At 64.4% G+C, this 56,302-nt stretch carries 55 protein-coding genes (1 of these 55 cut by a window edge); 27 read left to right on the top strand and 28 right to left on the bottom strand.

The genetic code is table 11. The features are described from left to right. From DFR67_RS18620 to purM, 3 genes are all read left to right on the top strand, one after another. On the top strand, window positions 1-14 hold the 3' portion of the coding sequence (locus DFR67_RS18620) for a sterol carrier family protein (RefSeq protein WP_110470998.1). It extends 373 nt beyond the left edge of the window; 14 of the gene's 387 nt are visible here — the last part of the coding sequence; its start codon lies off the left edge, out of view; its stop codon occupies window positions 12-14. Window positions 15-136: 122 nt separating this feature from the next. Next, window positions 137-1,690 carry an amidophosphoribosyltransferase gene (gene purF / locus DFR67_RS18615; protein WP_110470997.1) on the top strand — a complete coding sequence of 518 codons (1,554 nt, stop codon included), beginning with the start codon at window positions 137-139 and terminating at the stop codon, window positions 1,688-1,690. A 171-nt stretch (window positions 1,691-1,861) separates the two neighbouring features. Beyond that, the gene (purM, locus tag DFR67_RS18610; protein WP_110470996.1) at window positions 1,862-2,962 is read left to right on the top strand and encodes a phosphoribosylformylglycinamidine cyclo-ligase; all 1,101 of its coding nucleotides are present in this window, start codon (window positions 1,862-1,864) and stop codon (window positions 2,960-2,962) included. A 184-nt stretch (window positions 2,963-3,146) separates the two neighbouring features. On the opposite strand, the gene DFR67_RS18605 is transcribed toward purM, so the two are convergent. From DFR67_RS18605 to ygfZ, 3 genes are all read right to left on the bottom strand, one after another. Continuing rightward, window positions 3,147-3,326: a DUF3073 domain-containing protein gene (locus DFR67_RS18605; RefSeq protein ID WP_084837528.1), complete on the bottom strand. Its 180-nt coding sequence runs from the start codon at window positions 3,324-3,326 to the stop codon at window positions 3,147-3,149. Between the two features lie 136 nt (window positions 3,327-3,462). Then, window positions 3,463-4,104: an MOSC domain-containing protein gene (locus DFR67_RS18600; RefSeq protein ID WP_110470995.1), complete on the bottom strand. Its 642-nt coding sequence runs from the start codon at window positions 4,102-4,104 to the stop codon at window positions 3,463-3,465. Continuing rightward, complete coding sequence (gene ygfZ, locus DFR67_RS18595; protein ID WP_425451303.1) at window positions 4,101-5,225, bottom strand: CAF17-like 4Fe-4S cluster assembly/insertion protein YgfZ; 1,125 nt, start codon at window positions 5,223-5,225, stop codon at window positions 4,101-4,103. The genes DFR67_RS18600 and ygfZ overlap by 4 nt, the downstream gene beginning before the upstream one ends. A 39-nt stretch (window positions 5,226-5,264) precedes the next feature. Here ygfZ and DFR67_RS18590 point away from each other — a divergent pair, with 39 nt between their 5' ends. From DFR67_RS18590 to cydC, 5 genes are all read left to right on the top strand, one after another. Further along, window positions 5,265-6,176: an aminodeoxychorismate lyase gene (locus DFR67_RS18590; protein WP_110470994.1), complete on the top strand. Its 912-nt coding sequence runs from the start codon at window positions 5,265-5,267 to the stop codon at window positions 6,174-6,176. 198 nt (window positions 6,177-6,374) lie between these two features. Then, a complete protein-coding gene (locus tag DFR67_RS18585) occupies window positions 6,375-8,006 on the top strand; it encodes a cytochrome ubiquinol oxidase subunit I (RefSeq protein ID WP_110470993.1) in 1,632 nt (543 codons plus the stop codon). An 18-nt stretch (window positions 8,007-8,024) separates the two neighbouring features. Continuing rightward, complete coding sequence (gene cydB, locus DFR67_RS18580) at window positions 8,025-9,086, top strand: cytochrome d ubiquinol oxidase subunit II (protein WP_110470992.1); 1,062 nt, start codon at window positions 8,025-8,027, stop codon at window positions 9,084-9,086. After that, window positions 9,083-10,807, top strand: a complete 1,725-nt coding sequence (cydD, locus tag DFR67_RS18575) for a thiol reductant ABC exporter subunit CydD (RefSeq protein ID WP_211325101.1) — start codon at window positions 9,083-9,085, stop codon at window positions 10,805-10,807. Before cydB ends, cydD begins: the two co-directional genes overlap by 4 nt. Then, window positions 10,770-12,488: a thiol reductant ABC exporter subunit CydC gene (gene cydC / locus DFR67_RS18570; protein WP_245938040.1), complete on the top strand. Its 1,719-nt coding sequence runs from the start codon at window positions 10,770-10,772 to the stop codon at window positions 12,486-12,488. The genes cydD and cydC overlap by 38 nt, the downstream gene beginning before the upstream one ends. A 255-nt stretch (window positions 12,489-12,743) precedes the next feature. On the opposite strand, the gene DFR67_RS18565 is transcribed toward cydC, so the two are convergent. Continuing rightward, the gene (locus tag DFR67_RS18565; RefSeq protein ID WP_110470990.1) at window positions 12,744-13,109 is read right to left on the bottom strand and encodes a winged helix-turn-helix transcriptional regulator; all 366 of its coding nucleotides are present in this window, start codon (window positions 13,107-13,109) and stop codon (window positions 12,744-12,746) included. An 87-nt stretch (window positions 13,110-13,196) separates the two neighbouring features. On the opposite strand from DFR67_RS18565, the gene DFR67_RS18560 reads away from it, so the two are divergent. Beyond that, window positions 13,197-14,069: an NAD-dependent epimerase/dehydratase family protein gene (locus tag DFR67_RS18560; RefSeq protein ID WP_110470989.1), complete on the top strand. Its 873-nt coding sequence runs from the start codon at window positions 13,197-13,199 to the stop codon at window positions 14,067-14,069. Here the strand turns inward: DFR67_RS18560 and DFR67_RS18555 are convergent. The 3 genes from DFR67_RS18555 to DFR67_RS18545 form a co-directional block, all read right to left on the bottom strand. Next, window positions 14,057-14,671, bottom strand: coding sequence for a heme-binding beta-barrel domain-containing protein (locus tag DFR67_RS18555; RefSeq protein ID WP_110470988.1), 615 nt, complete (start codon window positions 14,669-14,671; stop codon window positions 14,057-14,059). The genes DFR67_RS18560 and DFR67_RS18555 overlap by 13 nt on opposite strands. A gap of 170 nt (window positions 14,672-14,841) precedes the next feature. Beyond that, a complete protein-coding gene (locus DFR67_RS18550; protein WP_084837539.1) occupies window positions 14,842-15,396 on the bottom strand; it encodes an LppA family lipoprotein in 555 nt (184 codons plus the stop codon). Window positions 15,397-15,440: 44 nt separating this feature from the next. After that, window positions 15,441-17,207 (bottom strand): alpha/beta hydrolase, encoded by a 1,767-nt coding sequence (locus tag DFR67_RS18545; RefSeq protein ID WP_146240474.1) that lies wholly within the window; start codon window positions 17,205-17,207, stop codon window positions 15,441-15,443. A gap of 67 nt (window positions 17,208-17,274) precedes the next feature. Between DFR67_RS18545 and DFR67_RS18540 the strand changes: the two genes are divergently transcribed. After that, window positions 17,275-17,616 (top strand): hypothetical protein, encoded by a 342-nt coding sequence (locus tag DFR67_RS18540; RefSeq protein ID WP_110470986.1) that lies wholly within the window; start codon window positions 17,275-17,277, stop codon window positions 17,614-17,616. Between the two features lie 156 nt (window positions 17,617-17,772). On the opposite strand, the gene DFR67_RS18535 is transcribed toward DFR67_RS18540, so the two are convergent. The 3 genes from DFR67_RS18535 to DFR67_RS18525 form a co-directional block, all read right to left on the bottom strand. Beyond that, the gene (locus DFR67_RS18535; RefSeq protein WP_084837542.1) at window positions 17,773-18,078 is read right to left on the bottom strand and encodes a DUF1416 domain-containing protein; all 306 of its coding nucleotides are present in this window, start codon (window positions 18,076-18,078) and stop codon (window positions 17,773-17,775) included. Window positions 18,079-18,083: 5 nt separating this feature from the next. Then, window positions 18,084-18,917, bottom strand: coding sequence for a sulfurtransferase (locus DFR67_RS18530; protein WP_110470985.1), 834 nt, complete (start codon window positions 18,915-18,917; stop codon window positions 18,084-18,086). 273 nt (window positions 18,918-19,190) lie between these two features. Continuing rightward, window positions 19,191-20,003: an LmeA family phospholipid-binding protein gene (locus DFR67_RS18525; RefSeq protein WP_158539987.1), complete on the bottom strand. Its 813-nt coding sequence runs from the start codon at window positions 20,001-20,003 to the stop codon at window positions 19,191-19,193. 176 nt (window positions 20,004-20,179) lie between these two features. On the opposite strand from DFR67_RS18525, the gene DFR67_RS18520 reads away from it, so the two are divergent. From DFR67_RS18520 to DFR67_RS18485, 8 genes are all read left to right on the top strand, one after another. Continuing rightward, window positions 20,180-20,977 (top strand): winged helix-turn-helix transcriptional regulator, encoded by a 798-nt coding sequence (locus DFR67_RS18520; protein ID WP_110470983.1) that lies wholly within the window; start codon window positions 20,180-20,182, stop codon window positions 20,975-20,977. Then, a complete protein-coding gene (gene mshD / locus DFR67_RS18515) occupies window positions 20,967-21,833 on the top strand; it encodes a mycothiol synthase (protein ID WP_110470982.1) in 867 nt (288 codons plus the stop codon). Before DFR67_RS18520 ends, mshD begins: the two co-directional genes overlap by 11 nt. 259 nt (window positions 21,834-22,092) lie before the next feature. After that, window positions 22,093-23,145, top strand: coding sequence for a phosphate ABC transporter substrate-binding protein PstS (pstS, locus tag DFR67_RS18510; protein WP_110471171.1), 1,053 nt, complete (start codon window positions 22,093-22,095; stop codon window positions 23,143-23,145). 94 nt (window positions 23,146-23,239) lie between these two features. Further along, complete coding sequence (gene pstC / locus DFR67_RS18505; RefSeq protein ID WP_110471170.1) at window positions 23,240-24,250, top strand: phosphate ABC transporter permease subunit PstC; 1,011 nt, start codon at window positions 23,240-23,242, stop codon at window positions 24,248-24,250. Between the two features lies 1 nt (window position 24,251). After that, a complete protein-coding gene (gene pstA, locus DFR67_RS18500; RefSeq protein ID WP_110470981.1) occupies window positions 24,252-25,145 on the top strand; it encodes a phosphate ABC transporter permease PstA in 894 nt (297 codons plus the stop codon). A 54-nt stretch (window positions 25,146-25,199) separates the two neighbouring features. Continuing rightward, window positions 25,200-25,976, top strand: coding sequence for a phosphate ABC transporter ATP-binding protein PstB (pstB, locus tag DFR67_RS18495; protein WP_110470980.1), 777 nt, complete (start codon window positions 25,200-25,202; stop codon window positions 25,974-25,976). A gap of 85 nt (window positions 25,977-26,061) precedes the next feature. Further along, window positions 26,062-27,456: an FHA domain-containing protein gene (locus DFR67_RS18490; protein ID WP_146240473.1), complete on the top strand. Its 1,395-nt coding sequence runs from the start codon at window positions 26,062-26,064 to the stop codon at window positions 27,454-27,456. Next, window positions 27,446-28,318: a protein kinase domain-containing protein gene (locus DFR67_RS18485; RefSeq protein WP_110470978.1), complete on the top strand. Its 873-nt coding sequence runs from the start codon at window positions 27,446-27,448 to the stop codon at window positions 28,316-28,318. Before DFR67_RS18490 ends, DFR67_RS18485 begins: the two co-directional genes overlap by 11 nt. Window positions 28,319-28,417: 99 nt before the next feature. On the opposite strand, the gene phoU is transcribed toward DFR67_RS18485, so the two are convergent. From phoU to DFR67_RS18455, 6 genes are all read right to left on the bottom strand, one after another. Beyond that, window positions 28,418-29,077, bottom strand: coding sequence for a phosphate signaling complex protein PhoU (phoU, locus tag DFR67_RS18480; protein WP_110470977.1), 660 nt, complete (start codon window positions 29,075-29,077; stop codon window positions 28,418-28,420). A gap of 81 nt (window positions 29,078-29,158) precedes the next feature. Further along, a complete protein-coding gene (locus tag DFR67_RS18475) occupies window positions 29,159-31,390 on the bottom strand; it encodes an LCP family protein (RefSeq protein WP_245938039.1) in 2,232 nt (743 codons plus the stop codon). A gap of 200 nt (window positions 31,391-31,590) precedes the next feature. Further along, window positions 31,591-32,742, bottom strand: a complete 1,152-nt coding sequence (gene dusB / locus DFR67_RS18470; RefSeq protein WP_110470976.1) for a tRNA dihydrouridine synthase DusB — start codon at window positions 32,740-32,742, stop codon at window positions 31,591-31,593. 89 nt (window positions 32,743-32,831) lie between these two features. Then, on the bottom strand, window positions 32,832-33,830 hold the full coding sequence (locus DFR67_RS18465) for an acyl-ACP desaturase (RefSeq protein WP_110470975.1): 999 nt from the start codon (window positions 33,828-33,830) through the stop codon (window positions 32,832-32,834). 221 nt (window positions 33,831-34,051) lie between these two features. Then, window positions 34,052-34,552: a nuclear transport factor 2 family protein gene (locus tag DFR67_RS18460; protein WP_110470974.1), complete on the bottom strand. Its 501-nt coding sequence runs from the start codon at window positions 34,550-34,552 to the stop codon at window positions 34,052-34,054. Then, window positions 34,552-35,052 (bottom strand): DUF8021 domain-containing protein, encoded by a 501-nt coding sequence (locus DFR67_RS18455; RefSeq protein ID WP_110470973.1) that lies wholly within the window; start codon window positions 35,050-35,052, stop codon window positions 34,552-34,554. Before DFR67_RS18455 ends, DFR67_RS18460 begins: the two co-directional genes overlap by 1 nt. Before the next feature lie 182 nt (window positions 35,053-35,234). Here DFR67_RS18455 and DFR67_RS18450 point away from each other — a divergent pair, with 182 nt between their 5' ends. From DFR67_RS18450 to DFR67_RS18435, 4 genes are all read left to right on the top strand, one after another. Next, the gene (locus DFR67_RS18450) at window positions 35,235-37,232 is read left to right on the top strand and encodes a serine/threonine-protein kinase (RefSeq protein ID WP_245938037.1); all 1,998 of its coding nucleotides are present in this window, start codon (window positions 35,235-35,237) and stop codon (window positions 37,230-37,232) included. After that, window positions 37,229-38,044 (top strand): hypothetical protein, encoded by an 816-nt coding sequence (locus DFR67_RS18445; RefSeq protein ID WP_110470971.1) that lies wholly within the window; start codon window positions 37,229-37,231, stop codon window positions 38,042-38,044. Before DFR67_RS18450 ends, DFR67_RS18445 begins: the two co-directional genes overlap by 4 nt. Before the next feature lie 189 nt (window positions 38,045-38,233). After that, on the top strand, window positions 38,234-39,694 hold the full coding sequence (locus DFR67_RS18440; RefSeq protein ID WP_245938048.1) for an LVIVD repeat-containing protein: 1,461 nt from the start codon (window positions 38,234-38,236) through the stop codon (window positions 39,692-39,694). Then, window positions 39,691-40,329 carry a DUF305 domain-containing protein gene (locus tag DFR67_RS18435; RefSeq protein ID WP_110470969.1) on the top strand — a complete coding sequence of 213 codons (639 nt, stop codon included), beginning with the start codon at window positions 39,691-39,693 and terminating at the stop codon, window positions 40,327-40,329. Before DFR67_RS18440 ends, DFR67_RS18435 begins: the two co-directional genes overlap by 4 nt. A gap of 106 nt (window positions 40,330-40,435) precedes the next feature. On the opposite strand, the gene DFR67_RS30805 is transcribed toward DFR67_RS18435, so the two are convergent. The 5 genes from DFR67_RS30805 to DFR67_RS18415 all read right to left on the bottom strand — a co-directional run bounded on the left by DFR67_RS30805 (window position 40,436) and on the right by DFR67_RS18415 (window position 45,331). Next, window positions 40,436-40,600: a hypothetical protein gene (locus tag DFR67_RS30805; RefSeq protein WP_170135240.1), complete on the bottom strand. Its 165-nt coding sequence runs from the start codon at window positions 40,598-40,600 to the stop codon at window positions 40,436-40,438. Window positions 40,601-40,683: 83 nt separating this feature from the next. Next, window positions 40,684-41,604 (bottom strand): alpha/beta fold hydrolase, encoded by a 921-nt coding sequence (locus DFR67_RS18430; protein WP_110470968.1) that lies wholly within the window; start codon window positions 41,602-41,604, stop codon window positions 40,684-40,686. 61 nt (window positions 41,605-41,665) lie between these two features. Further along, window positions 41,666-42,907, bottom strand: coding sequence for an MFS transporter (locus DFR67_RS18425; RefSeq protein ID WP_110471168.1), 1,242 nt, complete (start codon window positions 42,905-42,907; stop codon window positions 41,666-41,668). Between the two features lie 151 nt (window positions 42,908-43,058). After that, window positions 43,059-44,534 (bottom strand): NCS2 family permease, encoded by a 1,476-nt coding sequence (locus DFR67_RS18420; RefSeq protein ID WP_110470967.1) that lies wholly within the window; start codon window positions 44,532-44,534, stop codon window positions 43,059-43,061. A gap of 113 nt (window positions 44,535-44,647) precedes the next feature. Further along, window positions 44,648-45,331 carry a phosphodiesterase gene (locus DFR67_RS18415; RefSeq protein ID WP_110470966.1) on the bottom strand — a complete coding sequence of 228 codons (684 nt, stop codon included), beginning with the start codon at window positions 45,329-45,331 and terminating at the stop codon, window positions 44,648-44,650. A gap of 216 nt (window positions 45,332-45,547) precedes the next feature. Here DFR67_RS18415 and DFR67_RS18410 point away from each other — a divergent pair, with 216 nt between their 5' ends. Further along, window positions 45,548-46,294 carry a HemK2/MTQ2 family protein methyltransferase gene (locus DFR67_RS18410; RefSeq protein ID WP_110470965.1) on the top strand — a complete coding sequence of 249 codons (747 nt, stop codon included), beginning with the start codon at window positions 45,548-45,550 and terminating at the stop codon, window positions 46,292-46,294. Window positions 46,295-46,344: 50 nt separating this feature from the next. After that, window positions 46,345-46,575, top strand: coding sequence for a CDGSH iron-sulfur domain-containing protein (locus DFR67_RS18405; RefSeq protein ID WP_110470964.1), 231 nt, complete (start codon window positions 46,345-46,347; stop codon window positions 46,573-46,575). A gap of 42 nt (window positions 46,576-46,617) precedes the next feature. Here the strand turns inward: DFR67_RS18405 and DFR67_RS18400 are convergent, their stop codons facing one another. From DFR67_RS18400 to DFR67_RS18390, 3 genes are read right to left on the bottom strand one after another with little or no spacing between them, the layout of a single operon-like run. Then, entirely contained in the window at window positions 46,618-47,631 is a 1,014-nt protein-coding gene (locus tag DFR67_RS18400) for an iron-containing redox enzyme family protein (protein WP_110470963.1), read from the bottom strand. Window positions 47,632-47,668: 37 nt separating this feature from the next. Then, on the bottom strand, window positions 47,669-48,307 hold the full coding sequence (locus tag DFR67_RS18395; RefSeq protein ID WP_110471167.1) for an NUDIX hydrolase: 639 nt from the start codon (window positions 48,305-48,307) through the stop codon (window positions 47,669-47,671). A gap of 57 nt (window positions 48,308-48,364) precedes the next feature. Next, complete coding sequence (locus DFR67_RS18390; protein ID WP_110470962.1) at window positions 48,365-48,724, bottom strand: VOC family protein; 360 nt, start codon at window positions 48,722-48,724, stop codon at window positions 48,365-48,367. A gap of 118 nt (window positions 48,725-48,842) precedes the next feature. On the opposite strand from DFR67_RS18390, the gene DFR67_RS18385 reads away from it, so the two are divergent. Next, window positions 48,843-49,727, top strand: coding sequence for an SDR family NAD(P)-dependent oxidoreductase (locus DFR67_RS18385; RefSeq protein WP_110470961.1), 885 nt, complete (start codon window positions 48,843-48,845; stop codon window positions 49,725-49,727). Between the two features lie 24 nt (window positions 49,728-49,751). After that, window positions 49,752-50,219 carry an SRPBCC family protein gene (locus tag DFR67_RS18380; RefSeq protein ID WP_110470960.1) on the top strand — a complete coding sequence of 156 codons (468 nt, stop codon included), beginning with the start codon at window positions 49,752-49,754 and terminating at the stop codon, window positions 50,217-50,219. Between the two features lie 127 nt (window positions 50,220-50,346). Here the strand turns inward: DFR67_RS18380 and DFR67_RS30800 are convergent, their stop codons facing one another. Then, window positions 50,347-50,517, bottom strand: coding sequence for a hypothetical protein (locus DFR67_RS30800; RefSeq protein ID WP_170135239.1), 171 nt, complete (start codon window positions 50,515-50,517; stop codon window positions 50,347-50,349). A gap of 89 nt (window positions 50,518-50,606) precedes the next feature. Here DFR67_RS30800 and DFR67_RS18375 point away from each other — a divergent pair, with 89 nt between their 5' ends. Continuing rightward, window positions 50,607-51,287, top strand: coding sequence for a guanylate cyclase (locus tag DFR67_RS18375; RefSeq protein ID WP_110471166.1), 681 nt, complete (start codon window positions 50,607-50,609; stop codon window positions 51,285-51,287). Window positions 51,288-51,509: 222 nt separating this feature from the next. Here DFR67_RS18375 and DFR67_RS18370 read toward each other — a convergent pair whose 3' ends face one another. From DFR67_RS18370 to DFR67_RS18360, 3 genes are all read right to left on the bottom strand, one after another. Next, window positions 51,510-52,565, bottom strand: a complete 1,056-nt coding sequence (locus tag DFR67_RS18370) for a PHP domain-containing protein (protein ID WP_110470959.1) — start codon at window positions 52,563-52,565, stop codon at window positions 51,510-51,512. Continuing rightward, complete coding sequence (locus DFR67_RS18365; RefSeq protein ID WP_110470958.1) at window positions 52,562-54,859, bottom strand: MMPL family transporter; 2,298 nt, start codon at window positions 54,857-54,859, stop codon at window positions 52,562-52,564. Before DFR67_RS18365 ends, DFR67_RS18370 begins: the two co-directional genes overlap by 4 nt. Before the next feature lie 654 nt (window positions 54,860-55,513). Continuing rightward, window positions 55,514-56,302, bottom strand: a 789-nt coding sequence (locus DFR67_RS18360) for a DUF222 domain-containing protein (RefSeq protein ID WP_245938035.1), incomplete at its 5' end; no start/stop codon positions are given.

The following is a 56,302-nucleotide window of genomic DNA, read 5'->3' as shown; positions in this document are numbered from 1 at the left end:
TCACGAGAGTCTGACCAGGGGGTGGACGCGGGGTGTCACGCAGACACGCCGCGATGATTCGCGTACGTCAGGACCCAGCCCGTAGACTCAGGCGTACGCCCTCCACCAGCCCCAGCCCAACCTCATGGGAGTGCCAGTGACCGAGCTGTCGACCAACAGCAAGAACCTGCTCGATGCCGACGAGCCAGAAAACGAACCCCGCGAAGAATGCGGGGTTTTTGGTGTCTGGGCCCCTGGTGAGGATGTTGCCAAGCTCACTTATTACGGTTTGTATGCCCTGCAGCACCGAGGCCAAGAGGCGGCAGGCATCGCCACCGCCGATGGCTCGCAAGTGCTGGTGTTCAAGGACCTCGGCCTGGTCTCGCAGGTGTTCGACGAGCAGACCCTCGGCGCCATGCAGGGCCACGTCGCCATCGGACACTGCCGCTACAGCACCACCGGTTCGACCACCTGGGAGAACTCCCAGCCGATCTTCCGCACCACTGCTGCAGGAACCGGCGTCGCTCTTGGTCACAACGGGAACCTCGTCAATACCGCTGACCTCGCAAGCAAGGCCCGCGACCTCGGATTGATGGATTCCCGCCGCGCCGGGGGAGCCACCAGCGACTCCGACGTTGTCGGTGCCCTCCTGGCTCACGGAGCCGCCGATTCCACCATCGAGCAGGCCGCGATGGAGCTGCTGCCCACGCTCAAGGGTGCGTTCTGCCTGACTTTCATGGACGAGCACACGCTTTATGCCGCGCGTGATCCGCACGGTGTGCGTCCGCTGTGCCTCGGTCGCCTGGACCGCGGCTGGGTGGTCGCCTCCGAAACCGCCGCCCTCGACATCGTCGGCGCCTCCTTCGTCCGCGACATCGAACCTGGTGAACTGCTTGCCATCGACGCCGACGGAGTGCGCAGTTCACGGTTCGCCACGCCTACCCCCAAGGGCTGCGTCTTCGAGTACGTGTACCTCGCGCGCCCCGACAGCGTCATCAACGGCCGGTCGGTGCACACCACGCGGGTCGAGATCGGACGCCGCTTGGCGCGCGAGTTCCCGGCAGATGGTGACCTGGTGATCCCTGTCCCGGAGTCGGGTACGCCCGCCGCGGTCGGATACGCCCAGGAGTCAGGCATCCCGTATGGCCAGGGTCTGATGAAGAACGCCTATGTCGGCCGTACCTTCATCCAGCCGTCGCAGACCATTCGCCAGCTCGGCATTCGACTCAAGTTGAACCCGCTGAAAGAGGTCATCAAGGGCAAACGCCTTGTGGTGGTAGACGATTCGATCGTCCGCGGCAACACTCAGCGTGCGTTGATCCGGATGCTCCGTGAAGCGGGCGCGGCAGAGGTGCACGTTCGTATCGCGTCAAGCCCGGTGCGTTGGCCGTGCTTCTACGGTATCGACTTCGCTTCTCCCGCAGAGCTGATCGCCAACGGCATGGACTCCGAGGAGCATCTTGTCGACGGTGTGCGCCACGCGATCGGCGCCGATTCACTCGGCTACATCTCCACCGAAGAGATGATCGCAGCAACCGAGCAGCCGGCCGAAAACTTGTGCGCTGCATGCTTCACGGGCGAGTACCCGATCGAGCTCCCCAAGGAGACGTCGATGGGCAAGGCAGTGCTGGAGACCATGCTCACGAAAGCGGCGACGGGTCAGAACGCTCTCGCGGACAACGACAACGTCAGTGTGGTCCGCCGGCCCTGAACCACCGCCCGGGTGTACGGTCGACGATCGGTTCTCGTGGCTGATTGCTACTTCAGAACAGCAGATTCGATCCCATGAACGAGCCATGGGGAACCCCTCGGGTAGCGTGAGACCGGATTATTCACCCGGCAGATTCGAACTGCCACCTTCGAGAACGGGAACCTCACGCCGATGACCGACAACGAGCCCAGCGGCGCCTCATATGCTGCGGCGGGAGTGGACATCGATGCCGGCGAACGGGCGGTCGAGCTCTTTGCCCCTCACGCCAAGCGCACTCTGCGACCGGAGGTCATGGGTGGGCTGGGCGGATTTGCCGGCCTCTTCAAACTCAAGGGCGACTATCGCGAGCCGGTGCTGGCGTCGTCCACAGACGGCGTCGGCACGAAGATCGCCGTCGCGCAGGCCATGGGCAAACACGACACCCTGGGCCGCGACCTGGTCGCCATGGTCGTCGACGACCTCGTCGTCTGCGGCGCCGAGCCGTTGTTCCTGCAGGACTACATCGCCGTGGGCAAGGTCGTCCCCGAAGTGGTCGCCGAACTCGTCAAGGGCATTGCTGACGGCTGCGTCGAGGCCGGGTGCACCCTGCTGGGCGGAGAGACCGCTGAACACCCCGGGCTGATGGCAGAAGGCGACTACGACCTGTCCGCGACGGGCGTCGGCATCGTCGAGGCCGATTCCGTGCTCTCACCCGACCGGGTTCGGCCGGGCGACGTCGTGATCGCGATGGGCAGCTCCGGCTTGCACTCCAACGGGTATTCGCTGGCGCGCAAGGTGCTGCTGGAGTGGGGCCACATGGATCTCGGCGGACACGTCGAGGAGTTCGAACGCACCCTGGGCGAGGAAATGCTCGAACCGACGCGGATCTACGCCAAGGACTGCCTCGCTCTGGCCGCCGAGACCGACGTACGCACGTTCTCTCACGTGACCGGAGGCGGACTCGCCGACAACCTGTCCCGTGTGCTCCCGAGCGGCCTGGTGGCCGAATTGGACCGCGGTACCTGGACGCCCGCACCCATCTTTCAGATGATCGCGCAACGCGGCCGTGTTGAGCGTGTCGAGATGGAACGCACCTTCAACATGGGTGTCGGCATGGTCGCCGTCGTGGCGCCGGAAGACACCGATCGTGCTCTGGCCGTGCTCACCGCGCGCCATCTGAACTGCTGGGTGCTCGGCTCGATCAAGAAGTCCCACGCGACCAAGACCGGCGAGCACACAAAGCATTCGAAGACCGGCGTCGCAGAGCTGATGGGCGAGCATCCCAGGTTCTGACCCCTCGGCATCACCGCATGAGCAAAACCCCGGGATGAAAGCATCCCGGGGTTTTTGCTTGTAACCGCCAGCTACCGGCTGGTCGGTCTAGGGCATGAAAATATAACCGCCTGAGGCGAGCTGTCAGGGGGTTGCGAAAGATTGGCGGAAAGCCGTCGCCAAGACTGCGCCTGGCGAGCGCTTGTCAGGCGCGCCGCCAGCTCTCTTCATCGGACCACCGATCGTCCGTGATCTCATCATTCGGATCCACGGAATCACCGCCTGACAACTCTCGCTGCAGACTGTCGAAGTCGGTATTCGGTGTGCTGTACTTCAGTTCACGAGCAACTTTAGTCTGCTTCGCCTTAGCCCGGCCGCGGCCCATAGGGGACCCCCTCGCGCAATGAAGGGGCGGCCAAACGTGTGGCGGCCCCATTCTGTGTTTACAAATATGGTCGTGAGAGACAGTCTAGCGCGCCCGCAGGCATGATGCGGACCGGCTCGGCTCGGGAGCGGCGAAATTACTTGGACTTCTTGCGTTGCCAGCGCCTGGCGTCCCTGACAACCTTCGGCGGCAGGTCTTCGCGGGCTAGGAGTTTTTCGAGCGATTCGGGTTCGGGGCCGGTGATCAGATGCCGGATCAGGACACCGTGATCGGGCCGCGAGACCACCGCGACGTCGTCACCGGCCTGTATCGCCCCGGAGGAGATGACGCGCAAGTAACAGCCGACGTCGGAGCGATCGTAGAAACGCTTGATCCAGCGGTCTTCCTGCGCCCAGTCCGCGAAGGTGCGGCAGGGAGTCCGCGCGACTGTCACCTCGAGCAGTGTCTCGCCGACCTTCCAGCGTTCGCCGATCGTCGCGTCGGTGGTCGGTATACCCGAGATGCGCAAGTTCTCGCCGAACCATCCGTAGCCGAGGTCGCGGCCGAGCTCGGTTGCCCACCGCTGAGCCTCGTCGTCGGAGTAGGCGTAAACGGCCTGATCTACCCCGCCATGATGTTTGACATCACAGCAGTGATCGATTGTGATGCCCTGCTCATCCACGGACACCGGGCCGTCGATCGGGCGCTTGTCGATGGCGCTTCGCCCGATGCCGCCCGCGAGGGGCAACTCCTCGTGGACAGCGCAGACGGCAAGAACCTTCCCCCGCGGCAGGCTCATTTGCCGCGCAGTTTTTCGATGGCAGCCCGCCCGGCTTGGACGCGATCGTCCGCGGGGACCGAGGCGGGATCGATGGCCGCGGTGGTGCCGCCGGTTTCCAGTGTCGTGTCCGCCGGGACGCCGCGCTTGATCAGTGCGAGGGCGATCGGCCCGTACTCGTAGTGCTCCACGACGGAGCCGATTCGGCCCACGGTCCGTCCGCCCGCGGTGACCGGGTCCCCGGTGACCGGACGCGAATCAGCGCTGCCGTCCAGATGGAGAAGAAGCATCTGCCGGGGTGGCTTCCCGAGGTTGTGCACCCGCGCGACGGTCTCCTGTCCCCGATAGCAGCCCTTGCTCAGGTGTACGGCGCCGAACTCCGACGGAGAGCCGATCCAGTTGACCTCGTGCGGAATGGTCCGCTCATCCGTGTCCGCACCGAGCCGAGGGCGAAGTGCTGCGACACGTAGGGCCTCGTAGGTCCAGGTGCCAGATGGTCGTACGCCGACTGCGGTCAGGCTGGACCACCAGGTCGTGAGCTGATCGACCGGCACGATCAGGTCGATCGTCTCCACGGCCGCGTGTTCACCGACCGCGGGCATCACGCGCCAGAATCCGCCATCGGGAAGCGCCCCGGCGTCGTACACCGTTGCCGAAGTCGGTATCTGGAGCAGCTGCGCAATCGCGCCGGTCCGGGTCTGCGGGCCGATGAGCGTGAGCACCGCCATGTCCGGCCGCGCCGCGACCTCGACCTGGGCCCAGAACACCATCTTCTGAAGGAAGCCGGCGAGCGCCTCGGTGCGGAACCCTTCCGTGTCGATCCAGGTGGTCCCGTCCAGGTCGGTCAAGAGGAAGTGGTCCTCGACCCGCCCGTTGCCGTCCAAACTCAGGTTCTCGGCGCTCCGACCGTCGGACAGGTCGGTGACCAGCTGGCTCGAAATGGTGTTCAGCCAGCTGAGACGTTCGGGGCCGGTCAACGTGATGACACCGCGGTGGGATCGATCGATCATCACCGCCGATGTCGCTGCGGCGCGTTGCTCGCCGAATGGGTCGCCGAAGTGCCATGCCACGGCTTCGTCTGGGGAGTTTTCCGGGCCGCCGACGGCACCGATGGCGCGCAATGAGTCCAACAATTCAGTCACGTTGTCAATGGTACGAGCGTCCTCGCTACTCTTGCCGCTATGGCTGAATCGATCTTGGTGACCATCGACGGTGCTGTCCTCGATCCAGACGTCCCGATCTTGCACGGCGACGACCTCGCGGCGGTACGCGGCGACGGTGTATTCGAGACCCTGTTGGTCCGGGACGGTCGCGCGCGACTCGTCGACCTGCACTTACAGCGGCTTGCTCGCAGTGCGAAAGCGCTGGACCTGCCGGCGCCCGATGAGGAGCGGTGGGCCTCGGCCATCGACACCGGCGCGCGGGTGTGGGCGGAGAAGAACGACGACGCAGAGGGGCTGCTGCGGGTGGTCTACTCGCGGGGTCGGGAGTCCGCGCCCGTCGACGGCGTCGTCGGCCGGAACCGCGGCGACACCGGACTCAGTCGGGACGTGGGCGGCGCCACCGAATACCTGACCGTCGGTCCGGTTCCCGCTCGCGCCGCTGTGGTCCGCGAGAACGGCGTCAAGGTCATCACTGCTGCGCGCGGCTACTCGATCGACCTCGCCGCCGCTGCGCCCTGGCAGCTCCTGGGTGCGAAAACCCTCAGCTACGCCACCAATATGGCAGCACTTCGCCATGCCCAGGATCAGGGCGCCGATGACGTCATCTACCTCAGTAGTGAGGGAATCGTGCTCGAGAGCCCGCGGTCCACGGTGATCGCAGTCGAGGGCAAGAATCTGATGACTCCGCCGGTGGAGAGCGGAATCCTCGGCGGCACAATGCAACAGGCGATCTTCTCGCAGGCGGAGAAAGAAGGCTGGCAGACCGAGATCGGGACGTTGCGCCCTGCCGACCTGGTGTGCGCCGATGCGGTGTGGTTGGTGTCGAGCATCACCCTGGCTGCCCGCATCACGGAGTTCAACGGCTATCGGATGTCGACCCCGGAGCGGCCGGAGGACTTCTCGGCCCTGGTCGATCGCGCCATCGACTGATCCTTCTCGGCGTCAGGGAGTTGTTCGCCACACCGCCACTACGTCTGTCCTGATGGCGGTGGGGCAGGGTGTCCGTCTCGTCGATGTGTGTTCAGCGGCACGGTCGAAAACCGCTGAAATCGCTTGTTCGACGTTCCTTCTGCGGCGTAGCCTGCAACTACTACGGTCCGTAGTAGCGGTACGTCGAATGAGGCAAAAATGGATGCACTGGACGTCTCCAGGTGGCAGTTCGGAATCACGACGGTCTATCACTTCATCTTGGTCCCGCTCACCATCGGGCTGGCGCCGATGGTTGCGATCATGCAGACCGTATGGGTGGTGACCGGCAATGAAGCGTGGCTGCGCGCCACCAAGTTCTTCGGCAAGCTGTTCCTGATCAACTTTGCGCTGGGGGTGGCGACAGGGATCGTCCAAGAGTTCCAGTTCGGGATGAACTGGAGCGAGTACAGCCGCTTCGTCGGCGACGTCTTCGGTGGTCCGCTGGCGCTCGAGGGTCTGGTGGCCTTCTTCCTGGAGTCGACTTTCCTGGGTCTGTGGATCTTCGGCTGGGACCGACTGCCCAAAAAAGTCCACCTGCTGACGATCTGGATGGTGGCCATCGGCGTCAACGCCTCGGCGTGGTTCATCGTCGCAGCGAACTCCTGGATGCAACACCCGGTCGGGGCACAGTGGAATGAGGAGAAGCAGCGTCCGGAGTTGAAGAGCCTCTGGGACGTCATGACCAACAGCACGACGCTGGCCGCATTCCCGCACACGATAGCCGGCGCGTTCCTGACCGCCAGCACCTTCGTTGCAGGTATCGGCTGCTGGTGGATGGTCCGAAACATGCGGCGTGCGAATAAACTTCGGGACGCCGTGCCGACGGGCTCGGCAGGTGGACCCGAGATCGCCGTCGCCGACGATCTCGCGCCCTCGATGCACGGCAAGACCGCAGATCAACTCGAGCGCGATGCCCGCACCCTGTACCGCCCGGTCACGCGACTGGCCCTCTGGATCATGATCATCAGCGGAATCGCATTGGCCATCAGTGGCGACCAGCAGGCCAAGCTCATGTTCAAACAGCAGCCCATGAAGATGGCTTCGGCAGAATCGTTGTGCACCACGGAAACCGGCGTCGGGTTCTCGGTTCTGGCCATCGGGACGCAGAACAACTGTGAAGCGGTGACGCACCTGATCGAGATCCCGAATCTGCTGTCGTTCCTGGCCGACAACGACTTCAATTCGACGCTGCAGGGCGTCGAGGAGCTGCAGGCCGAACACGTCGCGAACTTCGGACCCGGAAACTACAAACCCAATCTGTTCGTCACGTACTGGGCATTCCGCGCGATGATGGGCTGGGCGATCGGATCAGGGGCACTCGCCTTGCTGGCACTCTGGCTCATGCGGAGAGGCCGCATCCCGGACTCCAAGAAGTTCGGCACATTCGCGATCTGGATGATCCCGACACCGTTCTTGGCCAACAGTTCTGGCTGGATCTTCACCGAGATGGGCAGACAACCCTGGATGGTGGCGCCGAACCCGGAGTCGCTCGGCGCAGGAGGCGGCCTCGAGAACATCCAGCTGACGGTGCAGGAGGGAGTGAGCAGGCATTCCGGCTACCTCGTTCTCACGTCGCTGATCATCTTCACGCTGCTCTACGGTGCGCTCGGACTGATCTGGTTCACCCTGATCCGCAAGTACACCCGCGAAGGTCCGGCGGCTGCGGTCCCGGGCGCCGCGGACAGTGGGCTGAGCGGTGGTGACGGACCGGACGGTCCGCACACACCCGAGGACGGGACCACCCATGAGGAGAAATCCGATGAACCCAAACATCTCTCGTTCGCCTACTGAGATCGGCAGGAGTACTCAATGAGTTTGCCAGAGTTCTGGTTCGCGCTCGTCGGCTTCTTGTTCCTCGGATACTTCATCCTCGAGGGATTCGACTTCGGCGTCGGTATGCTGATGCCATTCCTCGGTCGTGCGAAGCACGGCGTATCCGGTGACACCCGTCGTCGGGCGATGCTCAACACCATCGGCCCGGTCTGGGATGGCAACGAGGTATGGCTGATCACCGGCGGTGGCGCACTCTTCGCGGCGTTCCCCGCCTGGTACGCAACGATGTTCAGTACCTTCTACATACCGCTGTTCCTCATCCTCGTCGGTTTGATCGTCCGCGTTGTGTCGATCGAGTGGCGCGGAAAGATCGACGATCCGCGTTGGCGCTGGTGGGCCGACTTCGGGATCGGCATGGGCTCGTGGCTGCCCGCGGTCCTGTGGGGTGTCGCGTTCGCGAACCTGGTGCGGGGCCTGCCGATCGACGGCGAAGAACAGTTCACCGGCAATTTCCTCGATCTGCTCTCGCCGTACGCCCTGCTCGGTGGTGTCGCCACGGCGATGCTGTTCGCAACCCACGGCGCAGTGTTCCTCGCACTCAAGACATCAGATGAGTTGCAACATGATTCGATGAAGGCGGCTTTGTGGATCGCGGTGCCGACGACCGTCGTCGCCGCGGTGTGGGGTCTGTGGACCCAGATCGAATACGGCAAGGGATGGACGTGGATCGCACTGGCCGTCGCTGCCGTGGCGATCATCTCGGCAACAGCCTTGGCGTTCGCACGCCGGGAGGGGTGGGCCTTCGTCGCGACAACGGTCGCCATCACGGGCGTGGTGGTCCTCATCCTGGGATCGATGTTCCCGAACGTGATCCCTTCGACCACCGATCCGGCGTTCGACATGACCATCGCGGGCAGTGCGTCGAGCCACTACACGTTGGTGGTGATCACCTGGGCCGCAGCGATCATGACCCCGATCGTGATGTGCTACCAGGCCTGGACGTACTGGGTATTCCGGCAACGTACATCGACCAGCCACATCCCGCCGTCGATCGGACTTCCCCTACGCGAACGCAAGGTGGCCGAGAAGTCGCGATGACGGTGAAACCTGCCGGCCGCCGCTCCGTTGCGGTTCCGGCGAAAGAGACACTGCAACGGTCTGGGCCGCCCATCGACCCGCGTCTGCTCCGGTATTCGCGCACGTCTCGGCGCTACCTCGCGCTCACCGTCGTCATGGCGGTCGTTCAGGTGGGCGCCGTGATCGTCACGGCCACGATGGTGGCCTCCATCCTGTCGGAATTGATCGTTTCCCCCGCGCTGCGGAGTCTGGATGCGCAAGCCTGGCATCTGGCCGTCTTGGCCGCAGCGATCGGAGTCCGGGTGGCGGCGGTCTACCTCCACGATCGATACGCTCATCGCGCCAGCTCCAGGGTGATCGCGGAATTGCGGAACGCCGCACTGATTGCGGTGTCGGACCCCGCTCGAACGTCCCCGAGGGAGCTCCTGCGAGGACGGGACCGGTTGGCGACGACCCTCACGCGGGGACTGGAAGCAGTCGGACCGTATCTGACCGGATACGTTCCGGCGCTGGTCCTCTCGGTGGTGGTGATCCCGGTCCTCGTGGTCGTGATGGCGTGGGCAGATCTGACGTCCGCAGTCATCGTGGTGATCACGTTGCCGCTCATTCCGGTCTTCATGATCCTCATCGGGCTGATGACGCGAGAGCGCACCACCGATCGGCTCGATGCGATGAGCCGATTGTCTTCGCAACTGCTCGATCTCATCGCAGGCATCCCGACTCTGCGAGCGCTCGGTCGCGAGCGTGATCCCGCAGCGCGGGTTCGAGAACTCGGTCAGGCACATCGAAAGAGCACGATGGCAGCCCTGCGCGTGGCCTTCCTGTCCGGTGCAGTCCTCGAGTTCCTCGCGACCCTCAGCGTTGCCCTCGTGGCGGTGAGCATCGGTCTTCGGCTGGTCTTCGGCGAGATGGGGCTGTACGGCGCGGTACTCGCGCTGATCCTGGCTCCCGAGGTCTATCTCCCCTTACGCTCGGCGGGAGCCCAATTCCACAACTCGGAGGCCGGGGTCGCCAGCGCCCGAGAGGTGTTCGCGATCATCGAAGACGAGAGGACCCGCACGGCACCCGCGACCCGTTCGGTGGCGGTCGCCGGTGCTTCCATCGCCGTCGTGGGGCTCGGGGTGCATGGCCGTGACGGCTGGGCCCCGCACGATCTGACCGCAACCATCGCCGCCGGTCGGATGACAGTACTGACAGGACCCAACGGGAGCGGGAAGTCAACGTTGCTCGCGGCGATACTCGGGCTCCAGACCCCTGACGAGGGGTCGATTCTCATCGGTTCGGTGCCCGTCGCCGAACTCGATCGGCAGGCGCTGTGGGAGCAGGTCGCGTGGCTTCCCCAGCACCCTGTCCTGGTGCCGGGCACCGTCGCCCAGAACTTCGAATTGCTCGGTCCGGTCGGTGACACCGAGCGTGAGAAAGCTTGTCGGGTCAGTGGCTTCGACAAGGTGCTCGAAGATCTGGGGGAAGGCTGGCACACCTTGCTGGGCAGCGGCGGCGTGGGGCTGTCGGCGGGGCAGCGGCAACGACTCGCCTTGGCGCGGGTCCTGTCGTCGCCGGCTCCTCTGCTGCTGCTCGACGAGCCGACCACCCATCTCGATCCCGCGTCAGAGACTGCAGTGGCCCGAGCGCTGCAGGCCCGAGCCCGCTCGGGCGACACGGTGGTGGTGGTCGCGCATCGACCGGCGATGATCTCCGTCGGAGATGACATCATCGACATCGCGGGGGCTCGTCATGAATGAGCGACTACGCCGTGACCCACTCTGGCGTGCACTGGATCTGCTCGGACTGCGCGGCAAGCCTGTCGCCAGGTCACTCGGTCTCGGAATCTTGGGAGCAGGTAGCGCGCTGGCTCTCGCCGCGCTGTCCGCCTGGCTCATCACCCGGGCGTGGCAGATGCCGCCTGTGCTGTATCTCTCGGTCGCGGTGACAGCGGTCAGGGCGTTGGGAATCTCCCGTGGCCTGTTCCGTTACCTCGAACGTTTGGCCACGCACGACCTCGCCCTGGACGCGATGTCGGCCGCCCGCCAGCGGCTCTACCTGGCATTGGCCGAAGGCCCTGCCGGCTACTCGGTGAGTCTCCGTCGAGGGGAACTGCTCGCTCGCACAGGTTCTGACGTCGATGAGATCGGCAATGCAGTGATCCGGGCTCTGATCCCGATCGGCGTATCGCTGGTCGTGTCGGGGGCAGCAGTCGCGGTCATGGCCATCGTGTCGTTGTGGGCTGCACTGGCGTTGGCGGTGTGTCTGGTGATCAGCGCAGTATTCGCCCCATGGCTGGCCGCTCGGGGTGCCGCGCGAGCCACCCACGACGGGGCAGCCGCGCAGGAGCGCAGCGCCGAAGCCGTGATGGCGTTGCTCGAGCACGCACCCGAACTCGCTGTCGCCCGGCGACGGCACGACGTGCTGGACGATGCGCGATTGGCGGAACTCGACGTCGAGCGGGCCACTGACCGCGGCGCGGCCCAGGGGGCCTGGGGAACAGCGGCGTTACCGCTGTCCGTGGGTATCTCGGTGATCGTGGCCGCGCTGGTGGGCATCGGACTGGCGAACGACGTGTCTCCGATGACCCTGGGTGTGTTGATCTTGCTGCCGCTGAGCGCCTTCGAGTCGACCGGTGTGATGACTGAAGCCGCACTGCAGTTGCAGCGCAGCAGGGGTGCGGCCCGGCGGATCATGGCCATGATCGATCGGTCGGACGATTATCGCGCGGTGGAGCGGCGGACCTCGCCGAATCTCGGCGCAGGCGAGATCAGGGTCCGTGGATTGCGCTGGGGATGGCCAGGGGGAGCCGTATTCGGCGGTGACAGCGGCCTCGATCTTGACGTCGCGCCCGGGACACGCATCGCCGTGGTCGGGCCCAGCGGGTGCGGCAAATCGACCCTGCTCCTGACGCTTGCGGGTCTGCTGGATCCGGTGTCGGGCAGCGTAGTACAGCCTGAGAGCGATGAACCGGTGGTGCGGTATTTCGCCGAGGACGGGCACATCTTCGTGACCAGCGTGCGGGAGAACCTCCTCGTAGCGCGGGGCGATGCCACCGAGGATGAACTGGCTCGCGCGACCGAGAGGGTCGGCTTGGGAGCGTGGATCCGCGGCCTGCCTGACGGCCTCGACACCCAGCTCGACGCGGGGGCCGAATCAATCAGTGGTGGCCAGCGCCGTCGGCTCTTGCTTGCCAGAGCGTTGATCAATCCTGCTCCGATAGTCCTGGTGGACGAACCCGCAGAGAACCTGGACCGCGACGACGCCGCGGTCATGCAGACCGAGCTACTGGACGTGGAGGGTGATCTTCTCGAACCGGAGCGCGCATTGGTGATGGTGACGCACCAACTACCCCGCGAGCATCGGGCTGACCTGGTCGTCGATCTGGCTGAATGTTCGCTCGGAGAAAAAGCTGTTGCCGACTCCGGAAACCGGGAGTAGCTTCGTCGGTACACGAGGAAGGAGGTGGTCTGAAATTGATTTCTAGGACACGTGAGGTGACCACCAGCTAACCGGCCGTTCTGTGGAATGTTCTGTGCCTCAGGCGGTATGGAGCTAATCCACGGTGGTCACCGGACCCCGCACCTCGACCTCGTCCAAGGTCGGATAACCCGCTCCCTGCGGGTGGTGCGGGGTCTGTTCTCGTTTTGATGCACCCTCCTTGGGCGAACTATTGTCGACGGACGCGTCCGACTCTCACGCCCGGCGGTCGGAGGCCTCGCGCGCTGCGACGATCTGGTGGCCGTTCGACTCGGACCACACCCGCAGGCCGTCGACCGGACCCATCAGCGACTCTCCGAGATCGGTCAGCTCGTACTCGACCCGGGGCGGGATCTCGGCATAGATCGTGCGGAGCACCAGTCCGTCGTGCTCGAGCCCACGCAGCGTCTGCGTCAGCACCTTGGGCGTCACCACGCCGATCTTTTCTCGCAATGCGGTGAATCGGACCGGCCCGGATCGCAGGGCGATGAGCACCAGCAATGTCCACCGTTCACCGAGTCGTTCCACGACCATGCGGCTTGGGCAGTTCGGCTTCAGTACGTCGGCCTGGACGCTTTCCATGAGGTAAGTATGGCACGTTGAAGTCACCGGTATCTGGCGGATACTGTCCTGATCACGGGCTAGATTTCACCTAAGGAGGGTTTCGACATGACGATTTTGCTGACCGGGGCAACCGGCTACATCGGGGGAGCGGTCCTCGAATTGTTGATCAGCCAGGGCACGCAGGTGACCGCGGTGGTGCGGTCCGAGACCGCGGCTGACAAGGTACGGGCGAAGGGAGCCGAAGCAGCAATCGTCGACCTGTCAGACGTGGCTGCGCTGGGTCGGCTACTCGCCGCCGTCGACGGCGCAATTCACACGGCCAGTCCCGGTGATACCACCAGCGCGGCGTTCGATACTGCAGTGATCGATGCTGTGCTCGCCGAGTTCGGCGGGACCGAGAAGCACTACGTGCACACCAGTGGGGTGTGGATCTGGGGTTCGCAGTCGCGGATTGTGGAGAACTCGCCTCTCGATCCGCCGGCCATCGTCGCCTGGCGCTTGGAACAGGAGCAGCGACTACTCGAATCCACGGTGGCGGCAACGATCGTGGCTCCCGGCATCGTGTACGGCGAGGGCGGTGGCATCGCGAACATCATCCTCGATGCCCCTGGCGCGGGAACGGACGCGGTCACGCTCATCGGTGACGGTGCGCAGTGCTGGGGAACGGTACACGTGCGTGATCTCGCGAAACTGTATGTGCTTGCACTGGAGTCGAATCCAGGTGGTCGATTGATCGGCGCGAGCGGGTCGGTGGCTGTTGCGGACCTCTACGGTGCCGCACATCCAGGTGCGAAGCTGATGGCCGAAGACCCTGAGGCCACTCGTTCACGTTTGGGTGCGCAGTTCGCTGATGCGCTCCTGCTCGATCAGGTGGTCAGTGAGCAGGTGCGTTCACGGGATCTCGGCTGGCGGCCGACGGAGGCGTCGTTGCAGGACGAGCTGGCGGCAGGCTATCGAACTGCGGGTCAGCCGGCGTAGCGACGCAGTTTGGCTGACGCGCGGGGCACCAGGTCGCCGTCGGCGTCGACACGTTCTTCGACGTAGGCGAGGTCCCCGTCTTCGACGAGGCCGTAGAGCCGCTTGGCTCCGCCGGCCTTGACGCCCGAGGCGGCTTTGATCACGACGTCGGTGGCGAGTTCCCACGACGTCTGGTTGAGGGGGGTGCCGTAGAAGATCTCGACCCAACCTTCGGCGTGCGTGAGAAGAAGTTCGATGGTGTCGTCTTCGCCGATCCGCCAGAAGCCGGATTCTCGGGCGTCCGGGCCGACGAAGTTCGCGTCCTCGTCGATGGTCCAGCTTCGGGCTTCCCAGTTCAGGTAGTTCTGCCCGTCATGGCTGATGACGAGCTGTTGCCCGAAGTGATAATCGCCGGTCTCGGGGTGGTTTCCCTCGCCTTCGCCGCGCCAGACACCCACCATGGGGAGCAACGCGAGCAGCCCCGGGTGCAGGTCGGGACCCTGCCGGAGGTTCGCGGTGTCGTCGGGTAACGGCAGGTCAGGCAGCGCCGGAACGTTCCGCGCACCCGTTTCCTGTGCCCGGATCTCCGCCTGGTTGACCGCCTCGTTGCCGGAACGGGTCACGATTCGTCAGTGACCAGCCGATAGAGGACGTACACGCCGAACCAGGCGATCAAGATACTCGCCAGAACCAAGAGAGCTTCGAAGAAGATGACCACTTAGGCATTCTAACTCGCGCCGCCTGCTCGGTGCGTGTGGGGATTACCTCACTTCAGACAGGCTGATCGGTTACGTCAGGGCGCCTGATCGAGGACGGACTGGGGGAGTCGACAGGGAGTGTCGCCGCTCAGTCCGGTTGCTTTGATGGATCCGAACCGGATGCTGAAGCCACCCGCCGTGATGAGGGTGTCGTGCACTGTCGATTCATCGTGCAGCGCCCCGGTCTTCACCGTTCCGAGCGTCGAGGCGTGATCGACGACGATCTGGAACGCTCGATCCCAATCGTCCGGTGCCACAGGTAGGTCCGCGAGGCGAGTCGCGGACTGCCCTCTGAACGCGTTGTCGGAGTAGCCGGGGCAGGTGGTCGTAGTGAAGTCGCGGTTCCAGCTGAACTGGAGATAGGGGAACGCTTCAGACAGCACGTTGCTGGTTTCGATGAGAAATGTATTGAGCTGTTGAGCGGCTTCTTCGAACGAGGGTTGAGCACGGAGGTGCCGGTCGTTGCGGGCGAGATCTTCAGCTGACAATTGCTCTCCTTCGGAGTCGTTGGAGCTCTCGTACACCTTGCCGAGTGCAAAGAGGCCGATCACAAGAATGGCTGCGATGACTGCGAGTACGGCGCAGATCATCAGTAATGGTCGGAGCCATCGTTTGGGTGTTTTCGATGGCCCGGTCACTTTGGTTCTTCGATCTCGAGGCCTGAGTCGGTGAGCACAGACGCCAAGTTGTAGCCGGCCATCCGGAGCCACTCGTTGTTGTCGGGGCCTTTGACCGATCGTGGATAGTCCGCGTGGCCGCTCCCGCCCTCACGGGCAATGCCGGTGCGGTCGACGCCTTCATCAGCCGACAACTGCATGAGGTCCCCGGTTCGGGTGGGGTCGCCGCCATAGGTTCCAAAGTCTGCAATGCGGTCACCCTCGTTCTCGATCACGAATGCATCCCCCTCGTCCAGACCCAACGTGCGGGCGTTGACAGTGGACACTGTTCCGGCATCACCCAGACCCGGCGAACCGTAGAACACTGCATCGTCCACGCCGGCACCATGCGATTCCTGGAGCGCGTGAGATGTGACAACTGAGCCGTACGAGTGACCCAACGCCGTGATGTGGGGATCAGACGTCTCAGACGCGGCGTCGACCCCCCTGTAGAAGTTCGCAAGATCGGTTGCGGCGTCGTCAGCCTTCGAGTCGGAAGCAACGTCGATTCCACCTCTGGCGGTGTCGAGGTTGCCGGGCCCGGTCGAATTGGGGGTGTCATATCCGATCCAGGCAATTGTGGCCACCGTTTGGTTTTCTTCTCCGACGAAGTCCAGCTGTCGTAGTGCCTCTTTCTGAAGGTTCGATGCCTCGGTGACCATTCCTTCTAAGCTGCCGTTAACATTTGTGCCGAAGCCCGGTGTGGTCACAGAGACATGGTCGGCGGTATCGGGATCGCCGACAGCCACAGCCGCATGGCCGCGCTCGCCGCTGGTCATGTCGAGGAGCATCAATTTCAAATCTCGAGGTCGGTCGGGCGTGCTCTGGTCATCGTCGGGTACGAGTCTCCCAAGCTCTGCCGCAACCGCATCCAGATCCTTCAGTTTTTCTTCCACATACCAGAGTGCTGCGTCCTCATTCGTGAACGCGCCGCCGAAGTGATTGTCGTCAATGTTGTCCTGCAAACGTTTACGTTCCGCTTCGAGTCGGGCCCTCTCGACTGGGATCATCGCTCGGTTGGCCTTGTCGCGAACTGCGGCCGGAATGCCGTCGACGTTGCCGACCCATCCAGGATGTTGGGAGAGGACGTAGTTTTGCTGCTCAGGCGACAGCGCATCCCAGTACTCTTTGGCCTCCAGCGGCGTCAGCTGTGGTGCCGGCGGATCTGTTGTGAGACTTCCCTGTTCGCGACCAGTCCTCTTGATGTCCTCGGTGGACGTGGCGTCACCGGCGGTTATCTCGCCCGATGCAGCCTTTCGCAGCACGGCAGTTGCGTCGGAATCGACGTCGGCGGCCTGCGTCATCAAGGCGCGCGCGGCTGTCTCGATCTGCAACTCCGCGCGCTTCAATCTTTCGATCTCGTCGGCTTCTTTGCCGTCTGTGCTGTAGGTGACCTGCCCGTCGTCGTGCAGCATCATCTGGTTCGACGCGGCATCGCTCTCGAGCTTCTTCAACTCGGCCTGCAAATGCTCTACTGCGACTTCTGTCTGTCGCGCGAGTTCCTGCACGGCGCTGACCGTCGCAATTTCGTCGGAGAGGTCATCGGCGGTGATGGTGAACTTTTGCCTCGCCGCGTGAACTGATTCGCCCTGCCAGCCCGGCAACTGTCCGATCGACTGCAGCTTTGATTTGACGTCCGTGAGCGCGTCCCCTCGACTCGACAGCGTCGTGTGCAACGTGGACAGTCCCGCGACGTCCCACGCACGAATATCCCCCAGGTCCAATTCGCCCCCTCGAACGACCAAGCCACGACACTCGGTGTGGCGAGCAATAGCCTAGGGTATTGCTCGGGGAGTCAAGCGAGGGGGAGCTGTGTCAGAAGATCTGCGCGTGTCAATCGAAGATGTCATAACCGCGGCGACGATGACAGTGCAGGCTGGGTTGCTGGCCGACGACGAGCTGTCCGCGGGCGAGACAAAAATCAATACTGGCGGTGCAGACTCGTTCCGCGGGACTGCAAACGGGGCGCTGGGGGAGTTCACCACCTACCTGAGCAAACGGCGACAATCCTTGGGCTTGGCGGTGGATGACATCGTGCAGGGCCTGCGGGGAGCCGCGATCGCATTGGACACCACGGATCGCAACGCGGCCGACCAGCTTCAGCAGGTCGCGAAACACGCTTCCGCACAAAGAAGCTCGGTTCTGGACCTCTAGCGCACAAGTATCACCAGATTCGGCCCCCTGCGTGGGCGTCGAGGGACATATGCCCTCGAGTGGTCCAGGCGGGGCCGAATGTGGTGGCCATAGCGTCTGTCACACAACAAAACCCGGCCCACCTCCGAAAGATGGACCGGGTTCTGCGGTGGGTTCTTACTTGCTGACGACCACGTCGTGCTCGTGGACCCCGGCACCATCTGGGTGCACGGTGACGTCGCCGTTGCCGGTCGACGACAACGCACGCAGCGTCCAGGTGCCCGGAGCGGCGAAGAAGCGGAAGTCGCCCGTACCGCTGGCGACAACCTCGGCGGTGAACTCGCCGGTCTTGTCGAGCAGCCGCACGAACGCGCCGGCCACCGGGTTGCCGTCGGTGTCGAGCACCTGACCGGTCAACACGGTCTCTTTCTCGGTATCAACACCGGCGGGCAGTTTCTGACCCTGTTTAGGCGCAGCACACATATTTTCTACTCTCCCAGTTCGATCGGGGCGCCGACGAGTGAGCCGTATTCGACCCAGCTGCCGTCGTAGTTCTTGACATTGGTCTTGCCGAGGATCTGGTCGAGGACGAACCAGGTGTGGCTCGAACGCTCGCCGATACGGCAGTATGCGATGGTTTCTTTGCTCTCGTCAAATCCCTTGTCGGCGTAGAGCTTCGTGAGATCTTCGTCCGACTTGAAGGTGCCGTCCTCGTTGGCGGTGGTGCTCCACGGGATATTGATGGCTCCGGGGATGTGGCCCTTCTGCTGGGCCTGCTCCTGCGGGAGGTGTGCCGGGGCGAGGATCTTGCCCGAGAACTCATCTGGGCTACGGACGTCGACGAGGTTCTTGCTGCCGATGGCGTTGATGACCTCGTCGCGGAACGCGCGGATGTCGTTGTTGGGTGCTTCGGCCTTGTAGGTCGCGGCAGGCAGGGTGACCTCGTCCTTCGACAGCGGGCGTCCGTCGAGTTCCCACTTCTTGCGGCCACCGTCGATCAGCTTGACGTCCTTGTGGCCGTACAGCTTGAAGTACCAGTACGCGTAGGCCGCGAACCAGTTGTTGTTGCCGCCGTAGAGCACGACGGTGTCGTCGTTCGACACGCCCTTGGCGGAGAGCAGCTCGGAGAACTGTTCCTGGTTCAGGAAGTCGCGCCGGACGCCGTCCTGGAGATCCTTGCGCCAGTCGAGGCGGATGGCGCCTTCGATGTGGCCACCCTCGTACGCCGATGTGTCCTCATCGACCTCGATGAAGACGGTCTTGTCTGCTTTCAGGTTCTGCTCAGCCCAGTCGGCGCTGACCAGGACATCGGAGCGAGCCATGGTTTTCCTTTCGTAGGGGGATGCGGCAGTGAGAGACCGCGATGAAAATACAGCTGTGGGACTTGCTCGGGCGCACAGTGATCACCTGGAACGAAAAAGATGCAGCCAGGGGCACGCCGGATGCGGCCGCAGAAGAACTGCGAAACCCGCCGTTACCGGCTCAGACAGCAACAGTTGGCGATACGACAGAAGTCGATCGCCCGGCGACGTGTGAGCATCAGCTCACGGCCCAGTTGCATGGCAGTCAGACTACCGCAGTGAAATCGGACTCCATCACGACCCTGGCAGGAAGTCCCGCGCGGTCACCACGAGTGGCCTCGGCTCGCCATCGAGGACCACATCACTGCCCTGACTGGCGGCGGAGACGGCACGCAGCGACCACGGCAGGGGCAGCACGGGCAGCGTCTGACTGAACTGCGCCAGCACGAAGGGGAGGTCGGCGTCGGCGACGTCGCTTTCCACGTGATCGGCCGAACCGGAATACAGAGACGTGGCGTCGATACGTAGCGCACCGTCGCGTACCGACAGATCGGCGGATACGCTCACCTTTTCGCGTTCTGGGGCATCGGTGTGACCGGTATTACCCGGCTTCGGCAAATTGACCGTGCCGGTCAGAACAAGGCCCCGATCAGACGACAGGATGCCATCGCCAGGACCGCCGCCGCCTGCCTTGTTCTCGGGCGCCGGCGTCGTCACGGTGAGATCCTCGATGCCGAGGAACCGGCCGAGGTTCACCGAATCGATCTTCAGGGAGCCGGTGACCTGGTCCACGCGCAGCTGGGTCGATTCGGTGATGACCCAGTCACCCCCGACCCGGTGGACGCCCGAGAGTCGTGAACGAAGGTCACCACGTCTGCCGTTGCCCAGGTCAGTGCCCCTTGCGGTGATGCCGATCTGCTCGTAGTCGTCGCCGGCCGCCTGTGCGATGAACGGGAATCCGGTGATCGTCACCTCGGGGTCGAAGTCCAGATCGGACGCTGCCTGCAGGGCGCGTGAATACCGGTATTCTGCGTAGGCCGCGACCGAGAAGTCGGTAACAGTCGCGACGCAGAGGACGATGAGCACCCCGGCGAGCAGTTTGCGCACCCGATCCCCTCTACACACGAACTTTGCTCGCTCGGCAACGGCGCCGGCGGACCCTGGACAGGCCCCCGAGAGGACTTGTTAACGGGTACTGACTGAAATGACGCTATTCTGTCATCTATCTCGCACACGCCCGTAAGGCAGCGTACATATACGAATAATCGAGATCGGAGTGGTTTGTGGATCTCTTGTTGTTGACAGCCGATCCCACCCCTGAAGCCGTACTGCCGTCGTTGTCGCTGCTGGCTCATACCGTCCGTGTGGCACCCACTGAGGTGTCGTCGCTGATGGAGGCCGGAAATGCGGATGTGGCCATCGTCGATGCGCGGTCGGACCTCGCCGCCGCGCGTGGGCTGTGCCGGCTCCTGGGGAGCACGGGTTCGTCGGTGCCTGTCGTTGCGGTACTCACAGAAGGTGGCCTGGTGGCCGTCAACTCGGAATGGGGCCTGGACGACTTCCTGCTACCCGCTACCGGTCCGGCCGAACTGGACGCGCGACTGCGGCTGCTCGTCGTTCGCAGCCGTGGCGTCACGGCAGAAGAAGCCAGTGGCAAGGTCACCCTCGGCGACCTCGTGATCGATGAGGGGACCTACACGGCGCGGCTGCGAGGCCGCCCGCTGGACCTGACCTACAAGGAGTTCGAACTCCTGAAGTACCTGGCGCAGAATGCGGGCCGGGTGTTCACCCGCGCTCAGCTGTTGCAAGAGGTGTGGGGCTACGACTTCTTCGGTGGCACCCGAACCGTGGATGTCCACGTTCGACGACTACGGGCCAAGCTCGGCAGTGAGTACGAGTCGCTCATCGGCACAGTTCGCAACGTCGGCTACAAGGCGGTCCGTCCGAACCGCGGTGGCCGCGGCGGCAGCTCCGAGCCTCCGGAAGACCCGACCGACGATCCCGATCTCGACGACGTGACAGGCCCCGACGGCATTGATTTTCCCGATCAACAGTTCAGTTCCAGCACCAATGGCAGTTGAGTCGACTCAGCGGGTCCGTGACATCGTCGCCGCGGCAACTCTCGCTGACAAGGTGGCGCCGCTCGGCGAGCAGGCGGTCGCGGCGATCGGGCGGGCCGGAATCTCCGAGTTCACGGTGTCCAGTGGCGACGACGTTGTCGGATACGCCAACGTGCAACCCTCCCGTGACGGTGAACCGGCGATGATCGAACTCGTCGTCGATCCCGCTCATCGCCGGCATGGCCATGGAAAGCGTTTGCTGTCAACGGTTCTCGGTCAGATGAGCGACGACCGGCGGGTATGGGCGCATGGTGACCTGCCCGCGGCAAGGGCACTGGCAGAAGGCATGGGTCTGGCTCCGCTCCGGGAGTTGCTGCAACTGCGGCGTCCGCTGACCGACCCGCTGCCTGATCTCGTGGTGCCTGACGATCTCGTCGTGCGCACCTATCTCGGCCGCGGCGATGACGCCGAGATCCTGCGGGTGAACAACGCCGCGTTCGAGTGGCATCCCGAGCAGGGCGGCTGGAGCGCCGAACAGATCGACGAACGCACTGGTGCCGACTGGTTCGATGCGGCGGGGTTGTTCCTTGCCTTCGACGCCGCAGCCCCCGAGCGTCTACTCGGGTTCCACTGGACGAAGGTGCATCCCGCCGAAGCAGACGCGGCGCCTCTGGGTGAGGTGTACATCGTCGGTGTCGACCCCGCGGCGCAGGGGCGGGGACTGGGCCGAATCCTGACCCTCGCCGGTTTACATCACCTACGTGATCTCGGTCTCGCTGAGGTCGAACTGTACGTCGAAGGCGACAACACAGCGGCGCTGAACACCTACAACAAGCTCGGATTCACCCGCTACGCCATCGATGTGGCGTACGGCTAGGTGTGAACGCCGCAGTTCACCGTGGGTGTGCGTACGCCCGGTGACCTGCAAGTGAACAGTGCATGACCAGGCAGATTTTCACCTGCGCAGAACCGGTGAATTCCGACACCCTGCAATTCATCTTCGGTTAACCATGTGTAGGTAATCCGTCCATGACCGGGCTCTAGCTTTCATCAGGTAGCGCGTAAGGCGCTCGGAAACTGACGTGGCATCCCGAAATCACGAGGTGTCATGAGCAAAGCCCATGGAGGAATCTTCGGTGAGAATCAAGTCAAGTGGCGCCATCGTGTGTGCGGCCGCAGTAACTGCCCTGGTGCTGGCGTCGTGCAGCAGTGAAGAGAGCGGCGGCACGGTGAGCGGTGAAGGATCGACCGCTCAGCAGAAGGCGATGGAGCACTTCCAGACGGTCGTCGCCGACAACGGCGGCATCGTGCTGAACTACACGGGCTCCGGCTCGGGCGACGGCATCAGCAAGTTCCTGAGCAGCGACGTCGACTTCGCCGGTTCTGACTCGCCGCTGAAGGACGAAGAGATCACCGAGGCCGCGACCCGCTGCGGCGGCAACGAGGCGTGGCACATCCCGCTGGTCGCCGGACCGGTCGCGATCGCCTACAACGTTGAGGGCGTCGAAGGACTCGTCCTGAACCCGACCGTCCTGGCCGGCATCTTCGACTCGAAGATCACCACCTGGAACGCACCGGAGATCGCGGCTCTCAACCCCGGCAAGACCCTGCCGTCCATCCCCATCGTGCCGGTCCACCGCAGCGACAGCTCCGGTACCACCGACAACTTCCAGCGCTTCCTGCAGGACACCGCTCCCCAGGCCTGGCCGTACGAGCACGACAAGGCATTCCTCGGACAGGGCGGCTCCGGCGCTGCCAAGTCGACCGGCGTCGGCGACACCGTCAGCAAGACCCCCGGCTCGGTCACCTACGTCGAGTGGGGCTTCGCGGAGGAGAACAACCTCGGCATCGCGCAGATCGACTTCGGCTCCGGTGCAACCGAGCTGAACGGCGAGACCTCCGCCAAGGCCTTGGATGCGGTCACGTTCACCGACCCCAACTCCAAGAACCTGATCGTCGACACCGACGCTCTGTTCGCGCTGAACGAGGCCGGCGCCTACCCGCTGCTGCTGACCCCGTACTCGATCGTCTGCTCCGCAGGCTACGAGGGCGAGGTCTCGCAGACCATCAAGGACTCGTTCACCACGATCCTGAACAACGGCCAGGAGGGGTTGTCGGAGCTGGGCTACACCCCGCTGCCCGACACCTACAAAGCTAAGCTGCAGTCGACCATCGACGCCTTGGCCTGATCGATCAACAGCGACGGGACCTGCCTGCGATGACGAGAAAAGACGGTAGTCGAGAATGACTGAGCTCGACGACACGACGAGGGCGAAAGGGAAGATGAGTTCCTCGACGACTCAAGAAGACACCGCCACCACAGGCGGCCCGACCCAACCGGGCGGTTCGCTCCGTAGTGACAACGGCTCAGCGGTTCGCCTCGGAGACCGGATCTTCCGGACCCTCTCGGTCGGCTCTGGCATTTTCATCTCGGCGATCATCGGCTTGATCGCGCTGTTCCTGATCATCCAGGCAGTCCCGTCGCTGCTCGACAACACGGCGAACTTCTTCACCTACTCGGGCCCATGGGTCACCGAGGGTGACATGAAGTTCGGCATCCCGGGGCTGCTCTACGCAACCCTGCTGGTGTCGTTCATCGCCTTGCTCCTGGCAATGCCGATCGCCCTCGGGATCGCGATCTTCCTCACGGAATACGCACCACGGCGACTGGTCGGTCCGATCTCTTACGTGATCGATCTGCTGGCCGCGGTGCCCTCGATCGTCTACGGACTCTGGGGCATCCTGGTTCTGGGTCCCGCCCTGGTGCCTCTCAACGAGTGGCTGGTCGGCAACCTCGGCTTCCTGCCGTTGTTCCAGGAGCCGAGCCAGGTCGCCAACATGTCGACCGGTGGAACCATGTTGACGGCCGGCATCGTGCTGGCGGTGATGATCCTGCCGATCATCACCTCGGTGACCCGAGAGGTGTTCGTCCAGACCCCCGTAGGCCATCGAGAGGCCGCGTTGGCCCTCGGTGCCACGAAGTTCGAGGTGGTCCGCGTATCGGTCATCCCGTTCGGGTTCTCCGGTTACATCAGCGGGTCGATGCTCGGCCTCGGCCGGGCACTCGGCGAGACGATGGCCCTGCTGCTGATCATCTCGACAGCAGGCCCGATCGACTTCAACCTGATGGAGAGCGGCGAGACCTTCGCCACCAAGATCGCCAACAACGCGGCCGAGTTCGATTCACCGGCCAAGACCGGTGCCTACATCTCCGCCGGACTGACCCTGTTCGTCCTGACGTTCATCGTCAACTCCGCCGCCCGCGCAGTCATCACCGGACGGAAGGCCAAGTGACATGACGACACTCGACGCAAGCACCGCACCGGTCAAACGCACCCCCTCGGGGTTCACCCCGGTCAAGCGGAGCCGAAAGGTCAGCGACAAGGGCGCAGCGGTCCTGGTCACGGCTGCCGTGGTCATCGCGATGATCCCTTTGTTCTGGCTGCTCTGGACCCTGGTGTCCCGCGGCATCGGCGCCATCACCGACCCCGACTGGTGGCAGAAGTCGGAGTTGCGCGGTGGCGCGCTCAACGCGATCATCGGCACCCTGCAGCAGACCGCGATCGCTGCGGTCATCGCGATCCCGATCGGCATCTTTGTCGCCATCTACCTGGTCGAATACGGCAACAACTCGAAACTGCAGAAGATCACGACCTTCATGGTCGACATTCTCTCGGGCGTTCCGTCGATCGTCGCCGCACTGTTCATCTACGCGGTATGGCGCACCACCTTCGATCTTCCGCGATCCGGTTTCGTGGTGTCGCTGGCCCTGGTGCTACTGATGGCGCCGATCGTGGTCCGGTCCACCGAGGAGATGCTGAAGATCGTCCCGCAGGATCTGCGGGAGGCGTCCTATGCACTCGGCGTGCCCAAGTGGAAGACGATCGTGATGATCGTGCTCCCGACAGCGCTCTCGGGCATCATCACCGGTGTCATGCTCGCGATTGCGCGGGTGATGGGTGAATCAGCACCGGTCCTCATCCTCGTCGGTTCGACGAAGGTGTTGAACACGAACCCGTTCGAGGGCAACCAACAGTCGCTGCCACTGATGATGGTGCAGCAGTACAACAACGGTCCCGGCGCCTTCGACACCGTGTGGGGCGCCGCGCTGACCCTCGTGATCCTGGTGGCGATCGTGTACTTCGGCGCCAAAGTCGTCTCGAAGGTCTTCTCGCCCAAGAAGTTCTGAGACCTTCCAAGACCCACAAGCACCCACGGCCGAAGCAAACGAAAGATTCATCTCATGGCAAAACGTCTCGACATCAAAGACCTGAACATCTACTACAGCGCCTTCCACGCCGTGAAGGACGTCAGCCTCGAAGTGCCGCCGCGCTGCATCACGGCGTTCATCGGCCCCTCCGGCTGTGGCAAGTCCACTGTGCTGCGCACCCTGAACCGGATGCACGAGGTCACCCCCGGTGCCCGTGTCGAAGGCAAGGTGCTGCTCGACGGTGAGGACATCTACAACAGGGGAACCGACCCGGTCTCGGTGCGTTCGACCATCGGTATGGTCTTCCAGCGCCCGAACCCGTTCCCGACGATGTCGATCAAGGACAACGTCGTCGCCGGCCTGCGTCTGCAGGGACTGCGGGACAAGAAGCAGCTCGATGAAACCGCCGAGCGCAGCCTGCGCGGCGCGAACCTCTGGGAAGAGGTCAAGGACCGGCTCGACAAGCCCGGCGGCGGCCTCTCCGGTGGTCAGCAGCAGCGCCTGTGCATCGCCCGCGCGATCGCGGTCTCGCCCGAGGTGCTGTTGATGGACGAGCCCTGCTCGGCACTCGACCCGATCTCGACGCTCGCGATCGAAGAACTGATCAACGAGCTCAAGAAAGACTTCACCATCGTCATCGTCACGCACAACATGCAGCAGGCGGCGCGGGTGAGCGACCAGACGGCATTCTTCAACCTCGCGGGTGTCGGCCAGCCGGGACAGCTGATCGAGGTCAGCGACACCGAGACGATGTTCTCCAACCCCGCGCAGAAGGCGACCGAAGACTACATCTCCGGCCGATTTGGTTAAAGAGAGATCTCGCACCATCACCAGGACCGCCAGGGGCTCAGACCCCCTTGGCGGTCTTGGGTGAATTTACTGCAATGATGATCGGGTGACGGCTAAACATCCGGTCAGTGTGCTGCCCGGCCGGGGTGTCGCACTCCGGCGAGGGCCGTCGCTGCTGCTGGTCGACGCCGACCCGATGCGAACCAGCGCCACGCTGACCGAACTCGCGCAGCTGTCCACCGAATCACTGGATGGTGTGGAAGGGTCGCGGCTGCGCGCACTGACGAAGTGGTTGCTCGCCAATGAGGACAGCAGCCCCGACTTCGCAGTCATCTCGACAGACCGGCACGGCGGGCTCGAGGTGTTCGCCTACGGCGCCGCGACGGTGCGGGTCTATGTCACCGAGTTCGCGACCCCCGAGGTCATCCGGGGCGCCGACGCAGGGTTCCTGGTTCAGCGCAGCTATCCCGCCACGATCTTTGCGCTGGCACTGACGATCGATGCCGCCGATCCGCTGGCAGGCGGGCCGATCGGGGCGACAGGTATCGCCCCGTCGGAGATCTTCAGTCTGGAGAAGGGGGCTGCGCCCGGGGCCGGAATGATCTTGTGGCCCTCGGCGTCTCCGTCGACGGACAGTGCTGTGTACACGATCCCCGAACCGAACCCGGTCGCGGCACCGGAACCGACCGCGGGCGATCCGATCCTCGTGGGCTCCGCAGCGGTCCCTGCAGATCCGACCCCACTGGTGCCGCCGATGTTCGCGGTCCGGCTCGACGACGTCCCGCCGCTGGTCGGGTCCGCGCGCACGCCACTGCCGATCGTCGGTGGTCCCCGCGCACCTGCGGCGTTCCGGCAGGGTATCGCCGAACCCACGCTGGTGCCGCCCCGCGATGTCGTCGGCCCGGCGGACGCCGCCTTGTCGTCGGCGCCGACCGATGTCGCGAACCGGCCTGTCAGCGCGGTCAATCCGAAGGTCGCGCTGCGTGATCAGCAGCTGCAGATCAACGGGTTGCTCTGTGCGAACGGACATATCAATGATCCCCGGCTGCCGGTGTGCACCCGGTGCGGCATCCGGATCGATCGCATGACCGGCGCGCTCGTGCAGGGACCGAGGCCGCCGTTGGGGCTGCTGGTGATCGACGACGGAACCACCTTCGTGGTGGCCGGTGACTTGCTGATCGGCCGCGATCCGGAGCCGATGGTGGCCAGCCGCGGTGGGATCGCGAGTGTGGGCATCGGTCCCTTGGATCCCATTCGGATCAACGACACGTCCGGGTCGATGTCGCGAGCCCATTGCGAACTGCGGCTGGTGGATTGGGAGGTCCGGGTCATCGACGCCGGCTCGGTGAACGGGACGTACGTCCGTCTGCCCAGGGCACCCGGGTGGATCACGCTGCGTCGCGGGCAGGAAGCCGTCCTGTACCCGGGTTCCCAACTCAGGGTGGGAAGCAGGTCTCTGCTGTTCGAGTCACCTCACGGGAGGATCAGCGATGTTCGTTGACGGCTCACCGAGCACTGATTCCCGCCGCCTCCCGCCGGCGATCGCGGACTACCGCATCGTCCGCGGTCTAGGCGCGGGCAGCCACGGTCTGTGCTACCTCGCGATTCCGCCGGACCGGCTCGGCCTCGGGGTCGAACATGTTGCGCTGAAGGTCTTCTCGAACCCGTGCGGAGAAGACGCCTTTCATCGCGGGGCGCGGGAGCTACGGACCTTCGCTGCAGTGGACTCGGTCTATCTGGTGAAACTGTACGAGGCGGCGTTGCACGACCTCTTCATGTATTCGATGGTGTATTTCGCAGGTGGCTCGATGGCGACCCCGGCGATGCCGTTGCCGCGGGATCACGCGCTCGCGGTGCTGGAGTGTGCGGCGCGGGGAGCGCACGACATGCACGAAGCCGGTCTGGTGCACGGAGACATCAAGCCCGCCAACGTGATGATCGCCGGGGCGAACTCGGGCGGCCCGGCCGGGGACAATCCGCCGGGAGCGCTCTCTGGGCTCGGGCTGGCCAGGGTGATCACGGCAGCGACGGCGGTCAGCGGCATCGGTTCGTCCGCCACCCTCGAGTTCGCCGATCCTGACACCCTGGTCGGTCAGACGCCTTCTCGGGCAACGGATCTGTGGGCGCTCGGTGCCACCATCCACCGCGCGCTGACCGGCGAGGGACTCTACGGAGAGCTGCCGGACATGCAGCCACTGGTGGCGATCCGCACGGTGCAGTCGACCAAACCGAAACTCAGCGAGTCGCTGTCGCCGGCCGAGCGGGACCTGATCTCCGAATGCCTTGCGCCACATAGCGATCGATTCCGTACCGCTGCCGAGCTCGCCGATCGGCTCGGCTCGCTGCGGACTGCGCAGCGCTGAGAACCGCAGCTGCACAACGCAAAAGCACACGCTCCGGTCACAAGCACATGCTGCGACATGTGCACCTGACCGGAGCGTGTGCTTCTGTAAAGCAGAGAGCTAGACCTCGATGAACTGTTCCGGGGTCTGGCCGGTCGCCTGGAACACGACTCGGCGGCCGATGAGCACGGCGTGGTCGGCGAAGCGCTCGTAGTAGCGACCCAGCAGGGTCACATCGACGGCCGCGGCGACGCCGTGACTCCAGTCGCGGTCCATCAGCACCGTGAACAGGTGACGATGCAGATCGTCCATCGCGTCGTCGTCGTCCTGCAGCTTCAGGGCGTCTTCGGGGTTCTGGGTGGTGAGCACCTCGCGGGCGTTGGACGCCATCGTGATCGCCAGGCGACCCATCTCGGCGAAGTAGCCGTTGACCTCTTCGGGCAGCGCCTTGGCGGGGTGTCGGCGGCGGGCGACCTTCGCGACGTGGAGTGCAAGCGCACCCATCCGGTCGATGTCGGCGACGATCTGGAATCCGCTCACGATCGACCGGAGATCCCCGGCCACCGGTGCCTGCAGCGCCAGGAGGGCGAATGCTCGTTCTTCGGCTTGGGTCGACAATGTCGTCAGGTGCTCATGGCTCCCGATGACCTCCTCGGCGACCGCCAGGTCCGCCTGGAGCAACGCCTGGGTGGATCGCTCCATCGCCACCCCGGCCAGTTCACACATCTGTCCCAGAACTCCGTTGAGTTCTGCCATCTGCTCAATGTAGGCACTACGCATGTATCAACCGTACTGCCAGAATCGGTGTAGTTGGTGGTCGGCCGGTGAACTGCGAATGAACGAGTGCACGACGTCTGTGGATCAGCTGCAGCTGGCGTCGCCGGCGTTTGTCACCGTGAGGTCGTTGGGCAGTTGGTCGCCGTCGGCTTCGCGGGCGACTTCATCGGCGCTGATCTGCGCGCCCTCGGCGGGTGCCTGGCCGAGTTCGCCGGTGAACGAACTGCCGACGATCACCTCGACGGCTGCTTCGAGGTTGGGATCCGACTGGATCGTCGCACCCGGGAACATCTGGGCGATCGTCGCGGCCGCGGCCTGCTGACCTGCGCCGTAACGGACCACGGTGTCGGTGCGGTTCTCCGACGCATCGGCGACGCCATTGACCTGGTAGCCCTGCGCGGCCAGGCCTTCTGAGATCCCGGTCGCCACGCCGGTGGTCCCGGTTCCGTTCAGAACTCGCAGCGAGACGGCGTACGGCGACACCGCGGAGACGCTGACCACAGACGGTTTCGGAGCTGCTGAGGTCGTCGGCGGTGTGGTCGTGGTCCCGCTCGAGGTGGTGGGCGGTGTTTCCTGTTTCTCACCGGGTAGCGGCTCATCGTTGATGATCGCGTCGAAGATGGCGCGGATGTCGTCGTCACGGGGGATCTCGTTGCCGGACCCGTCTTCGGCGGTTCCCGACGTCGGAGCGGTCAGGAAGGTGACCCGGCCGGCGTCGAGCCCCTGCATCGACTGCGCGAGTTGCAGCAGGTCGTCGGTGTTCACCTGGTCGACGAAGCTGTACTTGATGAAGGTGTCGATGATGCCGTTGAGAGTCGCCGGATTGGTGAGGACCTTGCTGGACAGTGATGCGCGCAGCAGCGACGACATGAAGAGTTGCTGACGCTTGATGCGCCCGTAGTCGCCGGTGCCCTCGGTTTCGATGTTGCGGGCGCGGACGTAGTCGAGCGCTTTACCGCCTCTGAGCGTCTGCTTACCCGACTTCGTCAGGATCGGGCCCAGTTCGTAGTCGTTGAGCGGAACAGTCGAGCACACCTCGACGCCGCCGATTTTGTCGACCACCTTCTCGAAGCCGTAGAAATCCATGGCTATGAAGTGGTTGATGTTCAAACCGCTGATGTCGGTGAGGGTTTCGACCATGCACTTCGGACCGCCGTCCCCGTACACGCTGTTGAGCTTCACGCCCTCGGCCGGTGGGAGCACATCAGGGGTGTACGCGCCGGCATCGTTGTTCCAGCCCACGCACTCGGGGCGGTTGACCTGCAGGTCGCGCGGGAACGAGACCGCGACCACGCGACTGCGGTCCGCCGGGATGTTCACCAGCAGCACGGTGTCCGAGCGGGCGGCGCCCCCGAACAGTTCGGCGCCGCCGGCGCCCATCTTGCCGTTTTCCCCGGATCGGGTGTCGGTGCCGACGATGAGGTAGGTCTCATCGCCCGTCTGCAACTGCTTGTCGCGGATCTTCTCGCTGTCGGAGTTGACTGCGTCGACGGTGTTCCAGTTGCCGTCCTTGATCTTCTGATATCCCCAGACGACCCCGGTGCCGAGCAAGGCCATCACACAGGCGACCGCGATGACGACGCGACCGCCGATGGTGGCGGTGCGGATCAGGTGTAGTCGGTCGCGCTGACTCCGGGGAGCAGCGTGGCGTCTGCCGCCGCCGGTTGTCGCGGGCGCAACGGTGCGGGGGACCCGGGTGGTGGGGTTGTCGTCGCCGCCAGGGTGATCAGCCGGAGTCTGTCCGAGGGATTCGTTCGACGCGCGACGTGCGGTGGCGGTGCCCGACAGGTCGGGGTTGTTGCCGGTGTCGACCGGAGGGAAGTACCGGGTCACCTCCACCTCGTCGGCGACATCATCGGGCGCAGCTGTGCCGCGAGGGGTGGCCGGGATGACCTCGGTGTTGGGTTCGTCGGCAGGTGGGCGGCCGGTGGCGCCGAGGATCGTCTCGGTGGGCGCATCGGCGGGGCGGAAACGTCGTGATCGGCGCGGCGGTTGGTGTGCGCTCGAGGGGGAGTCTGCTCCGGCAATGGGGGGCTGGCCGGCAGTGGGGGGCTGGCCGGCAGTGGGGGGCTGGGCGGCAGCATCCGGGCCACCGGCGGCGTTCATCCGGTTGAGCAGTTCCCGAACGGTCAGGCGGTTGTCGCCGGCGCCCAGACCGGTGGAGCGCAGACCAGTGGAGCGCGGACCAGTGGCGCGCGAATCGGTGGGTCGAACGACGGGCTCGCGCAGGACTTCGTCAGACGGTGCACCGAGCCGGCGGCGAATCTCGTTGCGGCGTTCTTCGGGCGTGCGCCCCCGCAGTTCGTCGTCGCTCACACATGTTCCTTCGGCCTCATGGGCGCCGGGCTGGATCTCAGGCCCGATGGACTGGAGACCAGCCGGGCACGGCGCGGTGTCGATGATACTGGGCCGAACGGGGGACGCGGGTGCGTGACCGGATACACGACGTTCACGATGAGTTCGTCTTCGACAACGTGAAACAGGCGTTTCTCGATGCAGGATTCATCGAGGGGGGCTCAGCCGCCGGAATGCATGACCTCAGCGCCGTCCGGAATCGAATCATCGTCGGGATCGTCGAGCCAGCCGTCGGGCAGAGCCACTGCAGAGGGTGAACCCTGTCGGCCGCGGGGACCATGACCGTCGGCCGGAAAAGGCACGTCAGCGGGCAGCTGGCCGACGAGGTCGGCCAGCTGAGGCACTGTCTCCACCAACGCCATCTCGCGACGCAGCTCTGAACCCACCGGAAAACCGCGCAGGTACCAGGCGACATGTTTGCGGATTTCGCGCATGCCCTTGAACTCGCCGTGATGATCGGCGAGGAGCTGTCCGTGGCGAATGATGATCTGTGCCACTTCACCGAGATTTGGTGCCGCTGGGGCGGGTGTGCCGTTCAATTCGGCGCTCAGTTCGGCGAAGAGCCAGGGCCTACCGAGGCATCCACGGCCTATCACCACACCGTCGCAACCGGTCTGCTGCATCATCCTGGTGGCATCGCCGGGCTCGAAGATGTCTCCGTTGCCCAGCACCGGCACATCGGTGACGTGCTCTTTGAGGCGCGCGATCTCATCCCACGCGGCGGTACCCGAATACCGCTGCGACGCGGTGCGGGCGTGCAGTGCGACAGCCTTGGCGCCCTGTTCGGCGGCTATCCGGCCCGCATCGAGGTGCGTGTGATGGTCGTCGTCGATCCCGATCCGGAACTTGACGGTCACCGGGATGTCGGTGCCCTCGGTCGCCCGGACGGCTGCGGCCACGATGTTCGCGAACAGGCGGCGCTTGTAGGGGATCGCCGACCCGCCGCCCTTGCGGGTCACCTTCGGTACGGGGCAACCGAAGTTCATGTCGATGTGATCGGCGAGGTTCTCGTCGACGATCATCTTCGCGGCGGCGTAGGTGTACTCCGGGTCGACGGTGTACAGCTGCATCGACCGCGGGTTTTCATCCGGACCGAATGTGGTCATGTGCATCGTGACCGGATGGCGCTCGGTCAGGGCTCGTGCGGTCACCATCTCGCACACATACAGGCCCGCGACCGTGCCGGTACGCGCCAGCTCGAGCTCCCGGCACAGCGTCCTGAAGGCAACATTGGTCACCCCGGCCATCGGAGCCAGGACCACCGGGCTCGAGAGCTCGATGGACCCGATGCGGAGGGACGTGGGAGACGCCAGAGTCGTGGGAGATGCCGGAGCGGAACCCTGCGATGGAGCCGGGGTGTTCGTCCGGGGGAGTACGGCGGTCAGAGCATTGGCCTTCGGTGTCAGGAGGCGGCGGAGATCTTTTCGCGCTTGGCGGCCTCACGGGCCAGCGCGCGATCGCGCATCTCTTCGAACTTGAGGGTGTCGGCGCGCAGCTTCTCGAGGAACGCGGCCAGGTCTTCACGGATTTTCTCGCCCTGGGCGCTGAAGTCCTCGCGCTCGAAGATCCGCCACTTGCGCAGGACGGGCTCGATGACCTCTTCGAGGTGCTGACGCAGGTCGTAGATGCCGTGCTTGGCCATGAGGACGCCGTTGCGACGGAAGTTGGGCATACCGGCGCCCGGCATCTGGAAGTTGGAGACGACCTCGTAGATGGCCCGCAGGGTCTGGTCGGGGGCCAGGTCGAGCCCGGCGCCGCAGATGTTGCGGTAGAAGACCATGTGCAGGTTCTCGTCAGCGGCGATGCGCTGGAGCATGCGGTCGGCGACCGGATCGTTGCAGGCCTTGCCGGTGTTGCGGTGCGAGACGCGGGTCGCGAGCTCCTGGAAGGTGACGTATGCGACCGAGCGCAGGATTCCGGCCGAGCCTTCGCCGTTGTCGAACTCGCTGGCGCGGTCGCCTGCGGCGGCGATCGAGGAGTAGCCGTTGGTCATGTGGATCATGCGGGCCTCTTCGAGGGCCACCGGATCGACTCCACGGGTCACCACGAGGTAGTCACGCATGACAATGCCGTGGCGGTTCTCCTCGGCCGTCCACCGGCCGACCCAGTGTCCCCACGCGTCGTCCATCGTGAAGTTCTCGGCGATCTCGCGGTGATATGAGGGGAGATTGTCCTCGGTCAGCAGGTTGGTGATCATGGCGGCCTTGGCCACCTCGTCCAGCTGCGACTGCTCGGGATCCCAGTCCTTGCCGCCCAGGGCGGCGAAGTTCTGGCCCTCGTCCCAGGGGACGTAATCGTGCGGGTGCCAGTTCCTGGTGGTGCGGAGGTGGCGGTTGACGTTTTCCTCGGCCGCCGGTGCAAGTTCCTTCAATAGCTCAAGTTGGGTCAACTCGCGTGCCATTAGATATTCCTCCAAGAAGGCTAGGCTGTAAGGCTCCAGGATACGGGGTCGTCGCGCCGCCACCCTAGTTGTAAACACTGCGCCGTGTCACTCATCGGCGCCACATCGATAATGGTCTTTACTCTCTTGTACGGCTTCGTCGCCGGTGAGGCTGGTGTTAGCCGGGGCGGGCACCATGTGGTGCAGCTAACGCGCAGGTGGTCGAGATACTCCGCATCCGATTAGAAGTACTTTCCCACCGTCTCGAGCCACTTGGTGGCGTCATCGGTGAGATTTCCCAGCTCTCGGGCCCTATTGCACCAGGCTTTTGCTGCCTGGGCAAACTCCATCGGGTTGTAGATGTCCTCTTCCTTGGCCCAGAGCCCGTCTCCTCCGTAGGTGAGGATGGTGATGTTGGTGGCTGTGAACACCGTGCCGTCGCCCGGGTCGCGCATGGGGTTGTCGATCTCACAGATGATGCGGCCGGTCTCCTCGTCGACGACGTGCCACAGCGACAGATATCCCACCATGTGATTGCCGGGGAACCGGCCCATCGTCTTCTTCACCCAGGTGCGGATCTCTTCGCGGCCTTTGAAGGTGCCCAGGGCGTGTTCGACATAGTCGGCGTCGGTGGTGAACTGATCGGCCCATGGATCCCAGTCCTGGGTGATCGCGACCTTGTCGTTGACCGCCGTGAACTTGGCGAACTCCGCTTCGAGTTCATTTTTGCTGAACTTTCCCATCAGTTGCCTCCCGTGACGGCTGACCCGGGCCGGACGGAGAAAGTCGCATCGATCCGTTGGATGTCGCAGGCAGGATTGAAGGCGAAGGTCTCATCGATGGTGGAGTCCGCGATGTTGACATCGCCGACACCGTATTCGAGGTCGTAGACAGCGCGGACGAGGTTGCCTGCGCCCGTCCACTGCTGATTATTGATCGCCGTGATGCCGCCGTACTGCAGGTGTGCTGCCAGCTCGGCCTTCATCACGTCCCCGGAGAAACCGGTCTGTACGCCGTTCTCGAATCGGACGACGTCGGTGGCGACGGGGACTTCGTAGGCGAACGACGGGTCGGCGAGGGCCGCGACGTAGGTCTCGGCGCCGGCGAGCTGCTGCGCCGGAGTGCAGGTGGCGGCTGGCGCTGCTGCAGCCGTCGATGGGATGAGGCACAGCGCGGGGGTGAGGCACAGTGCGGCTCCGGCCAGCAGAGCGCAGGCGAAGAGCCTGGAACCAGACAATTTCATGAGTTGAGCGTATGTGCTTAATCGGATCGGCGCGAAGGATTCGCCCCGATCGACGCGAGGACTCGCCTCGTTAGATCAGACGGAGTATTCGCTGATCGATGGCTGGTGTGGTCGCTGCGGCGCTGGATAGTATCTGCCTAACCTGCCGACAGCAGGTCAGGTGAAAGGCAAAGACGATGGGCGTGGCGATCGGTTCCCACATCGGTGGCTATCAGATCTTGGAGCTGATCGGCCGTGGCGGGATGGGTGAGGTCTACAAGGCTCAGCATCCGCGACTGCCGCGTGCCGACGCGATCAAGCTGCTCAACAGCACGTACGGCACAGACCCTGACACCAGAGCGCGTTTCGAGCGCGAGGCGGACCTCGTCGCGCCGCTCAGTCATCCCAACCTCGTCAACGTTCTCGATCGCGGAACACATGAGGGCCAGTTGTGGATCGCGATGGAGTTCGTCGCCGGTACCGATGCAGCGCAACTTCTCTCGGGTGGGCCGCTGCATCCGCGCCTCGCCGTACGGATCGTCTCGCAGATCGCCGACGGTCTCGACTACGCCCACCGTAAAGGGCTGCTGCATCGCGACGTCAAACCCGGCAACATCCTGATCACCCCCGGCGCCGATCCGATGAACCCGGATGCGGTCAAGCTCACCGATTTCGGTATCGCCCGCATGGCGCAGGAAACCGACAGCAGCCTCACCTCGGTGGGTATGACGGTCGGCACGTTGCGCTACAGCGCGCCCGAGCAGATCGGTGGCGAGGAGATCGACCACCGCGCCGACGTCTACGCGCTGGGTTGCAGTTTGTACGAACTACTCACCGCCACGGCTCCTTTCGACGCTCCCACCAGTCAGGGGCTGATGGCGGCGCACATGTTCAATCCGCCGCCGAATCCTGCTGCCGCCAACCCCGCGGTACCGTCTGCGATGGCGGCTGTCATCGCCAAGGCCATGGCGAAGAAGCCTGCCGACCGGTTCAATTCGGGTCGAGAGCTCGCGGACGCAGCGCAGGAGGCGCTCAAAGGCGGTGGTGCGCCGAACAGCACACGCGCGCAGCAGGCCTTCGTTCCGCCGCCGCTGCTGGTCAAACCCGTGTCGCCGCAACACAGTTCGCCGCGCACACCGGTCGGTGCCGTGACCTACCCGCCGAGCGCTCCTCCAGTGCCGGGTAGAGGTCAATCCACCCCATACCAGTCGAATCCGTATCAGCCCGGCGCTGCGAATCAGGGGTACGGGACATCACGTCCCGCCGTCCCGGTCGGTGTGCGGTCGTCCCCGTCGAGCCCGCAGCTGCGCAGCGGTCAACGCCCGCCTTACGGCGGTCCGGGGAACCCGCCGCCCTCTGGCCCCGGGGGAGCGATGTACGCCGCACCTGGTGCGGGTGGATCAGCGCCGCGGGTTCCGTGGTTCAAACGCGCCGCGGTCATGGCCGCCCCGATCGTCGTGGTGGCGATCGTGATCGGGGTGGTCGCCGGCTTGTTGTTGTCCGGTGGTGCAGGAAGCGCTCTTGCGACCCCGGCTCAGCCGACCGCCATCGTCGCGGACACTTCAGTCGACATCACCTGGCCGGAGGTCGATGATGCCTCGGAATACGTTCTTCGGCAAGGTGAGTCGATCATCTACGTCGGTGACGAACCGAAGTATTCGCAACCCATGCCGTTGCCCGGAACCTACTCCTATTCGGTCTCTGCCCGCTCCGCGGAGCGGGACGAATCGCCCTACAGCGAGACCAGCGGCGAGGTCACTGTGGCACAGCGCTGGCACGGCCTCGAACAGATCGCCGCCACCTTCGGCGAGATCGTGGGTCCGAGTCCGTTGTCCAACGACAACTACGGACGAGAAGCCTGCTTCGGCGGGACCGGCACCGTCGACATCGAGATCCCGAAGTCCGGCAGCATCCTGTGCCGCGACTCCAGCGGAGACTTCACGATCCGGATCAGGCAGTACCCATCCAAACAGGTGAGAGACGACTACCTCGCCTCCCTGGGTCTCAAGACGTCGTCGGAGACCACAGACCAGGGCGCGTCGGGAGTGCTCTACCAATCGCCGAGCCCCACCAGCGACTGGGCGGGCACCGCCATCCTCGCCTTCGACGACAGCGACCGGGAGGTCTTCGACGTGTCCGTCGCGATGGAGAACGGCAAAGACGCCGACGCACTGGCGCAGTTGAACAGGCTGCCGCTGTGAAGCGCTGGGCGTGGCCCCTGCTGATCGTCGGTGCCATCGTGGCGCTGGTGGTGTCGCTCGCGGTCACCTATTTTGTTCGGGGAGCAGGTGATTCGGTCGGTGCGCCGACCGAACTCGGTGTCAGCGAGGACGCCGGCGCCGTGAAGGTGACGTGGGAAGCGGATTCGGAGGCGTCGGGATACCTGTTGAGTCGAGGCGACGAGGTCGTGTACTCCGGCCCGGACACCGAGTTCCGCGACATCTCGGCCGTTGCGCCGACGGGGGGCGCTACCGTCGCGTACTCCGTGCGTGCCGTCGACTCCACCGGACGGGTGTCGCCGCCCAGCGGCACCGAGTCGATCGAGGTAGGACCTGGTTGGGGGCTGTTCGCGGAGGCGGCTGCCACCCTGCCCGAGTTGTTGCCGTCCTCGCCCGCCGGGGAGGGCTGGAACGGGATGCGGTGTGAAACACGGATGGACGCCGTGCCGCCTGAGGAGGCGGCAGACGTGAACGGGTCGGGGGAGCAGTTCCTCAAGGCGGGCTTCCGTTGCATCGTCGAGGTGGGCGGCGACGAATACGATCTGTGGACGGACTTCTACGTGAGTCCTGAGGCCCTGAACAGCAGGATGGACGAGATCCGTACGTGGGACGGCGTGAGCGCGACGACCTGGCAGCACGGCCGCGCCATCAATGGCGGAGGTGGTGAGGACACTCGGTGGATGGGCATGTCGGTGGACTCGATCCCCAACCTCTACATCGAGTTGTCGGCGGTCGACAAGGGCACAACCGTGGACGAATTGGCCCAGGTCGCGGACAGTCTGCCCGTGAACTGATACGCGGTTCGGCGAAAACGCTCCCCTGCGAAGCCGCAGCCGATATCGTCGCCCCGGAAGGACCGGCAACGAAGCCGTAGGGGGCATCGAGTGGGTACATGGGTGGGGACTGCACGAACGACGATCAGGGCGGCGGTGACGCTTGCGGTGGTGACGGCCGCGGTGACCGCCGTGACCGTGACTCCGGCGATGGCCACAGCGCCACCGGGTTACAACGACCTGACCGATGTCTGGCCGACCGCGGTGGGGGAGGCGAATTGCCGCGCCGGTGACCGGGTCGAGACCGGTATCCAGGGGGAGGTGCCGCTCGAAGACCGCACGTCGGGTCGCAGCACCAAGGGTTACAACTGCAACATCGATCTCATCGGCCGGTATCAGGGTCAAGGCGCGGGCATCGTCAGCGCGACATACAAGAACTGCTCATACACGGGGTCGAGCTTCCCGACCAATTTCCTCGGCCCCAACCCAGGCGTACAGGTACTCGACGTGTCGGATCCCGGCGCGCCGGAGCTGTCGGCAGTCCTGACCGAGCCGGCCATGGTGGGCGGCACCTGGGAGTCGTTGAAGGTCAACCACAAACGCGGATTGCTGGTCGGCACCGGCGTCGGGCTCCTCGAAGGCGCCGGTTACATCTCGGTCTACGACATCTCCCAGGACTGTGCACATCCGCGCCTGCTGAACCGCGGTGCCGGATCGCAACTGACGATGCCGATCCCCATCACCACCCATGAGGGCGACTTCTCTCCGGACGGCAACACGTACTGGGTGACCGGGATCGCGCCCGGCTATGTCAGCGCGGTCGACCTCACCGATCCACGCAATCCGATGGTCGTGTGGTCAGGTATCACCGGCATCGAGGCGCACGGGGTCGGCTTCTCACCCGACGGCAACACGCTGTATCTCTCGAACCTGCTCGGACTGACGGTCATCGACGTCACCGCGGTCCAGAACCGAAGGCCGCGGACCATCGTGCCGCAGTTGATGCCGCACGTCGGTGAGAAGTTGTGGGCCGACGGGCAGATCACCCAGCATTCCATTCATGCCACGTACGGCGGCAGGCCTTACGTGTTCTCCGTCGATGAAGGCGGTTCGGGCGGAGTGAAGCTGTTCGACGCGTCCGACTCCTCGAATCTGCGGCAGCGCAACGCGATCAAGCTGGCCATCAATCTGCCCGAGAACGCGAATCGGTGGGCTCGCAGTACCACCGCGAACGGAGTGTTCGGCTACGACGCCCACTACTGCTCGATCGATCGACCGGACGACCCCACGGCGATGGCCTGCGGCTGGATCCAGTCGGGCATCCGGGTCTTCGACATTCGTGATCCGGACGACTTCGAGGAGATCGCCTACTACAACCCGCCGGCCCAGACGGGAAAGAACCTGCAACTGTCGAATTCGCTGCACGCACTGCTCGGATCGGTTGCGGCACCCCCGATCATCGGGACGCTCGCGGTCGCTCGAGCTGTGCTGCAAGGAGATTCGCCGATCGATGGGATCATCAACGACCAGAGTCGGCTGGTCGGCGGTGACCTCTCGGCGGACTGGTGTCTGTCACCGCCGGAGTTCCATGGTGAACAACTGTGGGTGACCTGTATGGACAACGGGTTCATGACGTTGCAACTCGACCCGGCGGCCTACCCGCTGACATGAACACCGCTTTACGCCAATGGCTCTGGCCGGTCGTCGTCGCGATCGTCGCACTTGTCATCGGTCTGTGCGCCGGACTTGCCGTCGACACCGACCGAAGTGACGCAGTCGCGGCGCCGGTGGCCACCGCAGTCGATGTCGGCTTCGCGCAGGACATGTCCGCACATCATCAGCAGGCCATGATGATGTGCGACCTGGTGCCGGGCGATGCTGCGCCGGACGTGCGTGGACTCGTCGCGCAGATCCGGGGTGCGCAGTGGCGCGAGATCGGGCAGATGATGGGGTGGCTGCAGATGCTCGGCGCGCCGCTACAGGGCGCGCAGCCGATGAGCTGGATGGGCGATGCCGGTCACCGGCACAGCGGCGAGACCGGACAGATGCCGGGGATGGCAGGCGGTGAGGAGCTCACTGCACTGCATGCCGCAACAGGCCTCGGCAGCGAGATCCTGTTCCTTCAATTGATGATCCGCCACCATCAGGGCGGGATCGACATGGCCGGGCACGCGAGCCGTACAGCTGCGAACCCGGAGATCAGACGCGCCGCGGTCGCCATGGTGAAGAGTCAATCCGACGAGATCGCCGTGATGACGGTGATGCTGAACCAGCGCGGCGGCCAGGCCCTGCCCTACCCGGTCTGACCACCGACCGTGCTCTGAACGCCACCGACCGTGCTCTGAACGCCGCCGACCGTGCCGAACCGGCCATCGACCGTGCCGTCATCGGCTCGCTCATTGGGTGAAGCGGTCACTCGGGTTTCGGTGCGGTCTCCGCCTCGTGGGCCTCGACGTCGCCCGCGCGCTTGTCCAGCGGATCCACACCATCGACTCCTTCGAGCACGGTGAACTCCTGCTCGGCTTTCGCGACGAAGCCCTTGGCTTCTTCTTTGATCTTGTGCACCCAGTCCGACATGTCTCAACGCTCCCTGCTGCTCCAGCCAGGCACCTGTGCGGCACCTGCTGTGAGCTTACTGGGGAGGGTTGCCCGGGGCCTCGTCATTGCCGGATGAGCGGCTGCTCCTGATCCCAGACACCCATGAGTTCGGCGATGATGTCGACCGCCATTCCGAGCCCACCGAGGTGGCTTTCACCCGCCATGGTGAACAGCTTGGCGTCGGGCAGCAGCTGCACCATGTGTTCGCCATGCGTGTGCGGGATGATGTGATCGCGGTCGCCATGCCACCAACGGACCGGACCGGTGATGTCACCGACCGAGAAGCCCCAATCCCTGGCGAAGACAACAACGTCGGCGAACGGTGCTTCCATCTGTTTGCGTCCGCCGTTGAGCAGGTCGTCGAGAAACATGGCCTTGAACTCGGGACGTTGCAGCAGTTCCCGATCCGCCGCGGGGGAGAGTCGGCCGTAGATGGTGATCGCCGGTTCGGCGATCGGCCGCGCCACCCGGACAATCGAACTCAGGACCCGTCCGATCGGTGCCCCGAAGACCGGGAGCATCGGCGCAAGGAACTTGCCCAGCACCATCGCTCCGCCGCCCACCTCGTCGGGACCCACGGTCGGCGCGACTCCACCGAGGATGCCGGTGACCACCACCCGCTCGGGCATCGCATGCGCGACCCCCAACGCGTACGGACCGCCTCCGGACAACCCGATCACCGCGAAACGGTCGATGCCCAGGGTGTCTGCGACGGTCGAAAGATCATGCGCGAATGACAGTACGTTCGGGTAGCTGTACGACGTGGACGAACCCACCCCCGGACGATCGAGTCCGATGATCCGGATGTCGTTTCGTTCGGCGTAGGCGCGGGCTTCGAGAGGTATCTGGCGGCGGGCGCCGGGAGTGCCGTGAAGCCAGAAGACGGCGCGGCCGGTCGCGGATCCGAATTCGGCGAACCCGATGCGCCTGCCTTCGCCCACGGCGACGCTGCCTTCGAGCTTGGGACGGTCGATGTCGATCACCTACCAAGAATGGCACTGATATCAGGCCGCAGTGGTCGGATTCGTGTCCGCTCTCAGCGGATCATTCACCGGTCGCTGTCAGGACGAGCTTGCCGTGGTCGAGGCCGGGTCGCTGGTGGGTCGACCGCAGCAGCAGGATCGCGCAGAACGCAGCCGAGATCGCTGAGATCACGCCTCCGATGATCAGCGGCGCCCGCGGATCGGTGACCTCCGCCAGCCACCCCAGGAGGGGGCTGCCGATGGGCGTGCCGCCGAGGAAACAGATCATGTAGATGCCCATCACCCGGCCACGCATGTCGGATTCGACGGACAGCTGCATGATGTTCATCGCCGCTGTACTGAACATGATGTTCGCCATCCCCACCGGGATCAGCATCGCGGCCACCAGCCAGAACGTAGGCATGAACCCGACGACGACCTCGAGAATGCCGAACAGGAACGCTCCCACCAGGAACTGCCGCACGCGTGCCGGTCTGGTGCGTCGCGCGGCGATCAGCGCGCCGCCGAGGGTGCCGACTGCAAGCATCGTCGACAGCAGTCCGTAGCCACCAGCCGAACCCTCGAAGGTGTTGGCGGTGAGCAACGCCAGGGAGAGCGGGAAGTTCAGGCCGAACGTCGCCACCATGAACACTGTCGCGAGGACCACCACGAGATGGCGGTGTCGCCGGACGTACCGGATACCGCTGCGGATCGAACGATCGCGGACGGATCTGGCACTGCGCATGAGTTCGCTGCTGCGCATCGCCAGCAGCGCGATGATGACGGCGATCGAACTGCCCGCGTTGATGAGGAACACCGGGCCGGTGTCGATGAGGGTGATCAGGAGTCCGGCCAGCGCCGGGCCGACGATGCGGGCGAGGTTGAACGTGAGCGAGTTCAAGGCCACCGCGTTGGGCAGCTGTTCGACCCCGACCATCTCGATGGTAAACGACTGGCGGACAGGGGCATCGACCGCCGAGATGCATCCGAGGGCGAAGGACAGCGCATAGACCAGTGGCAAATTTGCTGCACCGCTGACGTCGATGACGCCGAGGATCAGCGCGCACAACGCCATCGCGACCTGGGTGCCGATCAGCAACTTTCGCTTGTCGAATCGGTCGGCCAGGGCGCCGGCCGGAAGTGACAGGATCGCGGTCGGTCCGAACTGCAGGGCCATGACGATCCCGACCGCGACGCCGCTGCCGCCGGACAATTGCAGGACCAGCCAGTCCTGGGCGATCCGCTGCATCCAGGTGCCGGTCAGCGACACCACCTGGCCGCCGGCCCAGAGCCGATAGTTCCTCACCCCGAGGGACGAGAACATCAACGGCAGCTGCATTTGCCCCAGTTTAGTTGCTCTGACTCAACTAAAAGAACATCGGCCCAGCCCCGGGATCGTCCCCGTGAGCACGTTCGGAGGGCATATTTCCCTTTGTGACCACTGAAACGGACGATCTCAGGGCGATCTCCGAGGACTAACCGATGAGGCTTTCGATCGGCTCCTTCGCGAAGTACAGGACGAACAGCGCGGCGACCACCCAGAGCAAGGGGTGGATTGTGCGAATCCTCCCGCGCGCCGTGGCCAGGACGACCCAGGTGATGAATCCGACGCCGATGCCATTGGCGATCGAGTAGGTGAATGGCATGACGACGATCGTCAGGAAGCAGGGCAGCGCGTAGTCGAAGCGGGTGAGGTCGATGTCGCGGACCTGCGAGATCATCATTGCGCCGACGACGACCAGTGCCGGAGCAGCGGCTTCGAGCGGCACCACCGAGTACAGCGGGGTGAAGAACATCGCGACGAGGAACAGCACACCGGTGACCACGTTCGCGAGCCCGGTGCGGGCGCCCTCCGCAATGCCGGATGCGGATTCGACGAAGACAGTGTTCGATGAGGCAGATCCGACGCCGCCTGCGATGGCCCCGGTGCCCTCGACGACCAGCGCTTTGCCGATGTTCGGCAGGTTGCCGTCCTTGTCGGCCAGTTCGGCCTCTTTGCCGAGACCGGTCATGGTCCCCATGGCGTCGAAGAAGTTGGACAGCACCAAGGCGAAGACCAGCACCGATGCGGACAGGACGCCGATGCGGGTGAATGCACCGAACAGGTCGACGTCGCCGACGAGACCCAGATCTGGCAGATCCCCCACGGACGACGGGATGTCCGGAATGTTCAGGCTCCAGCCCTTGGCGTCGTCGACGGACGGTCCGAGGTCGGCGAACGCCTGCACGATCATGGCGACGACGGTGGTCACGACGATGCCGATGAGCAGGCCGCCGCGGACCTTGCGGACCACGAGGATGCCCATCAGCAGCACGCCGAAGACGAAGATCAGCGTCGGCCAGGTGGCGATGGAGTTGTTGATACCCAGGCTCACCGGAACCGTGGTACCGGCCGGGTCGGGGATGCGTTTGACGAAACCTGCGTCGACGAACCCGATGAACGCGATGAATGCGCCGATGCCGGCCGCGATGGCGGCCTTGAGTTCGCCGGGTATCGCGCGGAACACCGCTGTCCGGAAACCGGTGACCGCGAGCAACACGATGATGATGCCGTCGATGACCACCAATCCCATCGCTTCAGGCCAGGTGACCTGCGGCGCGATCGAGACGGCAAGCAAACTGTTGATGCCGAGACCTGCGGCGATGGCGAACGGGTAGTTGGCGACCAACCCGAAGACAATCGACATGATGCCCGCGACCAGCGCGGTGACCGCAGCGACCTGCGCCAGCGGCAGCACGTCCCCGAGAACGTCGGCGTTCTTGGAATTGCCGGGCACTCCGCCGATGATGATCGGGTTGAGGACCACGATGTAGGCCATCGTGAAGAACGTCACGAGACCGCCGCGTACCTCGCGGGCGAGTGTCGAATTGCGTTGGGTGATCTTGAAGTATCGGTCGATCGCGGACTGCGGTCCCGACTGTTCGGTGGCCTTGTCGCTGCTCGTCGTCATCTCTGCCGCGCGTCCCTCCCGATTCGGCCGACGGTGGCCGAGACCGACTCGTTCGAGATCGTACAAAGTCGCGGCGGTGGAACACAATCACCGCCCTCGGCGCTGCGCGTGCGTCAGCTCTCGGCGTCGCGGCCTTGCCTGCTGTTGCGATAGGCGACTTCGCGGATCGACGACAACCAACTCGGTCCCGGGCGGACATTACGGGTGGTGTTCACGGTCGGATCGAACCCGATGTCCGGATGCTCGGAGTCGGACGCGGCGGCCGTGAGTTCTACCCGTGCCAGCGGCAGAAACGGAGTATGACCTTGCGTCTGCTCGATCTCGAACACCAGGCCACCGTTGTCGATGCCGTGGGCGATCTCGCTCAGTGAAGGGTTGTAGCCATCGGGTCGAGTGGCGAGCGTCGCGCGCAGCCACCAGCTGCTGCCGTCGTGGTCGAGGGGTTGCAGGGTGCTCAGTACAGCGGAGCCCAGCGACCGTGCGGGAAACGGGATGGTCTTACGCCACCCGCTTCCTCCGAGCGCACTGGCCAGCAGTAGGTCCCAGGGTGTCGAGTCGCCTGCGTGTGGCTCCATCCGGATGGCGAGCCCGACCACGTCGGGTAGCCCACCCGGTATTCCGACGCCCTTCGACAATCGCGCGAGAACGGGGCCGGTTTCGACGGGCAGGCCGACGCCGTCGGACGCGGTACGAATGATGGTTCCGGTGGCCAGGACGCCGTTGGGGTGGAAGAGGCGGGCGCCGCGGAGTGCGGCGCCGGCCTTGATCGGGAGTCCGGCAAGGTCGGCTGCCTTCATGGTGCTCCTTGGTCAGATATGCCTGGTCTTGGTCAGATACGCCTGGTCGACGGTGAATTGCAGGTCGGATACCCTCAGCTGCGCCTGGTGAAACGGACATGCCGCTGTGATGGCTGTGGTTTACGTCATCTGCTTGCAGGGCATTAGGTGTTCGGACCCGTCGCCAAGAAGCTGCGCCGGTGCCGTGCAGCAGCTCAATAGCGAGGAGCGAAGAAGATGGCCGCAGCCCAGTCAGTGCCGACAGTTCTAGAAAGCCAGACGTCCGACCCGGTCGACGACGTACTCGATGTGTATCAGTCGATTCGGGTACCAGCGGGAGTGTATGCACCACAGGAAGATTCGTTGCTGCTACTCACCGCATTGGCTGAGCGTGATCTGGTGACCGGTCGCCGCGTACTGGATCTGTGTACCGGTAGCGGCGTATTGGCCGTCGGCGCCGCGGTTCTCGGCGCTGCCCGTGTCAGCGCGTATGACATCTCACCAAGGGCGGTACTCGCCACCCGCGCCAACGCAACGGCCGCAGGCGTGATCGTCGAGGCGCACAAAGGGTCTCTCGATGAGGCGGTCGAGGCCGGTCCGTATGACGTGGTGGTGTCCAATCCTCCGTACGTACCCGCTGACACCCTGTCGGACAGTACTGTCGGACTGACCCGCACCTGGCACGGTGGCCGGGACGGCCGTTCGCTGCTCGACCCGCTCTGCGTCATGGCGCCCGACCTGTTGGCACCCGGCGGGACCATGCTTCTCGTGCAATCGGAGTTCTCCGACGTCGACCGTTCGTTGATCGGTTTGCGGGCCGGTGGGCTTCGCGCGGAAGTGGTTGCCCGTGAAAAGATCCCGTTTGGCCCCGTACTGATGGAGAACGCTCGATGGCTGGAGATACTCGGTCGGTTGGAGCCGGGGCGTCGGGAAGAGGAACTGGTCGTGATCAGGGCAGACAAGGATCTTGGCGTCCGTAGGTGACAGTACAAACTCGGATGACAGTACAAGATCGGATGACAGTAGAAGATCACATGACAGCAGCAGATAATCGTCCGACCGAGCGCCGCTCTGCCACCCACATCCGTGTGGTGGCGGGCGGTCCGATCATGGTCGAGGGGCCGGTGAGCATCGAAATGCCTGACGGCAGCACCGTGGAATCCGACCGCTTCATGGTTGCGTTGTGCGCGTGCAAGCGCAGCAAGAACTATCCGCTCTGCGACACCAGCCACCGCCGTAAGAAAGCCCTCCCGCAACGGGATTGAGTGGCGCACGCAAGTCGTTGATCAGGGCGCGCCCCGGGCCGCTCAGTCGACGGGGATGAGCAGGGAGCTGCGGCCTTCTCGCCACGCTGCCATCAGCAGATCCGCGAGCTTGTCTTCGAGAAATTCGAACGCCCGGATACCGAATACCACGTCCGATTCCAGTTCGGGTTCCCGTGCCAAGAGGTCGCCGACCACCTCGTGCCGCATCAGTTGCTCGTGTACGGCGTCGGCTTCGACGTGCTCCCGGTAGAACCGCACACAGGCCTCCGGGGCACCCATCCGCTCGAGAGCCTCCACCAATCGTCGCGAGCCGGGCGACGATGTGATCTCGGTTGCTGCGAAGTGCCCGATCGTCGCGCCTCGCAGGGAGCGGTGCAAACCGATCAACGACATCAGATTGACCAACGCCAGCGATTCGCCGGGCACGTGGTCGATGTAGGCGAGGTATCCGGAATCGAGACCAGCCGCGGTCATCAGGTCGGCGAAGAGCTGCTGATGCAGGTTTTCGCCCTTACCGCCGCCGAACTCGTCGAACTCGACCGCCACGAACGAGGCCTTCGCCTGTCCGGTCAGCCGTGGGATGGCGAACGCATGCGGATCGGCCTCTTTGAGGTGGTAGATCGACCGGTGGACGAAGGTTTCACGCATCTGTTCCCAGGTGCCTTCGTCGCGGAGGTGGAACGACGGTCCGTCGCCCTCGCCCGGTTCGATCGAGAGTGCTTCGATCTCGGCGACAGCATCGTCTCCGGCGTCGATATCAGTGCGCAGCGCGGAGAGGAAGATCTGTTCGAGCTGCGCCCGGAACCGAAGGATGTCGAGGTTCCACTCCCATTCGTCGTCGACGTCGGAGAAACCTCGATAGTGCAGTTCGTAACAGATGTAGAGCGCCAGTTGCAGGTCTTTGCCATATGCCTGGGTGTCCCAAGCGCTCTGACTGACGTTGGGAAGCTCCCACGAGGTCGTGGGTGTCCCTGCCAGCGCGTCGGTCACTGCCGTCGACAACGGTCCGCACGGCGAAGGCAGCGCGCGGGTGATGGGGCTCAGAGATGACGTCACTCGGCTTGGCTACCCGGTCGGAGGTCGCTGGAAACGTTCAGCGCCATGCGAACACCGGCTGTTCGAGCTCGTTCACGCGAGTGGCGCGGCCGCCGAGGACCACTTCGGCGAACTGGTACATCACCGCGCCGGTCGGCGCGTGTATCAGCGATCCGACCAGCGGCATCTGGATGACCGGCCGTTCGGACTCCGGGATGTCGATGAAACGTGGTGTGACCTGCAGGTCGGCCATCGGGATGAAGAACAGTTGCGCGACCTCGCCCGGATTGGGGTTGGTCTCGCGGTCGGGCCCGGCCCAGCAGACTATCGGGGTGATGACGTATCCCGACCTGGTGACGTAGTCGTCGAGGCGGCCGAGGACGTCCGCCGGGTCCACCTCGACGCCGAGTTCCTCGTGCAGTTCGCGCAGCGCGGCAGTCGCGTAGTCCTCGCCGGGTTCGATGCGTCCGCCGGGCAACGCGAACTGGCCGGGATGCTCACGCATCTTCGACGGACGTTTGGTGAGCCAGATGCCGTATTCGCCGTTGCGGCTCGTCACCGCGATCACCACGGCGGCGCCGCGAGCCCCGTCGAGCGGCGCGGTGGTGTGGTCGAACGCGTCGAGACGTCGGACAATCGAGGCGCGCAGGTCCTCGGGGCTGTCCTGGTCTGCGCCGGGTGTGGTGATGCCGTTCATGCACTTCACAATGCCGTACCGGACGGTCATCTGTTCAGGTGGCGTCTGTGAGAGCCCTCAGTCGTCCTTGTGGCTGACGATGTTGACGACGTTTCCGTCCGGGGCTCGGACCAGAAATCGGCGTACTCCCCATTCCTCGGTGGTCAGCGGGTGGACGATTTCGAACCCGCGGCGCAGCGCGTCTTCGTAGGCCTCCTCCACGCCGTCGCCGACGTGTACGGAGATCACCGAGTCGGGCGGCGAGGTGGCGTCCCGCGTCACCAGTTGGACGGCGGCGCGGCCGTCTGGCGACTGAAAGTTCGCGACCCAGCCCAAGTTGAACGCTTCGACGCCGAGGCCCAGGAAGTCCGTGTAGAACTCGCGCGCTTCGGGCAGGTCGGGAACGGAGAGATTGGCGACGATGCCGGTTGGTTTCATGGCGACTCCTTGGGACGATTGCGGGGCGACGTTCTGATTCTCGACCCTGTCGGAACTGATATCTGTAGTCCCACCGAACGTGGCTTGTGCGGACACATCGGCCGATAGCCTCGTTGCCATGAAACCGTCGTCGTGGTCGCCCAGCCGTTTGAGCATCGTTCGAGGCAAACGCATCGTGGTCACCGGGTCCACGAACGGCATCGGGTTCGCGACCGCCAGAGCGCTGGCCACTGCGGGTGCGCACGTCGTCCTGGCGGTACGCAACACCAAGCTCGGCGCAGCACGCGCCGCCGAGATCGGCGGCACCACCGAGGTCGCTCAGGTGGATCTCGCGGACTTGTCGTCGGTGCGACGGTTCGTCGACACTCTCGACGGTGAGGTGGACATCCTGATAAACAACGCGGGGATGGTCCCGCAACGCCGCACCTCGACGGTCGACGGCTTCGAGACCGCGATCGGTACCAACTTCCTGGGTCCGTTCGCGCTGACGAACCTGTTGTTGCCGCGGGTGCGTGAACGGGTGGTCCTGGTCGGGTCGAACGCGCACCGGCACGCGACGATCGACCCCGACGACATCCATCTGCGGCAGGTGAAGTGGCGGCTTTCGGGGGCGTACGCGCAATCCAAGCTCGCGGTGATGCTGTGGGGGCTCGAGCTCGATCGGCGTCTGCGAGTCGGCGGGTCCCCGGTCACCGCCATGCTCTCCGACCCCGGGTGGGCGGCGTCGAACATTTCGAACAAGCCGAAGCTGGGCGTGGTCCACAAGGTGGTGCAGGCCGCGGCCAACACGTTCGCCAACGACATCGACGCCGGCGCAGCCCCCACACTCTACTGTCTGACCGAGCCGATTCCGCCGGGATCATTCGTCAGCGTCGACGGGCTGCGCGCATTACGTGGGGTGCCCGTGCTCTACGGCCGGTCGGCGCTCGCGTGTGACTACGAGCTCGCCGCTCGGCTGTGGGCCGCAGCCGAGAAGGAAACGGGCACGTCATACCCGTTGTGATCGAATCCGCGTACGTTGGCACCCATGGCAGATGCAACCGTGACAACAGTCGATTCCGGACCCAAGAAGGTCTCGCGCCAGGTTGTGGTGAACGCTCCCGTCGGCGAGGTCTTTGCGCTGGTGGCCAATCCGCACTGGCATCCCGAGCTCGATGGATCAGGCACCGTCCGTGACACTCCCGTGAAGGGACCGGACCGCCTCAGTCCCGGCGCAAAGTTCAGCGTCGGAATGAAGCAGTTCGGCGTTCCCTACAAGATCACCTCGACGGTGACCGCGTTCGAAGACAACAGGGTCGTCGAATGGCAGCACCCGCTGGGCCACAAGTGGCGCTGGGAGTTGCGCGAGACCTCACCGACGACCACGACGGTGACCGAGACATTCGACTACTCGACGGCCAAGATCCCGGCCATGATCACGACGTTCGGTTACGACAAGAAGAACGGTGAAGGCATCAGCGGCACTTTGAAGGCGTTGGCTGCACGCTTCGCCTGACTACTCGCGAATGTGCTCCACTTCTACGCATCCGCTCCACTTCTGGTGCACTGGAAGTGGAGCGGTGTGCTGTAGGTGGAGCGGATGTGTCAGCCGTGTACGCACCAGCGGTCAGGCGAGCCGCGGCTCAGCCCTCAGCGTCTGGACTGTCGATCTCTTCGTATCGCTTGCGAAGGCGGTCGCGAATGTCGTCGGCCGAGTATGCATTTCGCTGCCGTTGGTCTCGCGCGACCAGCACGCCGCTCGCCGCGACCCCGACAACCCCGGCCAGTCCGATCCACTTCCACGCATTGCCCACACCGGTGAGACTAGCGCTGATGCACCACGCTGCGTAAGTCGTGAGAAGCCGTTTAGTCTTTGACTGTGCATCCCCACAGACCCCCGCCTATTTCCCTCGACCAGGCGCTGGACCAGGCAAGGACCGGAGACATCTGGCTGTTTCGTGGTCGTTCCGGGCCGGATCGAGCGATTCAGACGCTCACCAACAGTCCGGTCAACCATGTCGCCATGACCGTGGCCATCGACGACTTGCCGCCGCTGATGTGGCACGCCGAACTCGGCAACAAGCTCACGGACATGTGGACGGGCACCAATCACCGCGGAGTCCAGCTGAACGACGCGAGGGAGGCGGCTCTGCAGTGGATGGAGAAGTACGGTCAGCGCTGCTGGCTTCGTCAACTCACCCCGTATGCGCAGCGTGAGCAGGAAGATCTGCTGCTGAAGGTCATCGCGAAGATGGACGGCACCGCGTTTCCGACCACTGCGCGACTGGCCGGACGCTGGTTCCGGGGTCGCGTTCCGACCGCCAATGACGTCACCAGAGGAATTCCACTTCTCGACAAAAAGGTTCGCAAGACTGTCGAAAAAAGAAATCAGCACAAGCAAAATGCGGGTTTGGAAACTGCCTATTGCGCTGAGGTGGTCGCGATGACCTATGAGCACATGGGGTTGCTCGCGACAGAGAAGCACGCGAATTGGTTTGACCCCGGGAAGTTCTGGAGCGGCGATACGCTTCCGCTCGCTCCGGGCTATGACCTCGGTACCGAGATCGCTGTCGAACTTCGATAGGTGATCTCTAACCTCCTGCTGGGCAGGAGGTTAGAGATCGGGCATTGCTATCTGAGTATCATTTAACCGGGACGGTGCGCAGAATTGTGCGTCCACGAGTGCCGTCCGAGTGCTCGAATCAAGGCCGCTCCGCGATATACGCGACCCGATAGATTATGACACAGAAGATCAGAAATTGCTCGGCAGAATCGTGATCACTACGAGTCTGCGGAAGGTATGTTTCTAGTTTTCGCGGCTGTTCGCCCACTCCAACACTCGGTCGACGGGCCAGGTCGTCACGATGCGATCGGCCTCGATGCCGAGTCGGGTGGCGCGCTCGCAACCGAGTTCTTTGAAGTCGAGTTGCCCCGGTGCATGTGCATCGGAATCGATCGCGAAGAGGCAGCCGAGGTCGCGCGCGAGCTCGATGAGCTCATCGGGTGGGTCGACCCGTTCGGGGCGCGAGTTGATCTCGACAGCGGTACCGGATTCGGCGCAGGCCTCGAAGACCGCCCGGGCGTCGAACTTCGACTGCGCGCGCTGGCCGCGACCGCCGGTGACCAGTCGGCCGGTGCAATGCCCCAGCACATTCACGCGTGGATCACGCGCCGCTGCGACCATGCGCCTGGTCATCGGTGCCGCATCCATCTTCAGCTTGGAATGGACTGAGGCTGTGACGATCTCGAGCTGGTCGAGCATCTCGTCGGTCTGGTCGAGCGACCCGTCGTCGAGAATGTCGACCTCGATGCCGCGCAGCAGACGGAATTGGTCGCCGAGCGCTCGGTTGAGTTTGTCGACGACCCCCAGCTGTTCGGTAAGTCGCTCGGCCGAGAGGCCGTTGGCGACGGTCAGTCTGGGGGAGTGGTCGGTCAGTGCCATCCAGTCCTGACCGAGGTCGATGGCGGTGCGGACCATCTCGATGATGGGTGAGCCGCCGTCGCTCCAGTCCGAGTGGGTGTGCAGGTCGCCGATGGTCGCGGTGTACAGCTCCGCGCCGCCCTCGGCGAGTGCGCCGATCTCCTTGTCCTGCAGTGACTGCAGATACTCGGGTAGCTCGCCGTGGACGGCCTGGGTGATGACTGCCGCGGTCGACTTCCCGATCCCGTTCAGCTCGGTCAGCCGGCCACCATCGACGCGGGCTATCAAGTCGTCGTCGGAGAGTTTGTCGACGACTTTGAGTGCTTTGCGGAAGGCATCCACCCGGTAGGTGCCTGCACGGGACCGTTCGAGCAGCAGCGCGATGCGACGTAGCGACTCTGCGGCGGTGACGGGTGCGGTGAGCGGTGATACGGACTTCACGTCACCAGCTTGCCACTTCCTGGACTGGCCTTGGCTGGGCTGGACGTGGTGGGGCTGGATGTGGCAGGGCTGGATGTGGCAGGCACTGAGTCTGCTGGAGTGGCGGGAGCGCCGTCTGTGTCGTCGCCGTCTGAGTGCATTCCGTCCACCCGCGGAATCCACTCGAGCCAGGTCGGGAACCACCAGTTGGCCTTGCCCAGGATCTCCATCGTCGACGGGACCAAGAGCAAACGCACGATGCTGGCGTCGATGAGGACTGCGACCGCCAGCCCGACGCCGAGGATTTTCAAGCTGCGGTCGGGCAGGAATGCCAGGGACAGGAAAACGCAGATCATGATTAGGGCCGCGCACGTGATCACCCGGGCTGTGCTGGCGAGTCCCTCGGCGACCGACGTGGTGGCGTTGCCGGTCTTCTCGTACCGCTCTTTGATCCGCGACACCAGGAACACCTCGTAGTCCATGGCCAGCCCGATCGCCGTCACAAAGAGCATCATCGGTACCCAGCTGTCGATCGGACCGGCCCGCCCGACGCCGAATATCGATGCGCCCCAGCCCCACTGGAAGATCGCGACGATGACGCCGTAAGCGGCACCCAGGGAGAGGACGTTGACGATCACGGCCTTCACCGGGACCACGATGGACCGGAAGGCCAGAATCAACAGCAAGAACGCCGCTGCGAGCACAGCTGCGATCGACCACGGGAGCAAGTCCAGGGTGACCTCGGCGTAGTCGATGGAGCCGGCAGTGATGCCCGTGATCTGCACGGACATGTCGGCGTCGGGTCCGAGCGCAGCAGGAATCGTCTCTGAGCGCAGTCGGTTGACGAGGTCGGTCGTCGCCTCGTCCTGCGGGCCGCTGGCCGGGATGACGGTCATGACCGCAATCTCGGATCCGTCGGTGACGCCGACCGGGACGACGGGTGTGACCCCGTTCTCGATGACATCGGGATCGGCGGCGATCCGTTCGCTGAGCGCGTCCAGCGTGGTTGCGGGGTCGCTGCCCTCGGGGTACTTGGCGACGACGATCAGTGGGCCGTTCGCACCGATCCCGAAACCTTCGGTGACGTAGTCGTACGCGACGCGCGTGGTCGCTTCGGTCGACCGGTTGCCTGCATCGGAAAAGCCCAGGCGCATCTGGAATGCCGGGATGGACAGAATTACGAGGACGAGTACAGCGACGATGACCCCGACCCAAGGACGGGCCTGAATCTTCTCGCTCCACTTCTGCGCCCAGACCCCTTCGAGCGCGCGATCGGGGTCTTTGCCGCGGCGCTTGCGGAGCCAGTGCAGTGACAACCGGTTGACGCCGGTGCCGATGACCGAGAGCAGGGCGGGTAGCAGTGTCATCGAGGCAACGAGCGTCCCGAGGATGCCGATGATTGCGGCGAAAGTGAGCGCCGGACCCAGTTCGCCGCCCGAGATGAGGATGCCGCACATCGCGATGATCACGGTGCATCCGGCGAACAGGACTGCACGACCGGCCCGCTGCATCGCGACGGTGACCGCGCGCTCGACGTCGAGGCCGTCATGAAGTCCCGATCGAAACCGGGTGACGATCAGCAGCGCGTAGTCGATCCCGACGCCGATCCCGAGGATCAGCGTCACCGAGATCGCGAAGTTGGGGATGTTCATGAAGTTCTGGACGATGAACAGGATGGATGCACCGACGCCCACCCCGAACAGCGCTGAGAGGATCGGGAGACCTGCAGCCACGACCGATCCGAAAGCGACGAGCAGGATGATGAGCGCCAGCAGTACGCCGACGCCCTCGGCGGCGCCGCTCGGCGGTTGTTCGTCGAACCGGGGATCGCTGAACTCAACTCCCACACCGGGTATCTCGGTCTTGTCCGCGATCGACTTGATGTTGTCCACGCGGTCTTGAACCTCGGAGTCGGTGCCGGTTCCCAGGTCCAGGGTGGTTACCGAGATCCGACCGTCTTGTGAGATCTGGGCGCCGGGCGCATAGGGGTCGCCGACGGTGACGTCTGGCGAGGAGTCCCTGATCTCGTCGACCAGGGTGTTCACCGACTCGGTGACCTCAGGATTGCGCACACCACCGGGGACTCCCGGTATCGCCGCGACGACGAGCTGACCGGCCGTCGCTTCGTCGCCCTGACCGGCGTTTTCCAGTAGCTCGCCCGCTTTGCCCGATTCGGTCCGCAGGTCGTTGGTGAAGGTCGTCGTGGTGGGGCCCGCCCACATGGTCGCGGCGGCGATTGCCGCGATGAGGACCACCACCCACGTCCCGATAACCAACCAGCGCCTCTTGATGATGAATGCGATGTAGCGGTCCATGTCGTGCTCCCCGGGGCTGTATTCGGTTGGACGTTTCTCATCATTGCCCTGATCGGAGGGCAGCGATATCAGGATTGACCCTGATATCTGCCTGAACTCATCGGTGGGTCAACGGTAGACCCGCGTATAGCGGATGTCTTCCTTCTCTGGTGTTCTTGTCCGCCTATCGGACGACAAGAGATGTCGCCCAGTGGGGCCGCTGGTCAGCGGGCAATTGCCGACCGATCTCAGGCGCAGAGTCATCTCACCACCGCCGCACCAGGTGGCAGGTCCACCTCAAGGCGACCAGACAGTACTCCGCCACGGCGGCGTTGTCGTCTACCACGGATTTCCCGGTGACGGTGCTGCCACCCAGCTCATCCGGGCGGCAGCACCATGCGGTTTCACACTATGGAGTTTTCAAAGTAGCGTGCGCGGTCCCGATGTCGGTCGGGTGCGGCAGGAATCGAAGCAATCAGAGCTATGGGGTCGAGGATCGAGGCGTCGGGATCAGGCTGCGAGTGTCATCGTCCGGCGGTTGTACGCGGGCAGGGGTCTTCGCTGCGGGTCGACGTCAGCCGGCGGGATCAACCACGGATGCCCGTCGCTACCCATCTCGATCTCCTATATCAATTGTTCGCTTCGGGCTGGGCCTCAATGCGCGCTCTTCGCTCGTCACGTGGTCGCTGCGCTCCCGCGTTCCTCACTGCATCCCGCGCGGCCCATCCCTGCGCTCACGGACTCGCCGCGGATGATGATGGCCTTGCGTACCAATCCGCTGAACAGCCGCTTCGGCGGACTCATGGCGATTGGCACTTGCTGGCCGTCCAGGGTTATGAAGCTGATGGTCGAGTCGCAGGCGAGCATGGCAGCGGTCGCCTCGGTGATCGGACCCATCCACTCGAGCGACGCCCGGTTCGGATGATCCGCGGGAACCGACACGTTCACCTCGGTCCGCGGCGCGGAGATCAACCCGTCACCACCACCTCCGCCGCAATCAAGCAGCTGGTGGAACGCATCTGCGCGGATCTGTGTCTTACTTCGAGGGTCGGCCGAACCATCAGGCTGCGGCCGTGGCTTGCTCCAATAACCCAGCGCCGAGTGCAACTTCTCCGCGATCTGCGCGTCTACGTCGAATCGACCGACCAGTCGCCCTTCTTCCACCTTGAAGTCAAAGCTGTTGAGAGAAGGATCTTCTGCGGGCGGCGGACCGCCGGTGTCGGCTGCGATCTGGTTGCCGAGTCCGCGAGCGATCTTCTCGACCTCAGTCGGCGGTGCGCCGGAGATGACGTGGGACAGGAGTGTGCTCTCGAAATCGGTTCGTTCCTGTGCTGATACCCCGACCTCAGAGCGATCATCGATGTGAGTGATTCCTTTGACGATCGCGTCGACGTGTTCAGTCGACAGGAATCCGTCTCGAAAATATCCGGTTGTGCGATCCAGGCTAGACAGGCCGGCGCCCAC

It is taken from the genome of Williamsia limnetica (genome assembly GCF_003217475.1).
Taxonomy (GTDB): domain Bacteria; phylum Actinomycetota; class Actinomycetes; order Mycobacteriales; family Mycobacteriaceae; genus Williamsia; species Williamsia limnetica.
Note: the sequence above shows the minus strand (reverse complement) of the source record. Positions and strands in the feature narration are given on the sequence as shown.

What these genes read in the sequence shown, in the direction of transcription:
- phoU (WP_110470977.1), bottom strand. Translation starts at nt 29,077, where the DNA reads ATGCGTAGTGCCTACATTGAGCAGATGGCAGAACTCAACGGAGTTCTG.
- pstC (WP_110471170.1), top strand. Translation starts at nt 23,240, where the DNA reads ATGAGTTCCTCGACGACTCAAGAAGACACCGCCACCACAGGCGGCCCG.
- DFR67_RS18410 (WP_110470965.1), top strand. Translation starts at nt 45,548, where the DNA reads ATGGCCGCAGCCCAGTCAGTGCCGACAGTTCTAGAAAGCCAGACGTCC.
- DFR67_RS18585 (WP_110470993.1), top strand. Translation starts at nt 6,375, where the DNA reads ATGGATGCACTGGACGTCTCCAGGTGGCAGTTCGGAATCACGACGGTC.
- DFR67_RS18560 (WP_110470989.1), top strand. Translation starts at nt 13,197, where the DNA reads ATGACGATTTTGCTGACCGGGGCAACCGGCTACATCGGGGGAGCGGTC.
- DFR67_RS18460 (WP_110470974.1), bottom strand. Translation starts at nt 34,552, where the DNA reads ATGGGAAAGTTCAGCAAAAATGAACTCGAAGCGGAGTTCGCCAAGTTC.
- DFR67_RS18455 (WP_110470973.1), bottom strand. Translation starts at nt 35,052, where the DNA reads ATGAAATTGTCTGGTTCCAGGCTCTTCGCCTGCGCTCTGCTGGCCGGA.
- DFR67_RS18440 (WP_245938048.1), top strand. Translation starts at nt 38,234, where the DNA reads ATGGCCACAGCGCCACCGGGTTACAACGACCTGACCGATGTCTGGCCG.
- DFR67_RS18365 (WP_110470958.1), bottom strand. Translation starts at nt 54,859, where the DNA reads ATGGACCGCTACATCGCATTCATCATCAAGAGGCGCTGGTTGGTTATC.
- DFR67_RS18535 (WP_084837542.1), bottom strand. Translation starts at nt 18,078, where the DNA reads ATGTGTGCTGCGCCTAAACAGGGTCAGAAACTGCCCGCCGGTGTTGAT.
- DFR67_RS18425 (WP_110471168.1), bottom strand. Translation starts at nt 42,907, where the DNA reads ATGTTCTCGTCCCTCGGGGTGAGGAACTATCGGCTCTGGGCCGGCGGC.
- DFR67_RS18435 (WP_110470969.1), top strand. Translation starts at nt 39,691, where the DNA reads ATGAACACCGCTTTACGCCAATGGCTCTGGCCGGTCGTCGTCGCGATC.
- mshD (WP_110470982.1), top strand. Translation starts at nt 20,967, where the DNA reads ATGGCAGTTGAGTCGACTCAGCGGGTCCGTGACATCGTCGCCGCGGCA.
- DFR67_RS30805 (WP_170135240.1), bottom strand. Translation starts at nt 40,600, where the DNA reads ATGTCGGACTGGGTGCACAAGATCAAAGAAGAAGCCAAGGGCTTCGTC.
- DFR67_RS18420 (WP_110470967.1), bottom strand. Translation starts at nt 44,534, where the DNA reads ATGACGACGAGCAGCGACAAGGCCACCGAACAGTCGGGACCGCAGTCC.
- pstB (WP_110470980.1), top strand. Translation starts at nt 25,200, where the DNA reads ATGGCAAAACGTCTCGACATCAAAGACCTGAACATCTACTACAGCGCC.
- DFR67_RS18395 (WP_110471167.1), bottom strand. Translation starts at nt 48,307, where the DNA reads ATGAACGGCATCACCACACCCGGCGCAGACCAGGACAGCCCCGAGGAC.
- DFR67_RS18600 (WP_110470995.1), bottom strand. Translation starts at nt 4,104, where the DNA reads ATGAGCCTGCCGCGGGGGAAGGTTCTTGCCGTCTGCGCTGTCCACGAG.
- DFR67_RS18565 (WP_110470990.1), bottom strand. Translation starts at nt 13,109, where the DNA reads ATGGAAAGCGTCCAGGCCGACGTACTGAAGCCGAACTGCCCAAGCCGC.
- DFR67_RS18465 (WP_110470975.1), bottom strand. Translation starts at nt 33,830, where the DNA reads ATGGCACGCGAGTTGACCCAACTTGAGCTATTGAAGGAACTTGCACCG.
- DFR67_RS18485 (WP_110470978.1), top strand. Translation starts at nt 27,446, where the DNA reads ATGTTCGTTGACGGCTCACCGAGCACTGATTCCCGCCGCCTCCCGCCG.
- pstA (WP_110470981.1), top strand. Translation starts at nt 24,252, where the DNA reads ATGACGACACTCGACGCAAGCACCGCACCGGTCAAACGCACCCCCTCG.
- DFR67_RS18390 (WP_110470962.1), bottom strand. Translation starts at nt 48,724, where the DNA reads ATGAAACCAACCGGCATCGTCGCCAATCTCTCCGTTCCCGACCTGCCC.
- purM (WP_110470996.1), top strand. Translation starts at nt 1,862, where the DNA reads ATGACCGACAACGAGCCCAGCGGCGCCTCATATGCTGCGGCGGGAGTG.
- cydB (WP_110470992.1), top strand. Translation starts at nt 8,025, where the DNA reads ATGAGTTTGCCAGAGTTCTGGTTCGCGCTCGTCGGCTTCTTGTTCCTC.
- DFR67_RS18385 (WP_110470961.1), top strand. Translation starts at nt 48,843, where the DNA reads ATGAAACCGTCGTCGTGGTCGCCCAGCCGTTTGAGCATCGTTCGAGGC.
- DFR67_RS18415 (WP_110470966.1), bottom strand. Translation starts at nt 45,331, where the DNA reads ATGAAGGCAGCCGACCTTGCCGGACTCCCGATCAAGGCCGGCGCCGCA.
- cydC (WP_245938040.1), top strand. Translation starts at nt 10,770, where the DNA reads ATGACATCATCGACATCGCGGGGGCTCGTCATGAATGAGCGACTACGC.
- DFR67_RS18405 (WP_110470964.1), top strand. Translation starts at nt 46,345, where the DNA reads ATGACAGCAGCAGATAATCGTCCGACCGAGCGCCGCTCTGCCACCCAC.
- DFR67_RS18530 (WP_110470985.1), bottom strand. Translation starts at nt 18,917, where the DNA reads ATGGCTCGCTCCGATGTCCTGGTCAGCGCCGACTGGGCTGAGCAGAAC.
- DFR67_RS18550 (WP_084837539.1), bottom strand. Translation starts at nt 15,396, where the DNA reads ATGATCTGCGCCGTACTCGCAGTCATCGCAGCCATTCTTGTGATCGGC.
- DFR67_RS18605 (WP_084837528.1), bottom strand. Translation starts at nt 3,326, where the DNA reads ATGGGCCGCGGCCGGGCTAAGGCGAAGCAGACTAAAGTTGCTCGTGAA.
- DFR67_RS18590 (WP_110470994.1), top strand. Translation starts at nt 5,265, where the DNA reads ATGGCTGAATCGATCTTGGTGACCATCGACGGTGCTGTCCTCGATCCA.
- DFR67_RS18380 (WP_110470960.1), top strand. Translation starts at nt 49,752, where the DNA reads ATGGCAGATGCAACCGTGACAACAGTCGATTCCGGACCCAAGAAGGTC.
- cydD (WP_211325101.1), top strand. Translation starts at nt 9,083, where the DNA reads ATGACGGTGAAACCTGCCGGCCGCCGCTCCGTTGCGGTTCCGGCGAAA.